This window comes from Streptomyces sp. NPDC023723, assembly GCF_040639815.1.
Taxonomy (GTDB): domain Bacteria; phylum Actinomycetota; class Actinomycetes; order Streptomycetales; family Streptomycetaceae; genus Streptomyces.
In genome coordinates this window covers 114,175-168,539 of sequence record NZ_JBFAAP010000013.1, presented here as the reverse complement: position 1 = coordinate 168,539, position 54,365 = coordinate 114,175, and the positions used below count along the sequence as shown (strand labels likewise).

At 69.3% G+C, this 54,365-nt stretch carries 49 protein-coding genes (1 of these 49 running past the window's edge); 22 read left to right on the top strand and 27 right to left on the bottom strand.

What is annotated here, in order from left to right; genetic code table 11:
* Positions 1-483: 483 nt before the first annotated feature.
* From AB0G32_RS17360 to thyX, 3 genes are all read right to left on the bottom strand, one after another.
* Positions 484-2,169 carry a ribonuclease J gene (locus tag AB0G32_RS17360; RefSeq protein WP_361163430.1) on the bottom strand — a complete coding sequence of 562 codons (1,686 nt, stop codon included), beginning with the start codon at positions 2,167-2,169 and terminating at the stop codon, positions 484-486.
* A gap of 173 nt (positions 2,170-2,342) precedes the next feature.
* Positions 2,343-3,242 carry a 4-hydroxy-tetrahydrodipicolinate synthase gene (dapA, locus tag AB0G32_RS17355; protein WP_361163428.1) on the bottom strand — a complete coding sequence of 300 codons (900 nt, stop codon included), beginning with the start codon at positions 3,240-3,242 and terminating at the stop codon, positions 2,343-2,345.
* A gap of 212 nt (positions 3,243-3,454) precedes the next feature.
* A complete protein-coding gene (gene thyX, locus AB0G32_RS17350) occupies positions 3,455-4,195 on the bottom strand; it encodes an FAD-dependent thymidylate synthase (protein ID WP_361163426.1) in 741 nt (246 codons plus the stop codon).
* 175 nt (positions 4,196-4,370) lie between these two features.
* Between thyX and AB0G32_RS17345 the strand changes: the two genes are divergently transcribed.
* A complete protein-coding gene (locus tag AB0G32_RS17345) occupies positions 4,371-4,610 on the top strand; it encodes a hypothetical protein (protein WP_361163424.1) in 240 nt (79 codons plus the stop codon).
* Positions 4,611-4,721: 111 nt separating this feature from the next.
* Positions 4,722-5,279, top strand: coding sequence for a hypothetical protein (locus AB0G32_RS17340; RefSeq protein WP_361163422.1), 558 nt, complete (start codon positions 4,722-4,724; stop codon positions 5,277-5,279).
* Positions 5,280-5,367: 88 nt separating this feature from the next.
* Here the strand turns inward: AB0G32_RS17340 and AB0G32_RS17335 are convergent, their stop codons facing one another.
* The 6 genes from AB0G32_RS17335 to eccD form a co-directional block, all read right to left on the bottom strand.
* Entirely contained in the window at positions 5,368-5,832 is a 465-nt protein-coding gene (locus tag AB0G32_RS17335; RefSeq protein ID WP_361163420.1) for a hypothetical protein, read from the bottom strand.
* A 71-nt stretch (positions 5,833-5,903) separates the two neighbouring features.
* On the bottom strand, positions 5,904-6,656 hold the full coding sequence (gene dapB / locus AB0G32_RS17330) for a 4-hydroxy-tetrahydrodipicolinate reductase (protein ID WP_361163418.1): 753 nt from the start codon (positions 6,654-6,656) through the stop codon (positions 5,904-5,906).
* A 29-nt stretch (positions 6,657-6,685) separates the two neighbouring features.
* The gene (locus AB0G32_RS17325; RefSeq protein WP_361163416.1) at positions 6,686-8,065 is read right to left on the bottom strand and encodes a pitrilysin family protein; all 1,380 of its coding nucleotides are present in this window, start codon (positions 8,063-8,065) and stop codon (positions 6,686-6,688) included.
* Positions 8,062-10,281 carry a polyribonucleotide nucleotidyltransferase gene (locus tag AB0G32_RS17320; RefSeq protein ID WP_361163445.1) on the bottom strand — a complete coding sequence of 740 codons (2,220 nt, stop codon included), beginning with the start codon at positions 10,279-10,281 and terminating at the stop codon, positions 8,062-8,064. The genes AB0G32_RS17325 and AB0G32_RS17320 overlap by 4 nt, the downstream gene beginning before the upstream one ends.
* Before the next feature lie 280 nt (positions 10,282-10,561).
* Entirely contained in the window at positions 10,562-10,849 is a 288-nt protein-coding gene (gene rpsO, locus AB0G32_RS17315) for a 30S ribosomal protein S15 (protein WP_361163414.1), read from the bottom strand.
* Positions 10,850-11,025: 176 nt separating this feature from the next.
* Entirely contained in the window at positions 11,026-12,483 is a 1,458-nt protein-coding gene (gene eccD / locus AB0G32_RS17310) for a type VII secretion integral membrane protein EccD (RefSeq protein ID WP_361163412.1), read from the bottom strand.
* A 266-nt stretch (positions 12,484-12,749) separates the two neighbouring features.
* Here eccD and eccCa point away from each other — a divergent pair, with 266 nt between their 5' ends.
* The 6 genes from eccCa (at position 12,750) to AB0G32_RS17280 (ending at position 21,719) form a co-directional block, all read left to right on the top strand.
* Positions 12,750-16,694 (top strand): type VII secretion protein EccCa, encoded by a 3,945-nt coding sequence (gene eccCa / locus AB0G32_RS17305; RefSeq protein ID WP_361163410.1) that lies wholly within the window; start codon positions 12,750-12,752, stop codon positions 16,692-16,694.
* 112 nt (positions 16,695-16,806) lie between these two features.
* Positions 16,807-17,214, top strand: coding sequence for a hypothetical protein (locus AB0G32_RS17300; protein WP_361163408.1), 408 nt, complete (start codon positions 16,807-16,809; stop codon positions 17,212-17,214).
* Positions 17,215-17,311: 97 nt separating this feature from the next.
* Positions 17,312-17,629, top strand: a complete 318-nt coding sequence (locus AB0G32_RS17295) for a DUF397 domain-containing protein (protein WP_361163406.1) — start codon at positions 17,312-17,314, stop codon at positions 17,627-17,629.
* Between the two features lie 305 nt (positions 17,630-17,934).
* Positions 17,935-18,264, top strand: coding sequence for a hypothetical protein (locus tag AB0G32_RS17290; protein ID WP_361163404.1), 330 nt, complete (start codon positions 17,935-17,937; stop codon positions 18,262-18,264).
* Positions 18,265-18,307: 43 nt separating this feature from the next.
* Entirely contained in the window at positions 18,308-20,242 is a 1,935-nt protein-coding gene (locus tag AB0G32_RS17285; protein ID WP_361163402.1) for an ATP-binding protein, read from the top strand.
* 67 nt (positions 20,243-20,309) lie between these two features.
* Positions 20,310-21,719 (top strand): SUKH-4 family immunity protein, encoded by a 1,410-nt coding sequence (locus tag AB0G32_RS17280; protein WP_361163400.1) that lies wholly within the window; start codon positions 20,310-20,312, stop codon positions 21,717-21,719.
* Between the two features lie 68 nt (positions 21,720-21,787).
* Here the strand turns inward: AB0G32_RS17280 and AB0G32_RS17275 are convergent, their stop codons facing one another.
* A complete protein-coding gene (locus tag AB0G32_RS17275; RefSeq protein ID WP_361163398.1) occupies positions 21,788-22,219 on the bottom strand; it encodes a hypothetical protein in 432 nt (143 codons plus the stop codon).
* A 109-nt stretch (positions 22,220-22,328) separates the two neighbouring features.
* On the opposite strand from AB0G32_RS17275, the gene AB0G32_RS17270 reads away from it, so the two are divergent.
* The 7 genes from AB0G32_RS17270 to AB0G32_RS17240 all read left to right on the top strand — a co-directional run bounded on the left by AB0G32_RS17270 (position 22,329) and on the right by AB0G32_RS17240 (position 34,134).
* Positions 22,329-22,982, top strand: coding sequence for a hypothetical protein (locus AB0G32_RS17270; RefSeq protein WP_361163396.1), 654 nt, complete (start codon positions 22,329-22,331; stop codon positions 22,980-22,982).
* Between the two features lie 202 nt (positions 22,983-23,184).
* Positions 23,185-28,341, top strand: coding sequence for a toxin glutamine deamidase domain-containing protein (locus tag AB0G32_RS17265; protein WP_361163394.1), 5,157 nt, complete (start codon positions 23,185-23,187; stop codon positions 28,339-28,341).
* A gap of 75 nt (positions 28,342-28,416) precedes the next feature.
* The gene (locus AB0G32_RS17260) at positions 28,417-30,708 is read left to right on the top strand and encodes an SUKH-4 family immunity protein (protein ID WP_361163392.1); all 2,292 of its coding nucleotides are present in this window, start codon (positions 28,417-28,419) and stop codon (positions 30,706-30,708) included.
* Positions 30,709-30,820: 112 nt separating this feature from the next.
* Entirely contained in the window at positions 30,821-31,771 is a 951-nt protein-coding gene (locus AB0G32_RS17255; RefSeq protein ID WP_361163391.1) for a hypothetical protein, read from the top strand.
* 422 nt (positions 31,772-32,193) lie between these two features.
* Positions 32,194-32,502 carry a hypothetical protein gene (locus AB0G32_RS17250; protein WP_361163389.1) on the top strand — a complete coding sequence of 103 codons (309 nt, stop codon included), beginning with the start codon at positions 32,194-32,196 and terminating at the stop codon, positions 32,500-32,502.
* A gap of 2 nt (positions 32,503-32,504) precedes the next feature.
* Positions 32,505-33,473, top strand: coding sequence for a WXG100 family type VII secretion target (locus tag AB0G32_RS17245; RefSeq protein WP_361163387.1), 969 nt, complete (start codon positions 32,505-32,507; stop codon positions 33,471-33,473).
* Positions 33,474-33,516: 43 nt separating this feature from the next.
* The gene (locus AB0G32_RS17240) at positions 33,517-34,134 is read left to right on the top strand and encodes a hypothetical protein (RefSeq protein WP_361163385.1); all 618 of its coding nucleotides are present in this window, start codon (positions 33,517-33,519) and stop codon (positions 34,132-34,134) included.
* 17 nt (positions 34,135-34,151) lie between these two features.
* Here AB0G32_RS17240 and AB0G32_RS17235 read toward each other — a convergent pair whose 3' ends face one another.
* Positions 34,152-34,373 carry a hypothetical protein gene (locus AB0G32_RS17235; protein WP_361163383.1) on the bottom strand — a complete coding sequence of 74 codons (222 nt, stop codon included), beginning with the start codon at positions 34,371-34,373 and terminating at the stop codon, positions 34,152-34,154.
* A 161-nt stretch (positions 34,374-34,534) separates the two neighbouring features.
* Between AB0G32_RS17235 and AB0G32_RS17230 the strand changes: the two genes are divergently transcribed.
* The 4 genes from AB0G32_RS17230 to AB0G32_RS17215 all read left to right on the top strand — a co-directional run bounded on the left by AB0G32_RS17230 (position 34,535) and on the right by AB0G32_RS17215 (position 36,949).
* Positions 34,535-34,849 (top strand): type VII secretion target, encoded by a 315-nt coding sequence (locus tag AB0G32_RS17230; protein ID WP_361163381.1) that lies wholly within the window; start codon positions 34,535-34,537, stop codon positions 34,847-34,849.
* Positions 34,850-34,879: 30 nt separating this feature from the next.
* Entirely contained in the window at positions 34,880-35,626 is a 747-nt protein-coding gene (locus AB0G32_RS17225; RefSeq protein WP_361163379.1) for a hypothetical protein, read from the top strand.
* A gap of 26 nt (positions 35,627-35,652) precedes the next feature.
* On the top strand, positions 35,653-36,084 hold the full coding sequence (locus tag AB0G32_RS17220; protein WP_361163377.1) for a hypothetical protein: 432 nt from the start codon (positions 35,653-35,655) through the stop codon (positions 36,082-36,084).
* Positions 36,085-36,391: 307 nt separating this feature from the next.
* Positions 36,392-36,949 (top strand): hypothetical protein, encoded by a 558-nt coding sequence (locus AB0G32_RS17215; RefSeq protein WP_361163375.1) that lies wholly within the window; start codon positions 36,392-36,394, stop codon positions 36,947-36,949.
* Positions 36,950-36,997: 48 nt separating this feature from the next.
* Here AB0G32_RS17215 and AB0G32_RS17210 read toward each other — a convergent pair whose 3' ends face one another.
* The 16 genes from AB0G32_RS17210 to eccB all read right to left on the bottom strand — a co-directional run bounded on the left by AB0G32_RS17210 (position 36,998) and on the right by eccB (position 51,978).
* Positions 36,998-37,501, bottom strand: coding sequence for a type VII secretion target (locus AB0G32_RS17210; RefSeq protein WP_361163373.1), 504 nt, complete (start codon positions 37,499-37,501; stop codon positions 36,998-37,000).
* Between the two features lie 28 nt (positions 37,502-37,529).
* Positions 37,530-38,003, bottom strand: coding sequence for a hypothetical protein (locus AB0G32_RS17205; protein ID WP_361163371.1), 474 nt, complete (start codon positions 38,001-38,003; stop codon positions 37,530-37,532).
* Positions 38,004-38,061: 58 nt separating this feature from the next.
* Positions 38,062-39,723 carry an alpha/beta hydrolase gene (locus AB0G32_RS17200; RefSeq protein ID WP_361163369.1) on the bottom strand — a complete coding sequence of 554 codons (1,662 nt, stop codon included), beginning with the start codon at positions 39,721-39,723 and terminating at the stop codon, positions 38,062-38,064.
* Positions 39,724-39,887: 164 nt separating this feature from the next.
* Positions 39,888-40,271, bottom strand: coding sequence for a hypothetical protein (locus AB0G32_RS17195; RefSeq protein ID WP_361163367.1), 384 nt, complete (start codon positions 40,269-40,271; stop codon positions 39,888-39,890).
* Positions 40,272-40,656: 385 nt separating this feature from the next.
* Positions 40,657-41,463, bottom strand: coding sequence for a hypothetical protein (locus tag AB0G32_RS17190; RefSeq protein ID WP_361163365.1), 807 nt, complete (start codon positions 41,461-41,463; stop codon positions 40,657-40,659).
* A gap of 103 nt (positions 41,464-41,566) precedes the next feature.
* A complete protein-coding gene (locus tag AB0G32_RS17185; RefSeq protein ID WP_361163363.1) occupies positions 41,567-42,196 on the bottom strand; it encodes a hypothetical protein in 630 nt (209 codons plus the stop codon).
* Positions 42,197-42,210: 14 nt separating this feature from the next.
* Positions 42,211-42,912, bottom strand: coding sequence for a hypothetical protein (locus AB0G32_RS17180; protein ID WP_361163361.1), 702 nt, complete (start codon positions 42,910-42,912; stop codon positions 42,211-42,213).
* A 37-nt stretch (positions 42,913-42,949) separates the two neighbouring features.
* Entirely contained in the window at positions 42,950-44,194 is a 1,245-nt protein-coding gene (locus AB0G32_RS17175) for a putative T7SS-secreted protein (protein ID WP_361163359.1), read from the bottom strand.
* A gap of 47 nt (positions 44,195-44,241) precedes the next feature.
* Entirely contained in the window at positions 44,242-44,568 is a 327-nt protein-coding gene (locus AB0G32_RS17170; protein ID WP_361163358.1) for a hypothetical protein, read from the bottom strand.
* A 104-nt stretch (positions 44,569-44,672) separates the two neighbouring features.
* Positions 44,673-45,971, bottom strand: coding sequence for a type VII secretion-associated serine protease mycosin (gene mycP, locus AB0G32_RS17165; protein WP_361163356.1), 1,299 nt, complete (start codon positions 45,969-45,971; stop codon positions 44,673-44,675).
* An 87-nt stretch (positions 45,972-46,058) separates the two neighbouring features.
* Positions 46,059-47,498, bottom strand: a complete 1,440-nt coding sequence (locus AB0G32_RS17160) for a hypothetical protein (RefSeq protein ID WP_361163354.1) — start codon at positions 47,496-47,498, stop codon at positions 46,059-46,061.
* Positions 47,499-47,533: 35 nt separating this feature from the next.
* The gene (locus tag AB0G32_RS17155) at positions 47,534-47,869 is read right to left on the bottom strand and encodes a hypothetical protein (RefSeq protein ID WP_361163352.1); all 336 of its coding nucleotides are present in this window, start codon (positions 47,867-47,869) and stop codon (positions 47,534-47,536) included.
* Between the two features lie 55 nt (positions 47,870-47,924).
* On the bottom strand, positions 47,925-49,133 hold the full coding sequence (gene mycP / locus AB0G32_RS17150) for a type VII secretion-associated serine protease mycosin (RefSeq protein ID WP_361163350.1): 1,209 nt from the start codon (positions 49,131-49,133) through the stop codon (positions 47,925-47,927).
* Between the two features lie 215 nt (positions 49,134-49,348).
* The gene (locus AB0G32_RS17145) at positions 49,349-49,633 is read right to left on the bottom strand and encodes a WXG100 family type VII secretion target (RefSeq protein ID WP_361163348.1); all 285 of its coding nucleotides are present in this window, start codon (positions 49,631-49,633) and stop codon (positions 49,349-49,351) included.
* 219 nt (positions 49,634-49,852) lie between these two features.
* The gene (locus AB0G32_RS17140; RefSeq protein ID WP_361163346.1) at positions 49,853-50,164 is read right to left on the bottom strand and encodes a WXG100 family type VII secretion target; all 312 of its coding nucleotides are present in this window, start codon (positions 50,162-50,164) and stop codon (positions 49,853-49,855) included.
* A 227-nt stretch (positions 50,165-50,391) separates the two neighbouring features.
* Complete coding sequence (gene eccB, locus AB0G32_RS17135; protein ID WP_361163344.1) at positions 50,392-51,978, bottom strand: type VII secretion protein EccB; 1,587 nt, start codon at positions 51,976-51,978, stop codon at positions 50,392-50,394.
* Positions 51,979-52,002: 24 nt separating this feature from the next.
* On the opposite strand from eccB, the gene AB0G32_RS17130 reads away from it, so the two are divergent.
* The 3 genes from AB0G32_RS17130 to AB0G32_RS17120 all read left to right on the top strand — a co-directional run.
* Positions 52,003-52,302, top strand: a complete 300-nt coding sequence (locus tag AB0G32_RS17130) for a hypothetical protein (RefSeq protein WP_361163342.1) — start codon at positions 52,003-52,005, stop codon at positions 52,300-52,302.
* Between the two features lie 176 nt (positions 52,303-52,478).
* On the top strand, positions 52,479-53,813 hold the full coding sequence (gene eccE, locus AB0G32_RS17125) for a type VII secretion protein EccE (protein ID WP_361163340.1): 1,335 nt from the start codon (positions 52,479-52,481) through the stop codon (positions 53,811-53,813).
* On the top strand, positions 53,813-54,365 hold the 5' portion of the coding sequence (locus AB0G32_RS17120) for a hypothetical protein (RefSeq protein WP_361163339.1). It continues 293 nt past the right edge of the window; 553 of the gene's 846 nt are visible here — the first part of the coding sequence; it begins with the start codon at positions 53,813-53,815; its stop codon lies off the right edge, out of view. The genes eccE and AB0G32_RS17120 overlap by 1 nt, the downstream gene beginning before the upstream one ends.

The following is a 54,365-nucleotide window of genomic DNA, read 5'->3' as shown; positions in this document are numbered from 1 at the left end:
AACAGCTCACGGGAGCGGAACAGTCGGAGGAATAATCCGACCGTTCACAGCGTCCTCGCTGTATTTTTCTTCAAAGGAACCTCATCCCCAGCAGAAGCTGGAGACGGGGTATCAACATATCTGGCGTTGACTTTTGGCACGCTGTTGAGTTCTCAAGGAACGGACGCTTCCTTTGTACTCACCCGAGAGACTCTCTCAGGCTTTCCTCCGGGCGCTTCCCTTCGGTCTTGCGTTTCCGACTCTATCAGATCTTTCCGATCCGATTTCCTCGGTGCTTTCCAGGTTTCCGCTTCCGCGTTTCCCTTTCCGGCGGTTCCGACTTTATCAGAAGTTCTGAGTCGGAATTCCCGCTCCCGGGGCTCCGGACCGTGAGTTGGTCGGGTGCCCGCCTGAGCGGAGTTGTAAACGTACTGGAGCGGGGCGCCTCGATGCAAATCGAGGCGCCCCGCTCCAGGTTGACGCTGCCGGAGGTCCGACGGACCGTCAGACCTCCACCACCACGGGCAGGATCATCGGGCGGCGCCGGTAGGTGTCCGAGACCCACTTGCCCAGGGTGCGGCGGATCAGCTGCTGGAGCTGGTGCGCCTCGACGACGCCGTCCTGGGCCGAGCGCTCCAGGGCCTCGACGACCTTGGGCAGGACCACGGCGAAGGCCGAGTCCTCGATGCCCGAGCCGCGGGCCTGGACGTGCGGCCCACCGGTGATCTTGCCGGTGGACGAGTCCATCACCACGAAGACCGAGATGATGCCCTCGTCACCGAGGATCCGGCGGTCCTTGAGGGCCGGCTCGCCCACGTCACCGACGGAGAGTCCGTCGACGTAGACGTAGCCCGCCTGGACCTTGCCGGAGATCTTCGCCTTGCCCTCGATCAGGTCGACGGCGACGCCGTCCTCGGCGATGACGATGTGGTCGTGCGGGACGCCGGTCAGGGCGCCCAGTTCGGCGTTGGCGCGCAGGTGGCGCCATTCGCCGTGGACCGGCATCAGGTTCTTCGGGCGGCAGATGTTGTAGAAGTACAGCAGTTCGCCGGCCGAGGCGTGGCCCGAGACGTGGACCTTGGCGTTGCCCTTGTGGACGACGTTGGCGCCCCAGCGGGTCAGGCCGTTGATCACGCGGTAGACCGCGTTCTCGTTCCCGGGGATCAGGGACGAGGCCAGGATGACCGTGTCGCCCTGGACGATGCGGATCTGGTGGTCGCGGTTGGCCATCCGGGAGAGCGCGGCCATCGGCTCGCCCTGGGAGCCCGTGCAGACCAGGACCACCTCGTGGTCGGGGAGGTCGTCGAGGGTCTTGACGTCCACCACCAGGCCCGGCGGGACCTTCAGGTAGCCGAGGTCGCGGGCGATGCCCATGTTGCGGACCATCGAGCGGCCGACGAAGGCGACCCGGCGGCCGTACTCGTGGGCCGCGTCCAGGATCTGCTGGATGCGGTGGACGTGGCTGGCGAAGCTGGCCACGATGATCCGCTTGCGGGCGTTCGCGAAGACCGTCCGCAGCACGTTCGAGATGTCCCGCTCGGGCGGGACGAAGCCCGGGACCTCGGCGTTCGTGGAGTCGGAGAGGAGGAGGTCGATGCCCTCCTCGCTCAGCCGCGCGAACGCGTGCAGGTCGGTGAGCCGGCCGTCCAGCGGGAGCTGGTCCATCTTGAAGTCGCCGGTGTGCACCGCCATGCCCGCGGGGGTGCGGATGGCGACGGCCAGCGCGTCCGGGATGGAGTGGTTGACGGCGACGAACTCGCAGTCGAAGGGGCCGATGCGCTCCCGGTGTCCCTCCGCCACCTGCAAGGTGTAGGGGCGGATGCGGTGCTCCTGGAGCTTGGCCTCGATGAGGGCCAGGGTCAGCTTGGAGCCGATCAGCGGGATGTCCGGCTTCTCGCGGAGGAGATAGGGAACGCCGCCGATGTGGTCCTCGTGGCCGTGGGTGAGGACGATGCCCTCGATGTCGTCGAGACGGTTCCGGATCGACGAGAAGTCCGGCAGGATCAGGTCGATTCCGGGCTGCTCCTGCTCGGGGAAGAGCACTCCGCAGTCGACGATCAGCAGACGGCCGCCGTACTCGAAGACCGTCATGTTGCGGCCGATCTCGCCGAGACCGCCCAGTGGTGTGACGCGCAGGCCGCCCTTGGCGAGCGGCGGCGGTGTGCCCAGTTCGGGATGCGGATGACTCAAAAGACTCTCCTCACCACGCGCGCCACGTGCCGGTGGGGCACGTGGCGCGCGTGTCGTTCGTGCAGATGTGATGTGTGTGGGGCGCAGGCACCGGTGGCCTGCTTATTCAGTTGTCGGGTCCAGTGGAGCGGTGCATCGGTGCCGCGGTGCTGCTGGTCTTGCGAAGTCTGTTGTCAGAGCTGTACCCCGCCGGCGGCAAGATCGATCTTGAGCTGCTCGGTCTCTTCGGGCGTCAGCTCGACCATGGGCGCGCGCAGCGGTCCGGCGGGCAGGCCCTGGAGGGCGAGCGCGGCCTTGGAGGTCATGACGCCCTGGGTGCGGAACATGCCGGTGAAGACGGGGAGCAGCTTCTGGTGGATCTCCAGCGCCTTCTGCACGTCGCCCGCGACGTAGGCGTCGACCAGGGAGCGCAGCTCGGGGGTGACGACGTGGCCGACGACCGAGACGAAGCCGACCGCGCCCACCGAGAGCAGCGGCAGGTTCAGCATGTCGTCGCCGGAGTACCAGGCCAGACCGGACTGCGCGATGGTCCAGCCGGCGCGGCCGAGGTCGCCCTTGGCGTCCTTGTTGGCGACGATCCTCGGGTGCTCGGCGAGCCGGACGATGGTCTCCGTGTTGATCGGGACGCCGCTGCGGCCGGGGATGTCGTAGAGCATGACCGGCAGCTCGGCGGCGTCGGCGACCGCCTTGAAGTGCTGGTAGAGCCCCTCCTGCGGGGGCTTGTTGTAGTACGGCGTGACGACGAGCAGCCCGGTGGCGCCGGCCTTCTCGGCGGCGCGGGTCAGCTCGACGCTGTGCCGGGTGTCGTTGGTGCCGACCCCGGCGACGACGTGGGCGCGGTCGCCGACCGCCGCCACGACGGCCCGTACCAGGTCCGCCTTCTCCGCATCGCTGGTGGTGGGGGACTCGCCCGTGGTGCCGTTGATGACCAGGCCGTCGTTGCCTGCGTCCACCAGGTGGGCGGCGAGCCGCTGCGCGCCGTCGAGGTCGAGTGCGCCGTCCGCCGTGAAGGGCGTGACCATGGCGGTGAGGACCCGCCCGAAGGGGATCTGCGGAGTGGAGGTCGGAGCCATGGGTTACACGCTACTCGTTGCTCGGAGCGGGGTCTTCCCTCGGGGGAGGCGGCACCCTGGGGACGGAGGCGGAGCCCGGCACTGCCTGCTCGGGGGTTCAAGCAGTGCCGGGTCCGTTTGTTCAGGCTAAGTGAACTTCATGAAATGCCGCAATACGGACACCTCGTGCGGCTGATCGCACATGCGTGCCCGCCTGCGCGGCGCGCGGTGCGTTACGGGGCCACCCGGCCGTTGGTGTTGAAGGCCGCGTGGGTCAGCGGCATCAGCCGGGTCCACTCGGCCTCCATCTTCTCGCCGACCATCTCGATCTCCCGCTGCGGGAAGGACGGGACCTTGGCCAGTTCGTGCTGGGTGCGCAGGCCGAGGAAGTGCATCAGCGAGCGGGCGTTGCAGGTGGCGTACATGGAGGAGTACAGGCCGACGGGGAGCACCGCGCGGGCGACCTCGCGGGCGACGCCGGCGGCGAGCATCTCGCGGTACGTCTCGTAGGACTGGCGGTAGGAGTCCGTCATCGCGCGGCCGACCAGTTCCTGCTGGGCCGCGGTGCCCTCGACGAAGCGGTACTTGCCCGGGCGGCCCTCCTGGACCAGCTTGCGGGAGGCGTCGGGGACGTAGAAGACGGGCTGGAGCTCGCGGTAGCGGCCGCTCTCCTCGTTGTAGGACCAGCCGACGCGGTGCCGCATGAACTCGCGGAAGACGAAGATCGGGGCGCTGATGAAGAAGGTCATCGAGTTGTGCTCGAAGGGGCTGCCGTGCCGGTCCCGCATCAGGTAGTTGATCAGGCCCTTGGAGCGCTCCGGGTCCTTGTTCAGCTCGTCCAGGGACTGCTCCCCGACCGTCGAGACCCGGGCGGCGAACAGGACGTCGGCGTCGGCGGCGGTGTGTTTCACCAGCTCGACGGTGATGTCGCTGCGCAGCTCGATCTTGAAGTCGTCTTCGGGCGTGTCGGTCACGGTGTGCAGGGCCTTCCCGTCTCGTCGGATTGCGCACGCCACTCTACGGCGCCGCTAAGAGGGCGTTAAACAGGGCGTTCACTGCCGTGCCGCTATGAAGTCGGTGAAACAGGGCACCTTCGGCAGTGTCCGTTCGTCTGTACATGTGAAAGAGCTCTTGAAGGGAGACGTCCACATGATTGGCCGGCGTGAACCCGTCCCGTTCGCCTTCGTCGCCGAGGCCGACAGGTTCCGCAGCAATGTCGAACCCCCGCCCCGTGAGCGCGCGTCGTTCGGCCAGCTGGCCGGGCGCTGGCTGCTGGGGCTGACCATAGTGGCGGGACTGGTGGGTGCCCTGGTGATCGGGATGCCCGCGCTGTCCCTCGACCACTCCACGCAGGGGACCCAGCAGTCACAGGCGTCCGACCGGCGCTGAGCCGTCCCGGGCCGGCGATGGCTCCATCCCGGCCCCGATGGTGGTGACCGGGGACACAGGTCGATAACCTCACCGGGCACAGCCCACGCATGGAGCGAGTGAGGACCAGCCGTGCCCCTGACCTTCCTGACGGCCGACCGCGCCTTCGACACGGCCGACGACGTCGCGCTGCCGTACGACGACCGGGACCGGTGGCGGCGGCCCTACCGCCCCGGCCCCTGGCGGGTCGGCGCGTCCGCGCTGATGCTGCTGCTGGCGTCGTTCGTGCTGTTCGCGGCCGTGGCCATCGCCGCGACCGGGACCGCCGCCTCGGCGGGTGCCGTCTTCGCGGTCGCCCTGATCGTCATCGGGTGCGCGCTGCGGCTGCTGCGCATGGGCGTGTGGGTCAGCGCGCGGGGCGTGCGCCAGGTCGGTTTCCTGGTCAGCCGGACGGTGCCGTGGGAGCAGGTCGTCGAGGTGCGGACCGTGCAGCAGCCGGTGCGCTGGCTCGGGCTGCCGCGGACGGTGCAGGGGCAGGCGCTGGTTCTCCAGCGCCGCGGGCGGGGTGCCGGTGAGGCCCTGCCGCCGCTGCTGACCTCGCACAACGCGGACTTCCTCGCCCGGTCGGACGGGTTCGACCGGGCCGCCGACGCCGTGGAGGCGTGGGGGGCCGAGTACCGGATCGGCTGAACACCGCCTCGGCTGAGCGGCGTATGACGTGCCGGTGGCCCGGTTCCCGTGGGTACGGGGGCCGGGCCACCGGTATGTCGGGGGCGGGTCAGGCCGTCTCGGTGTGCGGCCGGGACGCGCCCTCGTGCAGGCTGATCGCGTGCTGCATCGCCTTGCGGGCGCGCGGGGTGTCCCGGGCGTCCTGGTAGGCGACGGCGAGGCGGAACCAGCTGCGCCAGTCGTCGGGGGCGTCCTCGGTCTCGGCCTTGCGGCGGGCGAAGACCTCGTCGGCCGAGTCGCGGTCGATCCGGCCGCTCGGGGTGCGCCGCAGCTCGTCCACGGGCAGGGCGCCCTCGGCGTCGAGTTCGGCGGCGAGCCGGTTGGCCTTGCGGACGAACTGGGTGTTCTTCCACAGGAACCACACCCCGATCACCGGCAGGATCAGCACGGCGACGCCCAGGGCGACGGTGACGGGGGTGCCGGCCTCGATGAGCAGCACGCCGCGGCTGCCGGCCAGGACGAAGTAGAAGACCAGGACGAGGGCCGTGACGGCGTAGGTGATCTTGGCGCGCATGAGTCAGGGGCTCGGTTCTGGTCTCGGTTCTGGTGTGGGGTCCGGACTCGGTTCTGGTGTCGGGTCCGGTCTCAGTTCAGGTCCAGGAAGTGTTCCAGGCCGAAGGTGAGGCCCGGGGTGGTCACCACGCGGCGGGCGCCGAGCAGGATGCCCGGCATGAAACTGCTGTGGTGCAGGGAGTCGTGCCGGACGGTGAGGGTCTCGCCCTCGCCGCCCAGCAGGACCTCCTGGTGGGCGAGGAGCCCGCGCAGCCGGACCGCGTGCACCGGGACGCCGTCCACGTCCGCGCCGCGGGCGCCGTCGAGGGCGGTGGCGGTGGCGTCGGGCGCCGCGGGGGTGCCTGCCTTCCGCCGGGCCTCGGCAATGAGCTGTGCGGTGCGGGTGGCGGTGCCGCTGGGGGCGTCCACCTTGTTCGGGTGGTGCAGCTCGACGACCTCGACGGACTCGAAGTACGGGGCGGCGAGCTGCGCGAACTTCATGGTCAGGACGGCGCCGATGGAGAAGTTGGGCGCGATGAGCACGCCCGTCCCCGGGGACCGCTCCAGCCAGGCGTTGAGCTGCGCGAGGCGGTCGTCGGTCCAGCCCGTGGTGCCGACGACGGCGTGGATGCCGTGGCCGACGCAGTAGTCGAGGTTGTCCATGACCGAGGCGGGGGTGGTCAGCTCGACGGCGACCTGGGCGCCGTTTTCGGCCAGCGTCTCCAGGGAGTCGCCGCGGCCGAGGGCGGCCACCAGCTCCATGTCCTCGGCGGCCTCGACGGCCCGGACCGCCTCGGCGCCGATCCGGCCCTTGGCACCGAGGACGGCCACGCGCAGCTTGCTCATGTTCGTTGCTTCCTTACCGACGGATGGGGTCAGGCGACGGCGTCGTGCAGCCGGGACGCCTGCTTGTCCTTCAGCGGGCCGATGACCGACAGCGAGGGCCGCCGTCCCAGGATGTCGCGGGCGACCTCGCGGACGTCGTCCGGGGTGACCGAGGCTATCCGGGCCAGCATGTCGTCGACCGACAGCTGCTCGCCCCAGCACAGTTCGCTCTTGCCGATCCGGTTCATCAGCGCGCCGGTGTCCTCCAGGCCGAGCACCGTGGAGCCGCGGAGCTGGCCGATGGCGCGGTCGATCTCCTCGTCGGGCAGGCCGTGCTCGGCGACCTGGTCGAGTTCGTCCCGGCAGATCTTCAGCACGTCGTGCACCTGGGAGGGCCGGCAGCCCGCGTAGACGCCGAACAGGCCGCAGTCGGCGAAGCCCGAGGTGTACGAGTACACGCTGTAGGCCAGGCCGCGCTTCTCCCGGACCTCCTGGAAGAGGCGGGAGGACATGCCGCCGCCGAGCGCGGTGTTCAGCACGCCGAGCGCCCAGCGGCGCTCGTCGGTGCGGGCCAGGCCCGGCATGCCGAGGACGACGTGCGCCTGCTCGGTCTTGCGGCCGATCAGCTCGACGCGCCCGGCGGTGCGCAGGACGCGGCGGCCCTCGCGCGGGGCGATCGGCGCGGCGGCCGGGTCCTTGAGGGCGCCGGCCTTCTCGAAGGCGGCGCGGACCTGGCGCACCACCTTGTTGTGGTCGACGTTGCCGGCGCAGGCGACTACCAGGTGGGTGGGGTCGTAGTGCTTCTTGTAGAAGCGCCGGATGCGGTCGGCGGTGAGGGCGTTGACCGTGTCGACGGTGCCGAGGACCGGGCGGCCGAGCGCGTTGTCGCCGAACATGGTGTGCGCGAACAGGTCGTGCACGCAGTCGCCCGGGTCGTCCTCGGTCATCGCGATCTCTTCGAGGATGGCGCCGCGCTCGACGTCCACGTCCTCTTCGCGGATGAGTGAGCCGGTGAGCATGTCGCAGACCACGTCGATGGCCAGCGGCAGGTCGCTGTCGAGCACGCGCGCGTAGTAGCACGTGTACTCCTTGGCCGTGAACGCGTTCATCTCGCCGCCGACCGCGTCGAGCGCGGCGGAGATGTCCAGGGCGGATCTGCGGTCGGTGCCCTTGAAGAGCAGGTGCTCCAGGTAGTGGGTGGCGCCGTTCAGGGACGGGGTCTCGTCGCGGGAGCCGACGTGCGCCCAGATGCCGAAGGTCGCGGAGCGGACGGAGGGCAGCGTTTCGGTGACGATGCGCAGGCCGCCGGGGAGGGTGGTCCGGCGCACGGTGCCGATGCCGTTCTCGCCCTTGATCAGGGTTTGGGTACGGGCGACGGCCCGCGCCTCCGAGGAGGTGCGGGCCGTCGCCTTCGAGCTACGGGACGTCACTGGTCGGCGTCGTCCTTCTTGTCCTCGGGGGCTTCCTCGCCCTCGATCACCGGGATCAGGGAGAGCTTGCCGCGGGAGTCGATCTCCGCGATCTCGACCTGGACCTTGGCGCCCACGCCGAGGACGTCCTCGACGTTCTCCACGCGCTTGCCGCCGGCCAGCTTGCGGATCTGCGAGATGTGCAGCAGACCGTCCTTGCCGGGCAGCAGGGAGACGAAGGCGCCGAACGTCGTCGTCTTCACGACCGTGCCCAGGTAGCGCTCGCCGACCTCGGGCATCGTCGGGTTGGCGATGCTGTTGATCGTCGTACGGGCGGCCTCGGCGGAGGGGCCGTCGGCGGCACCGATGTAGATGGTGCCGTCGTCCTCGATGGTGATCTCGGCGCCGGTGTCCTCCTGGATCTGGTTGATCATCTTGCCCTTGGGGCCGATGACCTCACCGATCTTGTCCACCGGGATCTTGACGGTGATGATCCGCGGGGCGTTCGGGGACATCTCGTCCGGCGTGTCGATGGCTTCCATCATCACGTCGAGGATGTGCAGACGGGCGTCCCGGGCCTGCTTGAGGGCGGCGCCCAGGACGGAGGCCGGGATGCCGTCCAGCTTGGTGTCGAGCTGGAGGGCGGTGACGAACTGCTTGGTGCCGGCGACCTTGAAGTCCATGTCGCCGAAGGCGTCCTCCGCACCGAGGATGTCGGTGAGGGTGACGTAGTGCGTCTCGCCCTCGATCTCCTGGGAGATCAGGCCCATGGCGATGCCGGCGACGGGGGCCTTCAGCGGCACACCGGCGTTCAGCAGCGACATGGTGGAGGCGCAGACCGAGCCCATGGACGTCGAGCCGTTCGAGCTGAGCGCCTCGGAGACCTGGCGGATCGCGTAGGGGAACTCCTCGCGGGCCGGCAGCACCGGCACCAGGGCGCGCTCGGCGAGGGCGCCGTGGCCGATCTCGCGGCGCTTGGGGGAGCCGACCCGGCCGGTCTCGCCGGTGGAGTACGGCGGGAAGTTGTAGTTGTGCATGTAGCGCTTGCGGGTCACCGGGGAGAGGGTGTCCAGCTGCTGCTCCATGCGGAGCATGTTCAGCGTGGTGACGCCCAGGATCTGGGTCTCGCCGCGCTCGAACACCGCGGAGCCGTGCACCCGCGGGATGGCCTCGACCTCGGCGGCGAGCGTACGGATGTCCGTGACGCCGCGGCCGTCGATGCGCTTCTTCTCCTTGATGACGCGCTCGCGGACCAGGGTCTTGGTCAGCGCGCGGTACGCCGCGGAGATCTCCTTCTCGCGGCCCTCGAACTGCGGCAGCAGCTTCTCGGCGGCGAGCGCCTTGACGCGGTCCAGCTCGGCCTCGCGCTCCTGCTTGCCGGCGATGGTGAGCGCCTGGGCCAGCTCGGCGCGGACGGCGGCGGTGAGCGCCTCGAGCACGTCGTCCTGGTGGTCCAGGAAGATCGGGAACTCGCCGGTCGGCTTGGCGGCCTTGGCGGCCAGGTCGGCCTGGGCGCGGCAGAGCACCTTGATGAAGGGCTTCGCGGCCTCCAGACCGGCGGCCACGACCTCCTCGGTGGGCGCCTCGGCGCCGCCCTCGACCAGCTTGATGGTCTGCTCGGTGGCCTCGGCCTCGACCATCATGATCGCGACGTCGCCGTCCTCCAGGGTGCGGCCCGCGACGACCATGTCGAAGACGGCGTCCTCGAGCTCGGTGTGGGTCGGGAACGCCACCCACTGGCCGCGGATCAGCGCGACGCGGACGCCGCCGATCGGGCCGGAGAAGGGCAGGCCGGCCAGCTGGGTGGACGCGGACGCGGCGTTGATCGCGACGACGTCGTACAGGTGGTCGGGGTTGAGGGCCATGACCGTGCAGACGACCTGGATCTCGTTGCGCAGGCCCTTCTTGAAGGACGGGCGCAGCGGGCGGTCGATCAGCCGGCAGGTGAGGATGGCGTCCTCGGAGGGACGGCCCTCACGGCGGAAGAAGCTGCCGGGGATCTTGCCGGCGGCGTACATCCGCTCCTCGACGTCCACCGTGAGGGGGAAGAAGTCGAGCTGGTCCTTGGGGTTCTTCGAGGCGGTGGTGGCCGACAGCACCATGGTGTCGTCGTCCAGGTACGCGACGGCGGAGCCGGCGGCCTGCTTGGCCAGGCGGCCCGTCTCGAAGCGGATGGTGCGGGTGCCGAAGGGGCCGTTGTCGATGACGGCCTCGGCGTAGTGGGTCTCGTTCTCCACTATGGTCTTCTCCATTGCGTTCAGTTGCGTGTCGTCTTTCGTCCCGCCCAGCCCGTGTGGCGGGGGGACGTGGTGGAGAAGCGTCGGTGCGGGCCGGTCTTCGATCGAAGCCCCCGGCGTTCCTTTTTCCGAGGGCCACTACCGAGGACCGGCGGCGGCGCGGTGACGCCCCTCCTCGTTCGTCGTGCTGCTACCACACTACAAAGCGTCGGTGACAGCGCGCACGTACAGCAAAGGGAGCGGCCCCCTCAAGGATGGGAACCGCTCCCTTCACGGCGTCTTACTTGGCGCCCGCCGCACCGCGGCGGATGCCGAGGCGGTCGACCAGCGCGCGGAAGCGCTGGATGTCCTTCTTGGCGAGGTACTGCAGCAGGCGGCGACGCTGACCGACCAGGATCAGCAGACCACGACGGGAGTGGTGGTCGTGCTTGTGGGTCTTCAGGTGCTCGGTCAGGTCGGAGATCCGACGGGACAGCAGGGCCACCTGGACCTCGGGGGAGCCGGTGTCGCCCTCCTTGGTACCGAACTCGCCGATGATCTGCTTCTTCACTGCGGCGTCGAGAGACACGCGTGCTCCTTCAAGGTCTTCGTGAGCCTTCGAGCGCCCCCGGTCTGCTTCTCGGGGGAACTTCCGTGAACTCGGAAGGCGGGGATCCGCTGGGCGCGGCCTCCGGGAGCCTGGGACGGGTCCGGGGGTGCGTACACAAACGGCCGTCAGCCAGAGTACCAGTCCGCTCGCGGGCCTCAGACGCCGCCGCGGACCTTGCCGTAGACATCGAGGACGGCCAGGCAGATCGGGACCAGGGACAGCAGCACCAGCGAGTCCGCGAGGTCCAGCATGCGGCCCCAGAACGGGGACAGGCCCTTCTTCGGCACGATCAGGGCGATGGCGATCAGGAGCAGCACGCCGGCCGCGACCGAGGCGCCGAGCCACAGGGTGCGTACGTCGACCGGGCCGGAGTTGCCCTGGAGCAGTTCGAGGACGATGTCGGTCGGCGGCGAGACGGCGAGGCCGAGGACCAGCAGCGCGAGCGTGACGACGCCGGCCACGAAGAGGCAGGTGACCTGCGCGGTGTAGTGGAACAGCCGGGCCCGCAGCATGGCGGCGAGGCCGGTGCACAGGGCGAGCAGCTGGGCCCAGCCGTTGTCGCTGAAGCCGAGGACCGCGCCGCCGGCGCCGACGACGACCGCGGCGCAGCCGCCGACCAGGCCGAGCAGCAGCTCGTGGCCCCGGCTGGTCTGGGCGACGATGCGCTGGACGTCGACGGCCTCGAGGTCGCCCTCGCGGCCCTCGCGGCGGGCCCGGGCCAGGTCCTCGGGGTTGCGGAAGCCGATCGGCAGCCGGGCGAACCGGGCCGACCAGCCGGGCAGGAAGCCGACCACCGCCAGCGCGACGACCGAGGTGCCGGCCGCGATCTCCCGCGGCTCGGCCTCGGTGAGGATGCCGCAGAACACGGCGAGCGTGCCGATCGCGGCGGCCAGGGCCGCGGCCACGAACGGGGCGTCGCCCTGCGGCAGCAGCATGATCAGTACGACCGAGCACAGCAGTACGGCGACGCAGCCGACCAGGAACTGGATCCGGCCGGGGCCGTCGCCGGCGTCCTGGGCGATGATGCCGGAGCCCGCGATGAGCGCGTGCGGCAGTGCCGAGACGCCGAGCGCGACAGCGGAGGCGCGGTCGTCGTAGACCCGGGCCCGGACGCCGGCCAGGGCGGTCAGGGCGAGCGCGGCCACGCCGGCGAGGATGCCCTGGAGGCCGTGCATGTCGTGCCGGACCGGGTCGGCGAACCAGAAGACGAAGCCCAGCATGATCAGCAGCAGCGCGCCGGAGACCAGGCCGGCCACCCGCATCAGGTTGTCGTTCCAGCTGCGGACGTCCTGCTTGACGGCGGCGGCGATGGCGTCCACCACGTCGTCGTGGACGGCCGGCGGCAGCGAGTCGGCGAAGGTGCGCAGCAGCAGCACCTCGCCGTCCCTGACCCGGTGCTCGAGCAGCGAGCGGCTGGCGTCGAGGACCTGGCCCTCGCGGGTCACCAGGTGGTAGCCGGCCGGGCTGGCGTCCGACTGGACCAGTCCGGAGAGCCTGATGATCTCCGGGAACAGGTCCTGGATCGGCAGGTCCTCCGGCAGCGCGACGTCGATCCGACTGTCCGGCGCTGCGATGGTGATTCGGCAGAAACCTGTCGAAGTCCCCGTGCTCACCTGGTGTTCCCCCTGCTAGACACGACTGCTTGCCGCCGCTCGTACGACGCGGAGCGCCACCCTATCCGTTGCGCCGCAAGGGGAAGGGGCGGCCTCCCTCAATTCTCCCCTTCCCCCCTCGGCATCTCCATCCTCCTGGCTCTTTTGCGCACCGAACGCATCAGTAGGATCGACGTCTACGCGGACGACGCCTAAGCGAACGGGAAACGTCGCGCACACGGGGGCGTCGGTGCAGGACGTATCAACCACGAAGGATGAGTGCATCGGTGAGCGTCGTCATCATCAAGCGGCCGCCGCGGATACCGCCCCCGGTCGTACCGGACGGCGAGGTCAATCTGGAGACGCCCCCCGAGATCCCTCGTGAGGGCGACGAGAGCATGCTGATGAACCTGCTGCCCATGATGGGCATGCTGGGTTCCGTCGGTTTCTTCTTCATGCCCAACCTGCCCTCGTACATGCGGGTGGTCGGCGGGCTGATGCTGGCCTCGACGCTGGCCATGGCCATCGCGCAGTTCGCCAAGTCCCGGCAGGGCGGCGGAGCGGGGATGGCGCAGGACCGGCGGGACTACTTCCGTTATCTCGAGCAGGTCCGCAAGGACGTCAACAAGACGGCGGAGCTCCAGCGCCGCAGTCAGCTCTTCCAGCATCCCGAGCCGGACCACCTGTGGGCGGTGGCGGCCGACGGCAAGCGGCTGTGGGAGCGGCGGCCGAGCGACGCGGACTTCGCCTCGGTACGGATGGGGCGCGGCATCCAGCAGCTGAACACGCCGCTGGTCGCTCCGGTGACGGCACCGAAGGACGAGCTGGAGCCGCTGACCGCGGCGGCCATGAAGGCGTTCCTCGACGCCCATGGCAGCCTGTCCGACCTGCCGCTGTCCGTCTCGCTGCGGGCCTTCTACCACGTGACGATCAGCGGCGAGCGGGACACGGTCTACGGCAACGCCCGGGCGACGCTCGCCCAGCTGGTCACGCTGCACTCCCCGGAGGACCTGATGGTCGCCGTGGTGGCGCATCCGTCCACCGCGGCGGAGTGGGACTGGTTCAAGTGGCTGCCGCACGGCCAGCACCCGAAGGCCAAGGACGGCGCGGGCTCGGCCCGGCTGCTCTTCGACGACCTCGGGGAGCTGGAGGAGGCGCTGGCCGACCAGTTGGACGACCGGCCGCGCTGGAACCGGGACACCAACCCGCTGTACGACCAGCCGCATCTGATCGTGGTACTGGACGGCGGCACGGTGCCGCCGGACTCGGAACTCGCCAGTGCCGAGGGGCTCCAGGGCGTCACCTTCCTCGAACTCGCCCCCGGTGAGCTGGAGGAGGAGCTGCGCGCGGGGCTGACCGCGTATGTGAAGCCGGACCGCATGCAGTTGTTCGTCGGCCACGAGTCCGCGTACACCGGCAAGCCCGATGTGCTGAACCAGGCGCAGGCCGAGTCGCTGGCCCGGCAGCTCGCCCCGTTCCGGGTGGGCTCCGCGGAGGAGGGCGAGCCGCTGCTGTCCAACCTGGACTTCACCGACCTCATGGGAATCGGTGACGCGGGCGCGGTCGACGTGACGCGCACCTGGCGGCCGCGCACCCTGCACGAGCGGCTGCGGGTGCCGATCGGCGTCGGGGAGAACGGCGAGCCCGTCATGCTCGACCTGAAGGAGGCCTCGCAGGAGGGCATGGGCCCGCACGGCCTGTGCGTCGGCGCGACCGGTTCCGGCAAGTCGGAGCTGCTGCGCACCCTGGTGCTCGGTCTGGCGGTCACCCACTCATCGGAGACGCTGAACTTCATCCTGGCGGACTTCAAGGGCGGCGCGACCTTCGCCGGCATGGCGGACATGCCGCACACCGCGGCCGTGATCACCAACCTCGCCGACGACCTCACCCTCGTCGACCGGATGCGGGACGCGATCACGGGTGAGATGCAGCGCCGCCAGGAGCTGCTGCGCACCGCCGGCAACTACGCCAACCTGCACGACTACGAGAAGGCCCGGGCCGCGGGCGCCGCCCTGGAGCCGATGGCCTCGCTGGTGATCGTGCTCGACGAGTTCTCCGAACTGCTCACCGCCAAGCCGGACTTCATCGACATGTTCATCCAGATCGGCCGCATCGGCCGCTCCCTGGGTGTGCACCTGCTGCTGGCCTCGCAGCGCCTGGAGGAGGGCAAGCTGCGCGGCCTGGACACCTATCTGTCGTACCGGATCGGTCTGCGCACCTTCTCGGCCGCCGAGTCGCGTACGGCGATCGGTGTGCCCGACGCCTACCACCTGCCGTCGATCCCGGGTTCGGGCTATCTGCGCTACGACACCGACACCATGGTCCGCTTCAAGGCGGCGTACGTGTCGGGCGCGTACCACGGCGAGGGCCCCTCCCGGGTGCACCGCTCCACGCAGCTGCGGCCCGCGCTGTTCACGGCGGAGCAGGTGGCGCTGCCGCCGCAGCCGGTGGTCGAGGAACCGGAGGCGGACAACCGGGTGGACGACGCGCTCGCCGACACCGTCCTGGACGTCGTCGTGGGCAAGATGGTCAACCAGGGGCCGCCGGCCCACCAGGTGTGGCTGCCGCCGCTGGAGGAGGCGCCCTCGCTGGAGCAGCTGCTCCCCCAGCTCGCGGTCACCCCGGAGCGCGGGCTGACCGCACCGGAGTACACGGCGCTCGGCCGGCTCAACGTGCCGGTCGGCATGGTGGACAAGCCGTTCGAGCAGCGGCGCGACGTGCTGTACCGGGACTTCTCGGCGGGCGCCGGCCACGGCCTGTTCGTCGGTGGTCCGCAGTCCGGCAAGTCGACGCTGCTGCGCACGCTCATCTCGTCGTTCGCGCTGACCCACACGCCGTCCGAAGCGCAGTTCTACTGCCTGGACTTCGGTGGCGGCTCGCTGATCTCGATGGAGGAGCTGGCGCACGTCGGCGGGGTCGCCAACCGGCTCGACGCCGAGAAGGTACGCCGTACGGTCAGCGAGGTCTCCGGCATCCTGGACACCCGCGAGGAGTACTTCCGGGCGCACAACATCGACTCCGTCCAGACCTACCGGCAGCGCCGGGCCGCCGGGCAGCTGCCCGACCAGCCGTGGGGCGACGTCTTCCTGGTCATCGACGGCTGGGCCACCTTCAAGACGGACTACGAGCTGCTGGAGTCGACCGTCACCGACATCGCCACCCGCGGTCTCGGCTTCGGCGTGCACGTGATCCTGACCGCGAGCCGGTACACCGAGGTGCGGCCCGCGCTCAAGGACATGCTGCAGAACCGCATCGAGCTGCGGCTCGGTGATCCCACGGAGTCGGAGATCGACCGCAAGGTCGCGCAGAACGTGCCGGCCACCGTGCCGGGCCGCGGTCTGACCCCGGACAAGCTGCACTTCATGACCGCGCTGCCCAGGGTCGACGGCTCCTCGGCCACCGAGGACCTGGCGGAGGCCACGGCGATCCTCGTCCGGGGCGTCAACGACAACTGGCCGGGCGCGCACGCCCCGGTGGTCCGGCTGCTGCCGACGATGCTGTCGGCGGACCGGCTGCCCAAGGGCTTCGAGCACCCGGACCGCGGGGTGGCCGTCGGCATCGACGAGTCGACCCTGTCCCCGGTCTTCATCGACTTCGAGACGGACCCGCACTTCATCGTGTTCGGCGAGAGCGAGTCCGGTAAGTCGGCGCTGCTGCGGCTGCTGATCAAGCAGATCACCGAGCGGTACACACCGGACCAGGCGAAGATCGTCCTGGGCGACTACCGGCGCGCCCACATGCAGGGCGTGCCCGAGTCCCACCTGTCGCGCTACTGCCCGTCGGCGCCCTCCCTGACGGAGACGCTGGAGGGCCTGGCCGGATCGATGGGCCGCCGGATGCCGGGCCCGGACATCACGCCCGAGCAACTGCGCAACCGCAGTTGGTACAACAGCCCGGACGCGTTCGTCATCATCGACGACTACGACCTGGTGGCGACCGGCATGAACCCGCTGGCACCGCTGCTGGAGTACCTGCCGTTCGCCCGGGACATCGGCCTGCGCGTCATCATCGCGCGGGCCTCGGGCGGCGCCAGCCGGTCGCTGTACGAGCCGGTGATGCAGCGCCTGCGCGAGCTCGGCGCGCAGGGTCTGGTGCTCTCCGGCGACCGGTCGGAGGGGGCGCTGCTCGGCAACATCACGGCGACCCAGCTGCCGCCGGGGCGTGGCTCCTTCCACACGCGGCGGCGCAGCGGCCAGCTGGTGCAGACGGGCTGGCTGCCGGCGCACTACTGACCGGCCCGCCCGCGGTCGCGGCGGGGCGGCGTCCTGGCGGGCGCCGCCCCGTTGTCGTACCCGCCCGTTACAGTGAAGACGACGGCGAAGGTGTCGAGCTACGGGGGCAGTTGTGGCGAGCGACGGCATGCGGGCGGATCCCGCGGTCCTCAAGACCGAGGGCTTCAACATGTTCACGGTGGGCCAGGACTTCGGCAAGGCGGTGCAGAGCCTGCAACAGGGCCTGTCCGCGCTGGAGGGCGGCAACGGCGCCACGCCGCCGTGGGGCGACGACGACATCGGCGAGAAGTTCGGTGTCGTCTACGAGGGTCTGCGCGACGGCATGTACGAGTCGATGGGCAGCCTGGCCGAGCGGATCGCGGGGATGGGGCTGGCCTTCACCGAGATGGGCGTCCGGCACGAGCAGAACGAGGGCAACGAGGACGCGGCCTGGAAGGAGCTCACCTCCGAGTACGACGGTCAGGTGGAGCCGCCGGCGACGGTGCACGCGACGTTGCGGCCGCGGCAGGATCTGTGGTGATCGTGCGGGTGACGCACCGGTTCCGGAGCGTGTCCGCCGGGTGCGCAAGTAATCTGGTCGCCCACCTGATTCGCACGGCGGGGAGAGGCCCAGAAACATGACCGAAGCACACCAGGACCAGGCCGCGACTCAGCCCGAGGACGTCAAGGCGCGCAAGGAGCGGGAGCGGGACGAGCTGTACGCGCTCGACATCTCCGGCGTCGAGTGGCACAGCGCGCCGGGTACCGAGGAGCACGAGGAGCGGGTGGAGATCGCGTACCTGCCGGAGGGTGCCGTGGCGATGCGGTCGTCCCTCGACCCGGACACGGTGCTGCGCTACACCGAGGCGGAGTGGACGGCGTTCGTACTCGGGGCGCGGGACGGGGAGTTCGATCTGGAGCCGGCGCCGCACAATGGCGGGGCGGCGAGCGAGTAGGGGTCCTTGGCCGGGGCGGGCGGCGGGGGCGGTCGGTACGGAGGCTGCAGGGAGCCGGCTCAGGGCGACTGCTCGCCCGCTCGTCCGCCGGGAGCCGGCTTTGGCTTTGGCTGGCTCGGACGTCCGGTGCTCGGTGCCGGCCCGGCTGGTGGTCCGGAGGGAGCCGGGCGGGGCGGCTGCACCACCGGGCAGTCGGCCGAGGCCGGCCGGATTGAAGATCACCGTCGATTCCCCGTATGCCCAGGCACCTCCCCGGAGGCGCATGGCTCAATGAATTCCCCACCTGACATCCCCGGGAGCGCTTCATGACCTCCGACGTCCCCGCACCGCCCCCGGCGGGCCCGCCCGCCAGCCCGGAAGAGGCCGTACGGATCGTCCGCAGCCGTTTCGCCCAGCCGAAGGCGCCCGACGGCTCGCCCGCCGAGCTGAGCGTGCACGAGTTCGACCTCGGGTATCTCGTTTACCCCGCGCCCCGCCCCGTCGAGCCCGGCCCCGGCCGGCCCGCGGCGCCGGCCCCGCCCGGCGGGGCCAAGGTCGTCGTCTCCAAGGAGACCGGTGAGACCATGACCGTTCCCAACTACCCGACGGAACAGGCGATCGCGCTGTACCGGCAGCTCCGCGCCCGCGGCGACTGACGGCAGCGACATCAGCAACATCCCTACCCGAGGACCGGAGCCCATGTCCCGCGCGAGCGACGGCTACGCACCCCACCCCTACACCGGCGGGCGCGCCGCGGTGCTGCGTGCCCTGACCGCCTGGCGGATGGAGTGGCCGGGCACCCCGAACGTCCTGGTGCTGACCGGGCGGCCGGGCAGCGGCCGGTCGCGCCTGATCACCGGGTTCCTGATGCTCTGCGACCCGGAGTACCGCAAGCGGCTGCCCCTCGACGACCTCGACCCGACGACTGTGCCGCCCGAGCTGCCCGCCCCGGCCGTGCCCACGGTCGCCGGACTGACCGCGGCCCAGGCGCTGTGGCTGCTCGCCGACCACTACGGCCTGGACGCCGGCAGCGCCGAGGAGGTGTACGCCCAGCTGGCCGCCCTCGACGAACCGGTGACCGTCGTCGTACCGGACACCGACCGGGCCGGCCCGGTGCGCGGCGCCGGTGCGCCCGCCCGGCTGGTACGGGACGTCCTCGTCCCGCTGGCCGCCACCGGCAACGTCCGGCTGCTCGCCGAGGCGGACCGCGCCGAAGCCGCGGAGCTGGCCGCGAGCCTGCCGCCCGGGACCGTACGGATCATCGACCTCGACGAGCCGGAGTGGGCCGACCCCGACGGCCTGGTGCTGCACGCCCAGGCGGCGCTGAATCCGGACACGGGGGCACCCGAGCTGCCCTTCACCACGGATGCCTCGGTCCGCCTCGCGCTCGGCGCGGCCGTCGCCGGCCGGGCCGGCGGCAGTCCGCTCGTGGTCGAGCTGGCCGTGAACTGCCTGTTGCTGGCTTCGGAGGGCTTCGACCCCGGTACGGACGCCTGGCTTCCGTCCTCGGTGGGCGAGGCCCTGGATCTGCACGCCCGGCGGCTGGACGCGGACCCCGGGACTCTGCGGTCGATACTCGCGCCGCTCGCCCTGGCCGGGGGCGACGGTCTGCCGGTGCGGCTCTGGCCGCGCCTGGTGAGCGCCGTCGCGGAGCAGGACATGAGCCGGGCCGTCGCGGACGGGATGCGGCTGGCCGGACCGTTTCTGCGGCCCCTGGACGAGGGGCCGGGCGACGACGGCGGGCGTACGCTGCTGCGACTGCTGCACCCGGCCGTCGGCGCCGAGATCCGCGCCGGTCTGCCGGACGTCCGCGCCGCCCAGACCAGGATCGCGCTGGCACTGCTGGAGGCGGTACCGGACCAGGACTGGAGCAAGGCCGACCGCTATGTCCGCGACCATCTCGCCGGCCACACCCTCGAAGCCGGTCTGCTGCCCCAACTCCTCACCGACCCGGGGCTGTTCGTGCACGCCGATCCGGTGTCGCTGCGGGCCGCCGTCGAGGCCGTACCCGCCGAATCGCTCGGCGCGCCCGCCCGTACCTATCTGCGGACGGCTCCGCTGCTGACCCGCACCGAGGCGCCCGCACCGCTGCGCGCCGCCCTGCTGGAGACCGCGTTCGTGGAGGACGGTCTGCCCGAGTACGCCGAGGCGGTGCACCGGCTCGGCCTCGACCTGCCCTGGCGGACGTTGTGGAGCCGGCCCGTGCCCGGTGCCAGTGCCGTGACCGTCGGCAGCCTGCCGGGCGCCGAGGACGGTCCGGCCGTTCCCGTGGCCGTGGTCGTCGTCCCGGCGGGTACGCCCGGGGCGTATCCGGTCGACGGGTCCGGCGCCCTGGTGTGGGGACTCGTACTACCGGACGACCTGGGTGGGGCGGGGGCCGAGTACGAACTGGGGCTGGTGCGGCGGCCGTCCGAGCAGGAGCGGGCGAAGGCTCCGCTGGGGCTGAGCCGTGGCGCCGACTACCTGCGCGTCTGGGACCGGGCGAGCGGGGAGGTGGTGGCCGCGCTGATCTCCGACACGCCCTTCACCGCCGCCGACCTGTCGCCCGACGGTGTCCTCCTCGTCGCCACCGAGCGCGGGGTGAAGGCCCTGCGCGTCCTCGGGAACCGACCGGCGCTAGCCTCGGGCCCTTGAACCTAACGTCCCGTTTCTCCCCTCCCCTCGACTCCCCTCGACCGGACACCCCCGAAGGAGCCTTCTCGTGACCAGCCAGGAGCAGGCGCTCGCCATCGCCGAGCGGTGGCTCAACCCGGAAGGCTCGGCCGAGCCCCGGCGCGAGGTGCGGATGCGGGAGTTCGAGCTGGGCTGGGTCGTGTGGGCCGCGCCCGCGGCGCCCGAGACCGACCCGGAGACCGGTCAGCGACGGCCGCCCGCCGAGATCGGCGCCGCGTGCGGGGTCGTGGACCGGCATACCGGCGAACTGACGGTGTGGCCCTCGGTACCGGTCGACGAGGTGATCCGGATGTACCGGCGCAAGCACGGCGGTGACGGTGAGGGCGGCGCCCGGACGGACGGTGTTGGGGGCGGCGCCCAGGCGGACGGCGTTCGGGGCGGCGCCCAGGCGGACGGTGTTCGGGGCGGCGTTCGGGCGGGAGCGGCGACCCCGGTCACCGGCCCCGGCAACACCGCGGTCTTCACGTACGCCGATCCGGCCTCCGGCGAGCAGACCACCGTCTTCCGCACGTCCGGCCCCGGGCTGCCCCCCGCCGAGTACCAGGCATGGGGCGAGCTGCGGCGCCTGGGCGTGCCCGCCGACGCCGTCCTCGCGATCCACACCGACCTGCGTCCCGGCCTGCTCCCCGGCGGCTACCCGGCCGAACTCCTCAACACCTTCCGCAACGCCCAGCTCTCCTGCTCGCAGGAGTACGGGGCGCGGCCCGAGACCCGCGCCGAGGGCATCGCGGCCCTGGTCGAGCAGGTGGAGACGATGCACCGGATCGCGGGCCGGCAGCCACCGCCGCGCCCGCACCGGCTTTCGGTCCCGGACCGGGTTCCGCCCGCGGAACCGATGGACGACGCGGCCCTGGGCCGGCACCTCGCCGAGGTCTTCGGCGAGGACGGGGTACGCCGGTACACCGCCGAGACGCTCGCGGACACCCCGCTGCCGGCGGCCGCCAGGGCCACGCTGAGCACGGCCGGGCTGCCCGCCGACCTGCCGCTCTTCTTCACGGCCGACCGGCCCGCGGCGCCGCCGGCCGGCGGCCTGTTCACCGATGTCGCCACGAACCTGCGCGCCCGGCGCAGCCCGGCCGGCGAGGAGCGGATCGGCGCGCTGGCGCACCTGGTCCGCATCGGCTTCGACGGGGTCGCGGTCATCACGGTGCAGTGCCCGCCGGGTGTCGGCCGACCGGACGGGTACGGCACCGTCTGGGCGGTGGACCCGGTCACCGCCGAGGCGCGGTACGTGAATGTCTCGGCCGCCGCCTTCACCCGCTGCCTGGCCCTGCTCGCCGTCGCGCGGCAGCGGATGCGGGGCCTGGACCCGGTCGCGGCCGGGGCGGAAGTCGCCGCGCTTCAGGAGCGGTTGACGGCCGTGGACCCGTCCGCGCTGGGCGACACGGACGCCTGGTGGTCGTTGATCGTCGAGCAGATGTGGCACGGGCTGTTCTAGAAATCAGCGGTTCTGCCGGTTCAGCGGGTCAGCCGGGTCAGCAGTTCGGCAGCTCGGCAATGCAGCGGTCAGTACAGCGAGAATCCGCCGCTGTGCCGTCCCTGGGTGCCCTTCCTCGGCTGGGACAAGCCGCGCTGCGGCTGACCCGGTCCGGGCGTCGCCGTGCCGGGGCCGCCGTCCGCCGGTGTCTCGCCGTGCCGGATCCGCTCGCGTTCCTCGTCGGAGAGCGACTCCCATCGCCCGCGCAGAGACGCCATGCCTCCGCCGCCCAGGGCGCGGGCCATCGCGGGATCGTCCAGGGCGTCGCGCAGGGCCAGCCGTCCGGAGAGCAGCCGCTTCGCCGCGTCCTGGAGGTCCTTGTTCGCGCCGTCGGCTTGGGAGAGCCTGCGCAAGGCGGAGTTGAGCGAGCGGATCTGGGCCGGATCCAGTGCCTCGTCCAGTACGCCCCGCTCCGGGGCGGGGTCGGGCCGGTCCGGTGTCCTGTCGGGTTGCCCTGTCATGTCGCCGCCTCCTCGCTGGTCCGCACTTCTCGGCACCTGAAGTATCTCCCGTCACTCACGAGTGCCATGCTGACCTCTTCGGCGGTCGAGGAGAAGGGTGGGCGGCGTCATGGCTCGAACGCGCGGCACGGCGAAGGACCGTTCCTCCCACGGCCCCTCCGGTCTGGTGGCTCGGGCCTTCGGCCGCCTCGGGCGCGCGGGCGGTCTGGTGTTCCTGCTGGCGGGGCTGCTGCTGAGCGGCTGGGGCGGGTACCAGGGTGCGTACCTGGCGGGCTGGGCGGGCACGCACGGCACGCTGACGGTCGAGCGGTGCGAGGTGAGCTACCCGAACAACGCCTCCCGCAGCAGCCGCAAGAACCGCCGGCCGGTGCGGTGCGAGGGCACCTTCGTGTCCGACGACGGCAAGAGCCGGGACGCCGCGGCCGCGGTGCGGGTCCGGCAACGGTTCGCCGCCGGAACCGAGTTGTCGGTGCAGCAGACGGATCCGCCATCGGCGTCCGGGGCGTCGGACGCCGACTACACGCAGAGCAGCATGGGCACCGCCTGGCGCTGGTTCGGCGCCTTCTTCGGGGGCTGGGTGCTGACCGGGCTCGGCGTCTTCTGTCTCGCCACCGGGTACGCCCCGTTCGGCCGCAGCCGCGTGTCGTACGACGCGGCGTGGGAGGCGTCCGGGCGGGGGGCGACCCGGCCGGTCCTGCTCGGGATGCTCGGGGTGGGCGTCGTGGGGGCCGGAGTATGCGTCCTGGTCAGCTACTTCGTCTGACTGTGTGGTGGCGGCGGATCACCCCTGGGCGGCCGGGATGGCGCGCGGGCCGCTGCAGCGAATCTGTGACAGCGGGGGCCTGAAGTCCCCGGCCCGCACTCCGTACACTCTTGCGGACGGCTGTACTCCTGTGTGACTCCCTTGGCCGGTCGGGGGAGTTGGACAGCCGTGTGGTGCGACGGGGGTTGCTGCTGTGTCGATGATGCTGCCGGACGAGCTCGAGTGGGTCCTCGAAATGCTCGGCTACCGCTGGCCGACCGCCGACGAGGACAAACTCCGCGAATCCGCTCAGCTGTGGCGGCAGTTCGGCGACGACGTCACCCAACTGCACACCGCCGCCAACACCAGCGCCCGCACTGTCACCGCCCACAACGCCGGCCAGTCCATCGACGCCTTCACCAAGGTCTATGCCAAGTTCGACGGCGGCGGAGGCGGTGACGGCTACCTCGCCGACGCCGCCCAGGCCGCCCACATCATCGCGGGCGTGATGGACGCCTGCGCCTACCTCGTCGAGTTCGCCAAATGGGCCGTCATCGCCCAGCTCATCGCGCTCGCCATCGAGATCGCCGCCGCCCAGTTGGCCGCGCCCTTCACCTTCGGTCTCTCCGAGGTCGGCGCTCTCGGCGCCACCCAGGCCACTCGCCTGATCGTCCGCCGGCTCCTGGACGAGCTCAAAGAAGCCCTGATGGAAGCCATCGTCGAAGCGATGAAGGAGCCCGCGGTCTCCGCGATCGAGGCCATCATCACCGACCTGGTCCGCCAGTCCGTCAACGTCGGCTTCGGCGCCCAGCAGGGTTACGACCTCTCCCAGACCGCCAAGGCCGGCGCCCAGGGCGGCTGGGAAGCCATCAAGCAGACCCCGCAGACTCTTGTCGAAGGCGTCCGCGACAGCCTCGGCTCCAAAGCCGGCAACAGCGCCCACCACGCCGTCGACAGCCGGATCGACGGGTACGGGAACTCCTCGTCGGAGACGCCGAGCAGCGGCGGTACCGGCAGTAACGGCTCGGGGTCGTCAGATGCTTCGGAGTCGTCCAACGACTCGGGGTCGTCCGACGGTTCGGGGTCGTCCGGCTCGGATTCCTCCTCGTCATCGACTCGTTCGGGCATCGGCAGCGGCATATCCGCCGACACCGGCGGCGCCGCCGTGGGAGCGCCGGACATCGGCTCCGGGCCCGACTCCGGCGCCGGCTCCGGCACGGATTCCGGGCAAGGCACGGCTTCGTCGGACACGTCCTACCCGAGACCCACTCCCTCGACGACCGGTCCGACGCTGTCCGACTTCGACGACCCCAGCCCCGGCGCCGCCCCGACCAGCACCCCTGACAGCGGCAGTACGGCCGGCTCCCCCGGCACCTCGCACACCGGGGGAGGCTCCTCCGTCTCCGGCCTCTCCTCGCCCACCCCGCACGCCGCGGCCGCCCCCACCACGTCCGGCGGCGGTGTCTCGGCCTCGTCGGGCAACGGCAGCGGCATCAGCACCAACATCGACAGCCTCGCCGCCAGCGTCCCCACCCAGAGCGCCGCGGCCCCGACGCCGACAGCGGACCCGTCCCCCGCCGGCACCGGAAGCCGTACGGACGGCGGCTCGGCCATGCCGGCCTCGCCCACCGCGCCGACCACAGCGGGCGGCGCGACAGCAGGCACCCGCCCCGCCACGCACACCCCCGGCGCCGCGTCCTCGACGGCCGGCCCGACCACGCAGACCGGTGCCGCACGTATGCCCACCGCCGGCTCACCCACGACCGGTTCGGCTCCCGGGACGGCCACCGCCACCGGGCCCAACCCGGCCACCTCAGGCCCAGCACGTAATCCTGCCGCCCACACCGGCACCACCACGGGACCTGCCTCCACCCCGCAGTCCACCCCGGCGAGTACGCCGCGCACCTCACCGAGTACGCCGAACACGCCGTCCACCTCCCCGTCGTCGACGAGCGCCCGGACGCCAGGAGCTGACGGCCGAATGCCGGGCTCCACGGACAGCCGGCCTGGGACAACGGACAATCGAACGCCGGACAGCCGTACCCCAGGAAGCACAAACCCCCGCACCCCAGGTACGGCGGACAACCGCACCCCGCACCAGACCACCCCCCACACCACCCCGACCGGCCGTACCCCGGCACCCAGCACCCCGGAGGGAACCGGCACCTCCACCCCCTCCCCCACTCCACGTCAGAACGCGAGCACCCCCTCGGCCGCCACCCAGGCCCCGGGTCAGGCCACCCCGGCGCAGTCCTCTCCCGCCAGGACCGCGCCACCGTCCACTGGCACTCCCGCGACGACACCCACCACCAACCCCGACCGAACCTCAACACCGTCCAGCCGGACAGCAACCCCCACCTCCCAGCCCGGCACCACCGCACCCCCCGCGTCCACCACCCCCGCACGCCCACCCCACCAGCCCACCGGCAACAACACCCCCGCCCCCGGCACCCCCGGAACCCCCACCACCCCCCGCACGCCCAACACCCCCCAACAGCCCGCCGCCCAGTCCGCACCCCCGCAGAGCACGCCGCACCCCCAACAGCAGCCAAGGGACAACCAGGTCACGGCCGTACCGATCCCGACCCCCATGCGCACCCCGGCCCCCGCCTCCACCGCCTCCCCCACCCAGGCGGCCCCCACCTCACCCCAGACACCCGGCTCCCCCGACACCGGCACCCCCGCCACCCCACACCACCCCGCGCAGGACAGCCTCCAGGACATCCGCACCGACCTGGACCACTCCCCCGGCGGCCTCACCTCACCCGACCCCGCCGACCAACAGGCCCTGGTTGACGCCGTCCCGCACGACGAGAACGGCACCCCGCAACGCTTCACCGACCCCTTCGGCCCCTGGAGCCAGCTCCAGAACGACGGCGGCCCCACCGTCACCGGCCGCAGCAACAACTGCGCCGACTGCTCCCGCTCCTTCCTCGAGACCTGGTACGGCAACCCCCAGGTCAGTGCCGCCCGCACCCCCGACACCGACGCGGCCGGCAATCCCGACACCTGGTCCCCCGAGGACAACGCCAACGACAACCAGATCCGCTGGACCGGCGCCACCCACACCTACGCCGGGCCGGGCGGCGACCCCGCCACCGCCGACGCCATCGCCGACACCCTCCGACAGGCGGGCCCCGGATCAGCCGCCATCGTCCAGGTCGACTGGCCCGGCGGAGGCGGTCACGCGTACAACGCCGTCAACCACAACGGCACCATCGTCTGGGTCGACACCCAGAGCGGCCAGGTCAGCCACCAGCCCCTGCACATCGACCAGGCCGCCCACGTCTGGCACATCCCGCTCGACGCCAACCGCGATCCGATCGACACCAGCCAGCCCTCCACCCAGGAGTCCGGCCAGCAGTCGGACACGTCGGCCAAGGACACCGACTCTCACCAACAGGCCGGCGACGTTCCTTCGGTGGAGCAACCGGATCACCAGGCCACCACCGCGGAGCCCACGGGCGAAACCACGGACCACCCCACGGACGAGGGCGCCGACTGCGGCGACCCGTCCCGCCCCGACCAACTCCCGGCCACCGCCACTCGTGACACCACCCCGCCGGGCGGTGTCACCCACCCCACCCTCGCCGAGCAGAACGCCCTCGACAACGCCGTTCCCCGGGACGAGAACGGCGACCCCACTCGTCCGCCGGACCCCGCGGACGGCCCCTGGGTCCAGCACATCAACGGCACCGGGACAGACACCCCCGGCCGTAACAACAACTGCGCCGACGTAGCCCTGTCCACCGTCGACACCTACGCCGGCCACCCCACGGCGGCCGCCGCGCGCACCCCCGACCCGAACCCCGACGGCACCCCGTCCGACCGCGGCGAGCGGGCCGGCCGCGACCGGATCGAGAACACCCTCGACGCCCGCTTCACTGACCTCGGCAACGGCCGCGAAGCCTTCGACCGCCTGGAGCACACCCTCCGCGACAGCGGCCACGGCTCCCAGGCCGTGATCCTCACCCAGGACGCCGACGGCCGCGCCCACGCCTGGAACGCCGTCAACCACAACGGCCGCATCGCGTACATCGACGCCCAGACGGGCCGGACGAGTCCCCACCCCTTGCACAGCGGCAGCAACGGGGTTTTCGCCATTCCACTCGACAGCGGACGCCGGCCACTTTCGTCGCCGCCAGACGTCGCCCACCGTCAAGCCCCGAGCGCGCCCGCCGGCGTGCAACCGGACAGCGGTAACGAACCGGTACCCGAACGACCGCGTGGCAGCGCGCCTTACGACGTGGCCCAGAGCGAGCGTGACACTCACTACGGCATGCTCCCCGAGCCGTCCCAGGCAGAACTCCGATCGACCAACGATGTCTTCCAGACCGACCTGACTCCCGTCCACGACCGCCTACGTGAGTGGAGTTCCAACGGCGAGTTGGCCACGCTGCTGAGGGATGGCCTTGCCGATGAGCAAGGCGGCGTTCGCAAAAACACCCTCGCCAACGCGTTGACCGGCTTCGCGCAGTTGACAGAAGGGCAGCAGGGAGCCGTGGTCGCCGCCTTGGCACGTATGGATCTGCGCTTCCACGCCACGAGCGCGGTAGGCGCCGCGCTCGATCCTGACGCGGACAACCCGAACGCTCCCGCCAACTTCACCCCGCACACCACCGACCCGGAGAAGCTGGAGCGATCGAACATCGCGCGCAAGGTGATCGGGCAATTGATGGACAAGGCGGGCATCAAGTCCGCAGGGGTTCATTACCACAACGGCAAGGCCATACCGGGAAGGGCCGGCCTGGTCGCAGCAATCCATCAACGCATCGCAGAGGGAGACGACCTCACTGACGCCGAGATAGCAGAGGCAGCACAGAGTGAGATTCAGTCACTGAACGACCACAAGGGAGACTGGTCACGAAAGAATTTCGCAGTCGTCGAAGTCCGCGATCCGGAAAACAATGACGAGGTCCGCTACATAGTGGACAGTTCCCTTCCTATGAGCAGCGCCTGGGGAGCGGGGGTGCACTCCGAGCCACACGCCATGGAATGGATCGAAGCTGTGAATGCGAAGCGTGAGGCGGCGGGCGAGAGACCATACGAACCCGTCAGCCTTTACACGGAACGCGAGCCCTGCGGCCACGCCTCTGGCAACGACTGCTCGGGCTACCTCGCCCACGAAGTCGAAGAGCCGACCCCCGATGACTCGAATACGGGCAAGAAGAACAAACTGCGCATCCATTATGGAGTCGGGTTCCGTAGAGGTCAGATCGACCCCGAAGCGGACCTGACGAGAGATGACGGCACCACCGCCACTCCGGAAGAAGCCAAAGAGGAAGCACGCAAGAGGTTCACCGGCGACTTCAACAACTACGTGAACCACCTCAAATCAGTCTGGGAGACGAATGTCAAGGCCGGTATGATGAATGAGTAATGCTCTGCGCTCGCGGACGAACCAGAACGCGGCCGATGCGACGTGCGCTTCGCCATGTACGGAGAGGATCCTTTCTTGCCGGATGCGGTCGACCAGCAGTGGGAACACATCGAAGCCTGGCTGACCCTGCCCGCGCGCAGCAGGCAAGTGTTCCTCGTCACCGGTACCGCCGGTTCCGGCAAGACGCGGTTCCTCGCCGACGTACGCCGCCGGATCACCCATTCCGCCTGGATCGACTGCCGGAGCCTGAGCGCGGACGCCGTGGCAACGGAGATGCGTGCGGCCTGCCGGTCCGAGGACGTCACCGCCGGCGAACTGGTGATCTTCCTCGCCAACGTGCAGTACGCCGGGGAACTGCTGACTTCCGCCGAGCCACAACGCATCGCAGGCACCCTGGCTCCCGGATTCAGACGGTTCGGCACCCGCCAGGTGTGGGTGATGGCGGAGCACGATCCCGAACTGATCAGGACCTCCCCGAGCTCCGGGTACGAGGTTGTCCTGCCGACGCCGTCGTCCGCCGGTCCCCCGGTCAACGGGAGCGACGGGAGCGACGGGAGCGACGGGAGCGACGGGAGCGACGAACTGCTGCTGGACGCTCTGGCGATCGCCGAAACACGCGAAGTACCCCTGCCGGTCTGGCGACTGCTCTGTACGGCCGCGGGAACGCCCGCCACCGCCGAGGAACTGTCGGCTCTGCCCGGGCGGCGACCGGACACCGTGGTGGTGGCCGCCGAGGACCGCACGGGTACCCCCGTCGTGCGCTTCATCTCCGACGCATCGGTGCACGCCCGCCGGCGCGCCCGCCCCCACCCACGCGGCACTCAGGCGAACGTGGCAGAGGCACTGCTGGACACGATGGGCCCGGCTCCCGAGGGCGCCTGGCAGCCGGACGGACCGGTGGCTCGCTACGCCGCCCGGGCATTGCCGATGCACGCGGCTCTGGCGGGGACGCTTTCCCGTGTGACGGAGAACGGGTCGGTACTCGCGCGCTGCGAACGGGCCAGTCTCTACGAGGCACTTCGCGTGGCCTACCCCGATGGTGTTCCGTACGCGAGCACCGCCGCGCTGGTGCACTACCTGGAGGTGCAGGGCATCACCCCTTCCTCGCACGGCGAGTGGGTGGCGTGGCTGCACCATGCGGCCCTGTCCACGGGCCGCACCAGGCTGGCCGGCGAACTCCTGCACGCGGGAGTCGACCTCCCCTGGCACACGGTGTGGTCGCGCTGGCGCCCGGCCGGCATCTTCGGCGCGTGGCCGGGCGAGGCGGGCCGGATCGACGAGCTGGGGGTGTCGGCGACCGGACCCACCCCGCGTCTGGTCACCGCACGCGACACCACCACGGGGAAGAACGCCACGCCGAGGTACACGTATCTCCGACAGGAGTGGGACGCCACTACCGGCGCTCCGGTCTCCGCCCCCGTCACGGTGCGCGGTGCCCTCATCGAGGGCGACGGGGACTGGAACGGTCCCGGATCGCCCCTCGCCGACGACCCCCTCGTCTTCGCACGGCACACCGCCGACGGCTGGGAGAGCACCTCCCAGCTGCCTTCCCCTCCACCGCGCTGCCCGGTTTCGGTCACCCGCGGTGTCCACATGGACGGCATCTGGGTGCTGTCCGGCACGTCAGGTCTTTTCGCCGTCGCCATCACGCCTGTGCGGCCCACTCCGCGCCGCCCGCCCGCGCCCTTCCCTGCCAGGCCCCTGGTGGCCTCGCACTGCCGGACCGCGTCGTGGCCCCTTCCCGAGCGCGCCGCGGCAGCACTGCGCGGGGAGAGAGTACGGGACTGGCTGGAGGAGACGTTCGGCGCGGGGACCTGCCATCACCTCGATGGCGGCCACCTCCCGCCGGGACTGCGTGACATGGCGGCCCGCCACTTCCTCACCACCACCGGCCTTCCCGAGGTCCACGGTTTCCTGCACCTCTCCATCACCCCGCGAGGCGACCGGCCCCTGCGCGAAGTGCCCTGGCCCGGCCGGGGACGAGACGTACCCCGCCCGCTCCGCGCCCGCAGCGCCGCACCGAGCGACGGCCCGTTCTACGAACTGGGCACATGGATGTACTCGAACCTGCTGCTGGACGGCGGTACCGGACGGGTACTGCGGGACACCACCGGCGGTATGGCCGAACCACTCGCCGGCAGCAGCCTCCCGCAGTTCTTCGCCATGGTCCGGCTGTTCGACGAGTTCCGCAGGTCACACAGCCCTGACGCACCCGACCACAAGGACGCCCGAGCCGGTCTGCGCGCCTGGTGCGAGCGGATCGACCCGGACGCCGCGCACGGCGAGGTGTGGACCAGCGTCCTCGAAGGTTTCGAATTCGAGGACGGCACGTGGGATCTCGCCACGTACGGCGACGACATCCTGTGACACCGACGCTGGGTGGGCGCGGGTGGGCGCCTCTCATCCCACAACTAGGCTGCGTACCATGCGAGGTGGCATCAACGCTCTTGTACGGTACCTCTCCGACGGTGATCGGAGCGTGCGGCAGACCGCGCAGGAGCGACTGGTCGCCCATGGCGCGCAGGCGGTCGACAGTCTGCTGCCCCATGTCGGGAAGGCCGGGTCTCCGCTCAAGTGGGGTGCCGAGTCCGTCCTGCGGAAGCTGGGTGACGAGGCGTTCCCCCGGCTGCGGGAGATCCGGCGGCAAGGGCCGGGACCTCTGCGCGCCGCCGCCCTCAGGGTCCTGGTCGATCTGGGTGGCGCCGAGAACCTGGCGGAGTACGACCGTCGCGCGGTGGAGCGACTCGTGCGGATCAAGCTGAGGGACGAGCTTCCGGTACGCCTCCCGTCGGACGCGGGCCGCTGGCTGGCCTTCCCGGCCGACCGGATCGACGACGCCGTAGCCGCTCTCGGCCTGTGCGACCTGCGGCCGGCCACCACGGTCATGGGTATGGACGCCACCACCCGAGCGACCGACTCCCTGGAGTTCCAGGACGCACAGGGAAAGACACGGACCGCCTACCGGGTGTTCATCACGCCTTCGTTCGAGACGTGGCTCTCCGAGGTGCCCATCCAGCACTGGTGTCTGTTGTGGGGAAACGCGTTCATCGACCAGCTCGACGGCTTCGCACTGGCGGACAGACTCAGCGAACGGTGCGGTGAGGCCCACCTCTACATCGTCGATCCGTACAACTCCGCCGAGAACTGGTACGTCTCCCGCGCCGGCCACCGGGTGCGCGGCTTCGGCAGTTACGACGAGCCCCGGTTCCAGGGTGAACCACTGCCCTTCGAGGCGGAGTACCTGGAGGACGCCGACGAGGACGAGAGCGCGGAGTACGCCGAGGGTGTCCCGTACGCCCGCACGGCCGCCGACCTGCTCTCCGTCGAACCCGGCCAGATGCCCACGTCCGCGACACAGGGGCACGGCTGGCTGGCCACCACCCATCCGGAGGCACCCAACTTCCGCTTTCCGGGGGCCCTGGCCGTGTAATCGATCCTGGGCATACGGAGATCCTCCCAGTTCACCGAGGCGGCGGGAACTGGAACCCTGAATCTGAGTACGACGGACGGGGCCAAGGGCGCTCTCCCACTCTCCCGTCGGACGAGGGCCGGCTTTCCTGCTCGGACAGTGGCAGGGAGCGGGCGGCTACTGCTCGACGGGACCAGTTCGCATCGACGCCGACGCATACGCAAGGAATGACCCACCCGGCGCCACTCGCCCGCCGAACTGGGCGGGCTTCCGGTCTCGCGGGCACGCCGGGCAGCGCATCCGAGGCGACCGGCGTCCGCGACCCCGCCGCCGCGGCCACCAGGAAAATGTGGGCCCCCGTCCCCGCGTACACCGCTCCGATTATCCTGCTTCACAACAGCAACGCCGAGCGCACAGCACGCACAGCACTCACGGGGGACCTCATGGGTCAGGGTTTTGACGTACAGAGCGACGCCTTGCGGGCATACGCCCGCCGCACCGAACCCGACGTCGAGCGCATCCAGCGCATACGCAACCGTATCCAGCAGCTGGAGCTCTCCGCCGGCACCTTCGGCAAGCTGCCCGAGTCGGACGAGCTGAAAGCCGACTACGACACCAAGCAGGAGGACGGGATCAAGGACCTGCGCGACGCGGCGGACGCGCTCCAGCAGATCGTCGACGCGGCCCGGTCGACCGCGGACAGCTACGACGGCAATGAGCAGAGCACGGCCGCCGGCTTCGGGGGCGCGTGAGCGTGGACGTCTTCAGCCGCCTCGGCATCAGCTTCAGCGGGCCGTTCTCCGGCACCATGGACGAGATCGTCCGCGGGATCATCAAGCAGTTCGGTCTCGAGGACGACTTGGAGAAGGTCAGCGGCGACAACGAGAAACTCGCAAAGACGGCCGCCGACTACCGCCAGGCCGCCCGTGACCTGCGCGGTGTCGTCCAGGACCTGCAAGCCGAGCGGAACACGCTGCTCACCCAGTGGAGCGGTGAGGCCGCCGACGCGTTCAGCAAGAAGTCGCTGGCGTTCGAGAAGGCGCTGGACGGCGAGGCCGACGACATGGACACCGTCGCCATGCTGCTGGAAACGGCCGCGGAGGCCTGCGCCACCGCCGAGCAACTGATGATCGACCTCATCGTCGAGATCATCGAGACGGTGGTGGCCGCGGCGGCCACGACGGCGATCCTCTCCCTGCTTACGGCCGGTGCCGCGGCCGCGATCGGACCGCTGATCACAGCGGCCGGCGTCGCCCAGAAGGCACTGAAGGCCGTCAAGATCACCGCGAATCTGGCCGACAAACTGAGCGACCTGGCCAAGAGCCTCAAGGCCATCAAGCGGGCCGAGAAGCTCGCCACCGAGCTGAAGAAACTGGGCGCCGGCAAGAAGAAGGCCGAGGACGCCTACCGCATGGGCCTGGCCCGCTACCGCGGCAAGGTGGACGGCATCGAGGCCGGCAACCAGGCCGACCTGGCCCAGTACGTGGCGTACCAGGCGGCCAAACGCGGTGTGAAGAAGGGCATCGTCACCCCGGTCGTCGGCCAGGACATCGGCGACGCCGCCGGGCAGGTGTACGCGGAGTTCGCGCCCAGCGACGCCCCCGGTGCGGCGCCGAAGGAGCCGACGGCCTACGACACCCGCCCGCAGTCGCAGAGCTTCGACCAGCGGATGGCCACGGCGGAGACGAGCACCCAGCGCAAGGTGCGGGAGGATTTCGGGTGACCGGCGCCGGCGGTGACGGAACACGAGACATGGGAGAGCACGCATGACTTCGGCCGGGGCCGACGCGGCAGTCCACAACCTGGTGACGACCGCGCTCCGCGGTGAACCCCTGACCCACCTCCAGTCCGTGGCGCGCCACTCCCAGGTACCCAGGCCGCCGAGACGGCGACGCCCGCGCCCCCACGTACTGACCGGCGCCGGCGCACAGCTGTCCGGCGGTCAACGGGCGCTGGCGGGAGCCACCGGCTTCGTCGCCTGGCTCACCGACCCGCTGCACTTCCTCGGCGAACTGCTGCTGGCACCCTTCCGAGGACTCAGGTGGCTGTGCCGGGGCAAGGAGAAGCGCCGCCGGAACAAGAGGTTCGCGGGGGGATGGGACAGTACGGCAGGCGCCCTCGGAGCAGCCATGTACGTGCACGGCGACCGCGTGGTCGCGCTCGGGGCACGCCAGGTCCTCCTCCTGTACGTCGGCGACCACGAGGCGGAGATCGCCTGGTCGGTCCCCCGCGAGGAGGTGACCGGGGTGGAGTTCGCCGACTGGGACCCGCACACCGAGCAGCGGGCCACCCTGCGGTGGCACTTCCGGGACGGCTCCTGGTACGACGTGACGGCGCGGGGCATCGGCTGGCAGCAGCTGGCCGGCGCCCTGTCCCCGCGCTGACGTCCCTTCGGCGCGACTCAGTTCAGCAGCACGGCCATCACCGCGAACCAGACCACGTCGACGGCGAGGGCCGCGAGCGACCAGGACCACACCCGGTTCCGGTACCCCCGTACCGCGGCCACCGCGGCCCCCGCCATCAGCAGCGGTCCGGCGATCCCCACGAAGACGGCTCCGCCGACGAACAGCAGGGCCAGGGAGCCGAGACCGCACATCGCGGCGAGCAGCAGGGAGAGTCCCAAGAGGTTGATCCTGATCCGCTGCCATACCTCGGCACGGGGTTGCTGACCGTACGCCGCGGACAATGGAGAGCGGTCCAGTTGCCCTTGCAGGTCATCATTATTGCGGTTCGGCATGTGGGGTAACGTACCGCAAGGCCAGAATCGAGCACGGGGGCGAACACATGGGTTTCGACGTTCAGCCGGACGATCTCGACAGCTTCGCCGCGCAAGTGGGAAGAGCTGCCGAGGACGCCCAGCACGCCGGGCGGTACGCGCAGCAGAACGGCAATGTCACGGTGTCCAACGAGGGCCTTTTCGGTCTGATCGCGGGAGCGCACGGCGGTGTACTGGAACGGGTGACCACGGCTCTCACCCAGGCGGAGTCCGTATTGCGCGGAGCCGGACAGGAACTGTCCAAGAGCGCTACGTACTACCGCGACACCGACCACGACAGCGCGGCCGGTATCGACGCCACCTACCCCACCAGCAAGCGCTAGTCCGCTGTGCACGTACATGGAGGATGCTGAGTGTCCGGGTTCAGTGACGTCGCCGAACCGGCGAGCCGTCTGACGTCGCCCAAAGCGCCGGAGGAGTTCTCCCAGGGCGCGCTGCTCGATCTCTTCAACGACATGAGCGACTTGGTGAGTCCCACGTACTGGATCACCGAGGCGTACAACGCGGTGTTCGGATTCAATCCGCTCGACGAGGTGATCCAGTGGTTCGCGGGCGACTGGGAATCCTTCGCCAAATGTGCGGAAGTCTGGGAGAACATCGGCAAGTCCTGTGATGACATCGCGAAGAATCTGTCGTCCGGCAACACGGCGCTGGATTCGACGTGGAACGGACACGCCGCCGACTCGGCCTACGTCTACTTCGACGAACTGGCGAAGAAACTCAACCAGAGCGGCGAGACCTTCGATTCCCTCGCCGACACCTACAAGTACCTGGCGCACGCCGCCTATTCGGCGGCCGAGGGAATCAAGGGCTATCTCGGCGGCATCCTCGACGGTCTGATCATCGTGGGTATCGAACTGGCCGCCGGAACGCTGCTGTCGTGGACCGGCGCGGGGGCCCTGGTGGGGTACGGCCTGGCCGCCCTGGAGATCACCCGCATCCTCAAACTCTGGGGCGACGCCACGCAGACGATCGGTACCGCACAGGCAGTCGTCAACGGCGGAGTGGGCACCCTGGAGGGCCTCGGTGCGGCCATCTACGGCCACCTCCAGAACTTCCCCCAGGTCGGCGGTACGTACGACCACCCGGCCGTCGCCTAGCGGGCCGGCGAAAGGTGAGACGAAGCATGTCCGACAAGGACAAGGACCAGGACAACGAACCGCAGATCGGCGACGCCGATCTGCTGGACATCACCCACGACGAGGTTCGGGCCAGGGCCCTGCGCAAGTCGCTCCAGCGGCTGGCGGACAGCCAGTCGGGCAATGGCGCCCTGCAGGAGATGGCCCGCGAGGTCCTCGCCGGCCGCGTCGGCCTGCGCGAGGCCCTGCGCGTCGGCGCCTACTCGGAGGCGCTCGGCGAGCGCATCGCCCACGCCCGCGAGGAGTACGAGCGGCAGTCCCCGGAGGAACGGGATCAGCAGCGGGCCGAAGCCACGCGCTACCTCGAGGCCCAGCGCGCGGAGATCGAGCGGGAGCGGGAGGAGAGGCAGGGCGGCCAGGAACGGCGGTCCGACCGCCCCGGCACCGCCCGGCACAGCGGCCGGGACTGGCGGCTCTAGACCAGGACGGCCAGCCGCGGTGCGGCGCCGATGCTCGGTACCGCCCGCCCGCCGACCTGCACGGGCCTGGCATCATCCCTGGGCTGACACGGCACTCGGGCACCACTGATAATTCTCTGACACCGCTGTTCGCTACACGGGGGACAACATGACTCAGCCGCCGCCCTTCCCGCCGCCACCGGCCCAGCCGCCACACGCCCCGGGGACCTGGCCCGCCCCGCCACCGCAACAGCAGCAGCAACAACAGCAGCAACAACCCGGCTTCGGCCCGCCGCCCGCACCGCACCCGGGGCACGGTCCCGGTCCGATGTACGCGGCGCAGCCGATGTACGCGGCGCAACCGCACCCGCCGTACCAGCCGTACCCGGTACCGCCGCCCTACGCCCAGCAGCCGCGCCCGAGCGGGCACCCCGTAGGCGCCGTCCTCCTCGCACTCTGCGCGTCGGTCGTAGTCTCGCTGCTCTACAGCATCCTGATCCTGGCCACCTACAAGGATCAGTCGGCCACGGCGGCCCACACCCTCTACCTCGCCCACGCGGCCGTCAACGCGCTGGTCGTCGGGGCTCTGGCCGGCATGATGGGACACCGCAGCACGGGCGCGCACGTCGGCGGTGCCGTGGTCGCCGCGCTCGGCGCCTTCTTCGGTTTCACCAACTCCCTGCCGCTCATCCTCGCCGAGAGCCAGGCACCCGCGGCGATCGGCGACATGATGGAGGCGGACCCGTTCCTCCCCGCCAAGATCTGGTGGAACGACGAGATCGGCGGCGGGGTCGACTGGTTCTCCCCGCTCGGCCTCGTCCTCGCCGCGGCCGTCGCCTGGGGCATCGCCCATCTCATCGGCCGCAGCCGCGGGCGCGGCGCATGAGACCGGCCGAGCCGCGCTGACACCGACATGGGCGAGGGCGCCCCCGGGTCATCCGAAGTCGTTCGTACCCGGCGTGGGCCGGGTCCCGATGGTCTCGTCGTACGTCGGCATGTTGGTGCCGTACGAGGCGCGCGGGTCCGGAGCTGTTCCGGTGCCCTGCCCGACGGAATGCCCGACCGGGTGCTCAGCGCCCCCGCTCGGCCGCAGTACCGCGGGCATCGTCCCGGGGGCGGCCCGGACCGCGGTGTCCGTGCCGGTTCCCTCGAAGTCCCGCGAGGTCCGCTCGTCGTTCCACTCGTGGCCGTCCGCGGACGAGCGGAGGTTGTCACCGCCCGCCTGGATACGGGCATGCAGACCGTCGAGCGCCGGCTTCCAACTGCTGCCGATCTCCGTCAGGGCGGTCCCGAACGACCAGCCGGTGAGCGAGGTCCCCGCGGTCCCGGCCTCCTTCACGGCCTTGTCGGCGGGGCTCTTCATGGCACTGGCGATGCTGTCGCACGCCCCCGCGGAGGCACGCAGCTCGGCCGGGTCGACGTCGGTGGTCTGAGACACGTCCGGTTCCTCTCAAGCGTCTCGTCGGTCAGAACTGCTGCTGGGTCGCGCCGGGCGGAAGCAGACAGGGGGTGCGGACCGAGAACGACAGCCGTTGCGGCTTCGTCTTCCCGGAACCGACCGTGTCGGCCATGACCCGGTAGGAACTCTCCTTGTCCCGGGCACTGAAAACCGCCGCCCGGCCGGCGCTCCGGAACTCCCGGTACGACGTGACCTCGTACCCCTGCCCGGTCAGTTCCCGGCGGAGTGTCCGCACCACACGCGAGTGCTCCGTGACGGGGGCGTCGGAGTACACGTAGTAGAAGAGGCTGTAGCGGCCGTCCCCGGCGACTTCGTCGTCCTTGCCGACGCACTCCTCGAAGTTCGTCCTGGCCGTCGACGGCGTCAGCTCCACCTCCGTGAGCCGCGCCATGTACGCGGTGTAGTCCTCGGCCCACTTCACTGCCGCGTCCTTCGCCAGACGGGGCAGCGGGGCGTTCACGTTGTCGTCGCTCTGAGACACACAGGCTCCAGTCGAAAGCAGGACCGCGCAGACCGCGATCACCGCGCCGAGTGAGTGGCTAGAGGCCGGGGACGATGTAGCCCTCCGGCGGGAGGTCGGCGCCCTCCTTGGGAACCTCCTCGGGTGCCTGCCCGGCGATGATCCTTCCCTGGTTGTCGAGGGAGTCGCTGCCCTGATCCCAGTAGCCGCTGTGCCCGTGGGTGTCGACTGCGAAGTTGTTCCCACCGAAGCCTCCGAGCATCGGGTCACGGCCGAGGGTGTAGTCCGACAGGTGGTTGATGACGGGGTCGTCCTCGGCACCGCCGATCCACACGTGCTCCGGGTCCATCTGGAGGTCCTGCGCCTCGTCCACCGTCATCCCCGGACTGCCCACCACCACGACGTCGTCGGCGCCCAGGCCGGCTCCTCCGGCCGCCGCCGCACCGACGACGGTCGAGCCGTAACTGTGCCCGAGCACGGTCGTGTGGCTGGGCGACCCGTCGTGGGCGGCCCGGGTACCGGCCACGAACTGACGGAGGTCCGGGGCCGCGTCCTCGGCCCGTCCGGTCCCGCCGACACTATTGAAGTCGGTCGCCGACGCCTCGGGGGCGTCATAGCCGAGCCAGGTCACCATCGCCACGCTCTCCCCGTCGGACCTGGCCTCCGCCGCCGACTGGAGGGTGCCGATGCGTGCGACCTGCCCGGGCACACTGTCCATGGTGGTGTTGGTGCCCGGCACCAGAATGCCCGTGTGCGCGGCGGTGTCCGGGTTGCCCATGGCGATGATGGCCCGGCCGTCGTCCTTGGAGTCGTAACCGAGGAGGTACAGCTCCCTGCCCTTGGGCGCGCTGTCGGACTCTTCGAGCCGGTCATTGAGCAACGTGAGGTTGTTGAGACGCTTGTTGACCGTCTCGTCGCTCTCTCCCGGGAAGTGCTCGTCGTAGTTGCCCTCCCGCAGCGCGTTGAGCTCCTGGGTGACGGCCGTGCGGTTGGCGTCGTCGCGCACGTCCGTCGGCAGCCCGTCGGTCGCGCCGATCTCCTCCGGGTAGAGCGTGGTGTAGGTCTGCCGTTCCTCCGGGCTGAGCGCGTCCCACCACTTCGCCGCCGCCTTCGGATCGTCGTCCGGTATCTGCGGGGGCTGTACGCCGATGGCCTTCATCGCGTTCTTGGCGTCCTGCGCGGACTCCGCCGCCGCGTCGTGGCTGAGCGAGTCGGTGAGGATGTCGCCGTTCAGCTCACCGAGGGCCTTCGCACCGTCGTCGCTGGCCTTCCGCGCGGCGGCCAGCGCCTCGTCGATGGCCGCCCGGTGCTCCCCGAGCAGTCCGCTGCGATCCGCGATGATCGCCTGTGCGTCCGGGTCCTGGCGCGGCAGCTCGTTGGTCGTGGGATCGCTGACCCACCCGTCGTCATCCACCTCGAAGTGGTCCTGCTCCGCCCGCCGCACGGCGTTACGGAGGTCCGTCTGGGCCTGCTCCATCCAGAACCCGGTGGTTTCGAGGACGGAGGCGATGGCCATGGCCTCCGTCTCGACCACGCCGATCCGCGACTCGACATCCTCCAGGTAGAAGAGGGCCGCGTCGGCGTCATCGCCCTTCCAGGACTGGTGCAGGGGCCCGGTGACCTGCCGGCGGTGGCGGTCGGTCAGCCCGTCCATGGTGGTCGACAGCCCCCGCCACGACTTGGCCGCGGCCTCCAGATCGGAGAAGTCCTGCTTCATGAGCCGGCTGAACTCAGAGGCCATCCCGACCCCCGCCCAACCGTCCCGAACGCCTCTCCGGGCACGACAAGTCCAGACACATCACCATGCGGCAACCCCCGTTGCTATGACTCACTTGTGAGTTCGAGGGTTCACCCTAGCCGAAGTCCCACCTTCCGGATCAAGGCTGTGGACGGACGCCCCCCGCCCTACTGCCCCTGGTGCGGGGGCTGGTGCGGGGGCTGTTGCAGGTACGGGTTCACGTTCTGCTGCGGCTGCCCCGGCGCCTGCTGATAACCCTGGGGAGGCGCGGCGGGGTACGGGGGCTGCTGCGGGGACGGATACCCCGGCTGCGGGGACGGGTACCCCTGCTGCTGGACGGGGTACCCCGACTGCTGAACGGGATATCCCGGCTGTTGAACGGGGTACCCCGCGCCCTGTTGGTACGGCCCGGCCCCGGGAGGGACCGAGCCCGCGGCGGTGTCGCGCCGGCGCGACACCGCGAAGACGACGACGGCGGCGGCCACGGCGCAGAGGCCGACGACACCCACTACAAGGACGATCATTCCCATGGAGGTGAATCCCTTCGTCATTACGGCACTTGAGCTGTCGCGGACTGACCCGCACGACTCCGACGCTCATGAACGTTCAGATGCCACCCTTCCACACCGCTTCCCACACGGGGCGTCCGCTCTGCCGACGCCAACAGTGAGGGCCTCGACCGGCCAGGACCACTCATGCCACCGGTGTCCGCTCCTCATCAGTGAGCAGGGAAGGCCCTGCGTCCGCCAGTTGGATCTGCACCGGCATCAGCGCCACCGACGTCTGCGGGAGCACACGCCGGTGGTGCGCACGCCACGACCCACTCACCGGTGTCCTCAGCGGCGTCGGCCCGCAATCGGTGCATCCGGCTGAGGTGGGAGCGGAAACCACGTCCACCACGTGGATCAAGCCGGACTTCGCGTAGCTGCGGGACTGCTAGTCGGTCGTCGGCAGGGCAATCAGGCCGTACGCCTCCTCGCCCGCGAAGGTCAGCGGCGCGCCCACCGCGGACACGTAGAGCCGGTCCTCGTGCCAGTAGGGCCGGGCCGAGATGGCCATGGCCTTGTCGACGTCCTCCGGGTACTCGACGAGGGTCGTGACCGCTCCGTCCGCGGCGCCCAGCTCCACCAGCGCGGGACCCGTGTCCGAGTCGTTGTTCGTCATGTAGGCCAGGATCCGATCGTCGCCGGCCGCCGCCAGCGGGTGGAACTCCCGGTACGCGACCGCGTCGGTCTTCCACAGCTGCTTGCCGCTGTCGAGGTCGTAGGCGACCAGGAGGCTCTTCTCCTGCGCATCGCTCACGCTGATGACGAAGGTGTCGCCGAAGACACCGGCCTCGGACCAGGAGGCGCCCTCCGAGTCGTCGGTCATGACGTACCTGGCCGGTTTGCCGGGCGAGAACTCGCTGCGCACCTTCCCCGTCTCGTCGTCCAGGGAGAACAGTGCCTCCCCGTCGGACGTGTTCTTGAGGAGGACCACGGGGGAGGTGGAGACGACGTTGCGGGCGTCGATCTCACCGCCGATGCTGTCGTCGGGGACCGCGTGGTGGTACGTCCAGCGGGCCTTGCCGGTGGCGGGATCGATCGAGGCGACCTCGTCCCATTCCTTGCCGAAGTCCGGATCGTCGAAGTCCATGATCATGCAGGTGCGGACCCTGATGAGTGCCTCACCGCCGACGAAGGTGCCGCTGCCGCAGTCCTCCGTCGCGTACTTTCCGGGATCCCAGGCCGTCGAACCGTCCACCGCCTTGAATGCCTGGGGCCCCGGGACCGCACGCCGCCTGCACCCGGCGCGGCCTCAACATTCTCAGATCATGCGACCATCTGCGAAAGTGTGAATACTTACACTAGTAAGCATATGTAATGTTCGGCTCCTTTTCTACCAGCTTTGTTAGGCCAGCCCGTTCGGCCCGAACGACACGCGAAGGGTCAGCGCTTTCACGCGCATCAGCGAACTTCTGCCAATCAGCAGGCTGCATGAACAGCATGTCGTGGGTGCTGGGGACAATCATGACTCCTCCGAACACCAAATCACCCGCTACCCAGGCACCACCGTTCTCGGCACCCGTAGGCCAGCGACGGACGGTTGACGCATTAATCGCACGCATCAACGGCGCACCGTGCTGACCGCGAGTCGAGACCTTGAGGGTGAAGACGGTACCAAGCAGCAGCCACTGACCACTCTTCTTTTCGACCCGCGTACGGTACTCAAGGGGGTAGATGCGCAGCACTCTCTCGCACGCGGCAAGACGCCGTCCATGCCTAGTGCGAAAAATCAGGAACAGTAGGACGAAACAGCCGAGAGGGACGGGGAGTGCAGTAAGGAAAGAGTCCGATACACCCACAATGTGGAGCGCAAACGACGACGCGATCAGGCACAGGCCAAAGACCAGGCGGGCTGCAAAATGTCTCACCCACGCTCGCTTGTTGTGTTTGAGTACCCGCTCAACACTGGGTGCTTCAATCGGGTTCGCCACCTGTCTCTCCGTCCTCATCCGAAGTCACTGCGCATCGAAGCCGCCACAGATCCCGGCGCAGGTTCCTCGCCGCTTCCCTCACGAGACGATGAGGGATCGGTGAAAGTAACCGTGTGCGCGACACCGAGCAGAACACTCCTGTAGTCGTCAGCAAGCTCAAGCGCGGACGTCACCAGTTGAAGCATCACGAAGTCATCCGTGCCACGCCTCGTCACTACAACGGTCCCCTGCCACACCCGTCCACGTGGAGAGTCATCGCTGCCCGCAGGTGGCCTGCCTGGCGCCGTGGTAATAAGTTTCTTCTCAGCAATAAATCCCATACCGCACGGCAACTCCAGCGGGCGCATGCCTTCATCGGGATTGCTGTCGGCCGTTCCCGCCAGGTTGGCAAGCACAAGCCTTGCATTGGCCCCCGACGCGGGAATCGTCGATACCGTGAGCACTGAGAACGCAATGTCACCAGTGTCATTTGGATGCGAGCCGATAAGACACGTCTGCACCCGGTTTGCGTTCAGTGAGGTGACGACGCCGGCATAAAATCGCAGAACTTCCTCAGCACGGCCACGCATCTCGTCCGGCAGGCTGAGCACCTGCTGAATCAGCCCTTCAATCCGCTCCATTGGAGGGTCGAGGTCCAATTGCAGGTAACCATGCGGGATCGCATACCAAAAAAGCGGCTCCTGCTCACTCTTTGATTCCTTCGTGAGCGCGGTCACTGGTTCGTCCGCCTTCCGGAGCACATGGCGATGCGCGTCATACAAGGCTCAGCATTCCGGCGAGCCCATACAGTCCAGCACCGGCCTTGGTGACCTCCGCAGCATTATGCGCGGTACCTTCCTTGGAAACCACACCCTCTGTCTCGAGAGAGGACACCGAATTCGCAGCAACATTTAGTCCATTGGCGCTAATATTGCTCAGTAGCTTAGCAGAACCAGTGGCGTTTTCTGCTGCAGCCCCCCAAGCTCCGTCAACCTCACCCTTAGCGGTGGTTTTGAAAACGTGACCGAACTCCCGGATGAACTCGTGCGCCTTTTCCGTGTTTTTTACGGTCACACCCATTTCGTCAGCCATACGCAGACCGTCAGTGATCTCTTGCCCAGCCAACCCGAGTGCCTTACCGCCCGGCACCATGCCAAGCAGATCGCCACCAAAGGCGGCATACGCAGAGAACGTATCCATATTCCAACCGAACTTGTCTCCCCAAGGCAACAGTGCGTCTCTGAATTCCGCATCGGTGAAATTCTTGGTCATGGACGTTGCACTAGCCACGAGAGCAACAGCTGCAAACAAGGGCGCAAGAGGCGTAGGAAAGAGCGCCAGTAGGCCTGCGATAGCACCAATCGTTCCAGCGTGCTCCAACAGAAAATCCCCGACTGCTTTGACACCCTCCCAAATAGCATCGACAGCCTTGCTCAACCAGCCAGGCTCCTTCGGTGCCAATTTATCCGTAGCCTCGTCGAAAGATTTGGCTATCACCTCCGCATCGTCAGCGTGAATGGTCTCCAACTCTCGCGCCTTAGCAATGACGCTTTCGTACTCACCATTCGCCTTGTTCAGTGCAGCGGTCGCTTCATTGAGACTGCGTTCCGCCGCCCGCAGTCGCTCCGTTGCTGCGTCGGCCTCTTCCTGCGTAGAGAACTGCTGTCCGGCGAGCCCCAGATCCGGATGCTTCCCGGCCTGCGCATGACGGGCTTCAGCTGACACGATCGCGGACTTCTTGTCGGCGGCAGCTTCGTCATATTTCCGCGCCAGGTCCCGGTTGGCCGTCAGATGGCCGTCCCAGCTACCGAGTTGCACTGCGGCCTTCTCCAGGGAGCGAGCTGCATTCTTGATATAGGTCGTCAGTTCGCCATCAAGGGCTTTCCGAAACGCCTCAGCCGCGTCCCCTTCCCAGTAGCTACTTTCACCGACCAGCTTGTTCATCTGGTTATAGCATCTACGCAGTGCTGTGGCAGCCGATGTCACTTTCCGCTTAAGAGCATCGACTTCACCAGGCACACCGGGTACTGGATTCCAACCAAGGTTCACATAAGGGTTCACTGCCACTACTTCACACCGCCCTGACCCGAGGTCGCCCGATCTGCGATGTCCTTGAATGCCTTTTCCAAGGCATTTTCTACCTCTTCATAGGCCTTCTTATTCGACTCGACACCTTCATTAACAGCCTCAACCATGCTCTGGGTCTGCTCGGCTCCATACTTCCATCTTTCTTGGAAGCCATCACATGCCTCGTCGAGACGCTTGGTTCCAATCTCATCGGCCCGAACATGCGCAAGGGCAGTCCGTGCCTCATTCAGATCGCTGACACAAGCCTCTAGCGTTTTGAGGAAGTATCCGAGTTGATCTGTATCGGTCTTGAACTGCCCACTCATTGATCGACTCCTTGCCCTAATCTTCAAGCACGAAAGGTTACGTTGCCAGACATGACTCTTCCATATTCCCGGGTGAGAGACTGTGACACCGGCACCTGACGGAATTACTGCCCTTGATGCGGAGGCTGCTGCGGGGGAGAAGTTCGGTAGCCCTGATGGGGCGGTTGATTCGGGTACTGGGGCGGGTAGCCTGCGCCGTAAGGGGGCAATCCGCCGCCAGCCCCGGGACCTCCTCCACCATGATTGCGACGGCTACGGATCACGGCGAAGACGATGACGGCTACGATCACAACTGCCGCGATTCCGCCACCGATGACGGCAACCTTGCTGGTGAAAGAGTCATCTCCCTGGGCTTGAGAGGAGTCCGTCTTCTCGGCCGCCCCACTGGTGGAGGAGCCTTCATCGAGTTGGCCGAGGGGGTTCTCTTTGGAACCTGCGGGGATGTCCATCGTGAGTGCCGAGTAGGGGCGGACGATGCCGTAGCCGTATTCTTCGTCGGGGGCCTCAAGTCCCTTGTGTTGCTTCAAGGTGGCCGACTTGATCAGACGGTTGATTACTTGGCCGGCCGAGAGGTCGGGGTACTTGGAGCGGACCAAGGCGGCTGCGGCAGACACGTAGGCCGTTGCCTCCGACGTTCCGCTCGACACGCCGTACCCATTGGACATCGTGTTGTTTGCGCCAACGATTTCGACACCGGGCGCTGTGAGCGCAAGGCCCTTTCCAGTATTCGAATCGGTCCAGAGATTAGCGTCTTCGTCCACGGCACCGACAGATACAACCCCGGGCAACGCAGCCGGTTCAATCACGGCAGTTGCCGCTTCATTACCTGCCGCTGCAACAACTACTACATCATGCGCTTGCGCATAAGCGATCGCCTCACGACCATCACTCGTGGTCTTACTGCCACCGTCGGCACCAAACGACAGATTGATTACTTTTGCACCTTGATCTACCGCATACCGAACTGCAGGCCCCCACGTCTCGTCTAGATTCTTATCCTTCCTGGTTTGCAGGGTACGCACAGGCAAAATTTTGGCTTCTGGCGCCATCCCCATGACACCGGAAGTACCCCCGGAACCGTGCCCGTGGGCTGCAATGATGCTCGCCATCTTAGTTCCATGGCCGATGAGATCCTCGTGGGCGTTACCGCCATTGGTGAAGTCCTTTCCCTCAAGGACCTGGCCAGTTAGATCAGGATGTGTGGCATCGACACCAGAGTCGACGACTGCTACGGTGACGCCCGCTCCTTGTGATTCAGTCCAGACGTCCTCGGCCGCAAAGGCGCTTAGGGCCCACTGTCGATCTCTGATGTAGTCTGCGGACGCGGTTGGAGCCAAAGTGAGGAGCAAAGCTCCTGTCAGAGCCACGACTCCCGTCGTAGACCAGACTTTTCTGAAACCCATTGCCCTGCTCCTCACTCAATAACTGCCGGAGTATCCAGCATCGACGCAGGCGAGCCGCGCGACTGTGCGTGCGGCTCGCCTGTACGTCTATTCGACGGTGCGCGGTACGTTCCGGTTGCGGTCTTCCTCGGAGATCCAGGTCTCCTCGTCCTCTACCAGGTAGTCCGGACGGTCACCGTTGTTGTTCTCGTCCTCGGGTCGACGGCCCTTACGGCCCAGACCGCCTGCCCCTCCGCCAGCTGCGGCCCCACGTTGCGTTCCGCCGCGGCTGCCGTGCAGGCCGGCGCCTCCGCCAGTCCCCTTGCCACTGATGCCCTTGGCCGCGCCCACTACGCCACCACGGGACTTTGCGAGAGCTCCGCGACTACCCGCACCAGCACCGGCACGGCCAGCTGCGCCTGCTCCAGAGCCCGTGCCGCCCATACCGGCGCGACCGCCGGCACCACGTCCTGCTGCTGCACCGCCGGTGACACTTCCGCGGCCACCGGTGATTCCGACGCCACGTCCAGTGCCGCCGCTTCGGCCGACACCGACTCCTGTGCCGGGCGTCACGATGCCGAGCCCTTGAGTACCACCAGTACTACCGCCGCTGCTGCCGCCTACGGAGCCCCCAGTCATGTTCGAGCTAGAGCCCGTCAGCCCAGGAGCGATGCCGTCCACCTTCGTCTTGGACGTAGGCAGTTGAGTGCCCCCTGTGATGGTGCGGTCAGGAGACACGGAAGGGGCAGGCTTGATGGTACTGGTGGCACCTGCGCTCCACGGCTTGCTAGTTGAACTCGAGCCACTGGGCCGTGTCGCGCTTCCGCTAGGCACTGTGACAGCTGGGGGATACTCCACATCACGATTTGGTTCCCCAACATGCCCGTCGCCGGGGTCTCTGATCGAGTTGTTCTTCAAGTTCCGTGTGACTCGCATGTACTGAGCCCCAAGGTTCTCCATGACCGCAACGCCGTTAAGTTGCGCCTCCCGACTCGCACCGATCTTACCTTCATTGATCTCTGCGACCTCCGCAGCCGTCAACTTACGGTCTTTGAGATCGCCAGCGACCGCTTCACCGTTGTCCCACTGCCAGTCACTGAGGGCATCACCGATCTTTGCCCAGCCGCTGGGCTCTTCGATGTCGTCCAACTGTGTCTTGTACGTGCGCAAATGCGAGCCCGCATCAGCCATCTGGCTACTGTTGAGGTCGGCATGCCAAGCCGTGTTTCGAAGACTCTGCGCGATCTTTCGCGCCTCCTTCTCGAAGGCTTGGGCCGCTTCCCCCTCCCAGTGCTCCAAGACAGTGTCGACCGCCTTGTCGAGCAGACCTGCGATGCCGCCTCCCTCGCCCCCGGCGAGGAGCTCGTTCACCGTGCCCCAGTGACGGCCTACCTCTTCGATCAGGCCTGGATTGGTTCCCGCAAGCATCTGCTTGAGTTCTTTGAGGGAGTAGTTGATGAACGAAGTCTTGGTTTCAGGACGATCTGGGTCCGCAACACAGACGTCACTTTCGATCACGGGAGCGGGCAGATCTTTGTCACCGGCCACTTGAAATCCTCCTTAGTGTGTACTTGCTGGACCGATTACTTGAAGCTGCCCTCGCCGCCACCCATTTGATTCTTGTTCGCGTACTCCTGCTCGGTGTACTTGTCTTTCACCTTGGAGGTACTGCTGCCGAACTTGTCGATCAGGTCGTGCAGTCCGCTGATCGCGCCCTCAAGGTCGCTCTTCGCCGTCGCGTGAGCGTCGAACAACTCTTTTGCTTCCTGGAACGTGCCGCCGTTCCCGAACGCGCTAGCGGGAATCTCAGTGTTATACCGAGACGTCTGCCCCGCCTTATCCATATCGTCCAGCAACGACCAAAGCTTCCGGATCACCTCATCCAGAGCACTAAGATCAACCCGCATTCCGCTGCTCATACCCCGTTGTCCTCTCCCCTGTTACTCAAGTCTTCAGCGTCGTTCGATGGCCGGGTCATCGCCCAGCCCGCCCGGATCGGCCACCACGCCCACTACGCCAGTCCCGCACAGCCACCCCACCCCCCGCAACCACCAGGGCCAAGGTCAGCCCGATGCCCAGCACATAGATCGCCGTTCGGCGTTCCCGTTCCGTCTCGCTTTCGCCCATGGTCACTGCCATGGGGACGACTCCGTTGGAGCCGGCCTCGACCGGGGGGTCCGGGGTTGGGGTGGTCGCGGGGGTGGACTGGTCGGACAGGGCCGCGACCGGGTCGATCACGCCCCAGCCGAGGTAGCGGTTGGGGCCGCGGCCCGGGCGTTGGGCCGTTTCCTCGATGCGGGTGGCGATCTGGGCCGCGCTCCACTTCGGGTTCTTTTCCTTCAGCAGGGCCGCGACGCCTGCCACGTACGGTGCCGCGAAGCTCGTGCCGTCGGCGGTGCACTGGCCGCCCTTGGGGACCGTCGAGACCATGCCGACGCCCGGTGCCGCGATGTCCACGAAGTCGCCCGCCTGCGAGAAGTAGGCGCGCTCGTCGTTGCGGTCGGAGGCCGCCACCGCCAGGACGCCCGGGTAGGAGGCCGGGTAGGTGTCGGCGGACTTGCCGTCGGCCCCGTCGTTGCCGGCCGCCGCCACGACCAGGACGCCCGCGTCCACGGCCGCCGCCACGGCGTTGCGCAGTTGGAGGTTGTCCTCCTTCTCGGCGGTGTCCGAGGAGATGTTGATGATCTCCGCGCCCTTGGCGACCGCGTCACCGATCGCCTGCGACATCGTCTTCGAGTTGCCCTGCTCGTCCTCTCCGCCCGTGTAGCGGTAGGAGAGGATCTTGGCGTCGGGAGCCAGGCCCACGAAACCGGTGCCCGCGATCTGCCGGGCGGCGATGATGCCCGCGACCCGGGTGCCGTGGCCCTCGAGATCCTCGGTGCCGTCGGTGGAACCGACGTAGTCCTTGCCGCCGGCGGCCAGGGCACCGCGCAGTTGCGCGTTGGAGTCGTCGACGCCCGTGTCGATCACCGCGACGGTGACGTCCTTGCCCGTCGCCTGTCCCCACAGCTGGTCCAGCAGGACCCGCTGGAGTGACCACGGCGTGGACTTGATGACGTCGCCGCCGAAGACGCACTCCGTGCTGGCCGACAGGCCGAAGTCGGCGCTGCCGGGCTCCGGCGAACCGGCGTCCGCCGACACCGGTGGCGCCGCGGCCAGGCAGACGCCGGTCACCGCGAGCACACCGAAAGCCCGCTGCAGTGCGCGGGTTCCACTGGTGCGGCTACGCGTGCGGATTGCTGGGACCTTCACGTTCAGGCCCTCCATCTTCAGGCTCCCAAGGCGTACTTGCGCTCCTCGGGGTACATCCCTGAAGCAGAGTTCGGCCCAGCCGACGACATCGCGTCCGCTGGGCCGATCTGCTTCATGTCACATCCCCCGGGTCGTGACGGGCCGACTCAGCCCCAGGTCGAGGCGTTGCTCTTCTCGGTGGCCTGGTAGTTGTCGGCGGCGCTCTGGAGTGCCGTGGAGATCTTCAGCAGCGTCGCGTGCAGGTCCTGGGCGGTCTGGTCCCATTCGCGCTGCTTGCGCTGGTAGCCCTCCTGCGCCTCGCCTTCCCAGGTGTTGGCGACGCGCTTGACCGCGGCCTCGAGGTCGTCGAGCTGCTGCTTGATGCGACCGGCGGTGGTCTTCACGTCCGTGGACGCGTTGGTGATGGTGGCGTAATTGACGAGAATCGACATCGTCGCTTCCTTCCAGGAAGAGTTGTGGAAGATCAGTGGGGTCCGACCTGGACCGACCGGGACCGACCGGGGCCGACGTGGATCAACATGGATCAACATTGATAGATGTGGATTGATGTTGATCGACCGGAGTCGGTCGAGGTCGGCAGAGGCTGACCAAGAGCGGTCGTGGACGGTCGGGGTCAGGTCGGGAAGAGCGGTCAGAAGCCGTCGGTTCGATCAGCCGAAGTCGGACATGATCTTGCTGATCTCGGAGTTCTGCTGCTCCTCGGACGCGGAGTAGTTGCTCCGCGTGGAGTCCACTGCTTCCTGGATGTCGGCGAGGATGTCGCTCATCTTCTTCGCGTCCGTGTTCCAGCGGTCCTGGAGCTGGCGGTAGGACTGCGCCGCCTGGCCCTGCCAGCCGCTGGCGATCTGGTCGATCACTCCGTTGAGACGGCGGATCTCGCCCTGCAACTGCCCGTTGACGGTGGTGATGTCACCGGAAAGCTTGGTGAGTTCGTCCTCTGTTACCCGGAACTGGCCGGCCATGGTGAAACCTTCCCCGTTGTCGTCGTTGCTCCGGGAACCTTCGCGGGCTTCCGGAAAGTTTCGCAGCGTTGAGCGCTGCAAACACTCTATCGTCAGCCTGTCACTCAGCCACAGACATGACCAATCAGTTACATGGCCCACACACTTGAGCGATCAGACCGTGATCCCTGGCTGTGCGGCGATCGGGACCGGCTGCCGGCAGGAGTGCCGCGGGCCGCGGCCCCTCGTCACTGGCTCTGCGGCTGCGCGGCGCTGCCGGTGTCCAGCGTGGGACCCTTCGGGATGAACGTGGCCCAGGTCTGCGGCACGATCGCGGGGCTGGAGACGTCCTCGTAGCCGAGCCGGGTGCGCGCCTTGTCCGTCTCGCTCGCCTCGTCCTCCGAAGAGTCCGAAGCGGCGGAACTGCCGCTGTCCGACGCCTCGCTGTCGTTGTTGGCCGGCAGCGAGTACCGCAGGCCCGTGTCGGTCAGCAGATACGTCGCGCCGCCGCCGGCGGCCGTGCCGGCGACCTCCTTGAAGAGGAGTCCCGAGCCGGACGAGACGGAGGCGCTCAGCGAGTCGGCGACGACCTTCTTCGGGTACGTCGTCCCGGCCCAGGCGGCCAGCTCCGGCTTCTGGTCCGCGCCGATGGTCCCCTTGTACACGCTGCACGAGGTGGTGTACGCCTCGTCGGTCGCCGTGGCCGCGGGGTTGGCCTGCCCGGGAACGGACTGGGGCCAGCCCTTGTCGGCGTAGAACTTGTCGGCGGCGCCGCCGTTGGCCGCGATGATGGTCTGGGTGTCGACCTGGATGTCGTCGATGCGGTCCGTCCCGTACGCCTGCTGGGCGGCGGGCGACGCCTTGAGCAGGTCGGCGACGAACGGCGTGACCGCGGCGACCTTGTCGTCGAGGACGACGTAGTACTGCTCGCCCTGCGCGTCCTCGGCCTTGAGCACCCGGCCCACCGTGGCCGCCTCCGCGGGCAGTCCCCGCACCGAGGTCGGTTCGCCGACGGACGGGACCTGCGGGAAGGCGATCTCCCCGCCGTCGTTGAGGGTGCTCAGCCACTCCTGGCTCACCGGCTGCGGCTCGGCCGAGACGCCGATGACCGCGGCGCGCAACTGCTCCATGGTCGTGGTGTTCAGGCCCGACTCGCCGCCCAGCAGGAAGCGGTTGCCGTCGCCGTCGACCAGGTACTGCGCGCCGGTCTTGGAGTCGGTGACGTACAGGGCCTCGCGGGCGTCGACCTTCCCGGTGTCGTCGAGCGACTTGGCGTCGGCGGCGTCGAGGACGAAGACGGCGCGGTCGATGGCGTTCGTCGAACCCGGGGCCGGGCGCTCGCACACCGCCCAGGTCTTCGGCTTCTCCGCGTCCTCCTTGGAGGGCAGCCGGTCGGGTGCGTAGGGAATGCCGAGGGTCGCGCCGTGCGGGATGTCGCTCTTGTCTATTTCCTTGCCGGCCACCTCGATGACGCTGCCCTTGCCCTTGTCCAGGAGGAGCTTGGCGGAGGCGTAGTTGAGGACGGGGTGCAGGGTCGGCGTCTTCTTGCCGTTCGACGCCTCGTCGTTGAGGACGACGTAGCGGGTCGTGGAGTCGCTGTCGACGATGATGTACTCGCCCGGGGTGTCCCAGCCCTGGGGCGCCGCCGGCTTGATCACGCCCCAGGCGAGGAAGCCCACCACCAGTACGACGCCGACCGCCAGGCTGGGCATCACCGTACGGACGGGGCGCGGAGCGCCCTCCTCCGAGCCGCCCGGCGACGGCGCCAGGAACGCCGCGACAGTGCGCTTGCGAGCGAACGTGTAGGCGGCGAGCTCGTCCTGACGCTTTGCCATGGTCCCCGTATCTCCCGTTTTGTCATGCTCGATCGTGTGGTGTTGGTTCGATCGCGCGTGGGACGCGGCGCCGTTCACGCACGCTCGAAGCCCTACGTGTCCGACGCGCTCGACGTGCCCTGCGTGCCATACGTGCCCGACGCGCTCGACGTGCCCTGCGTGCCTTCCCTGCCCGACGCGCTCGACGTGCCCGACGGCCGCTCCGCCCACCCAGGCACCTACTATGCCCTGCGCCACCGAACGCCGGTCCACCAGGTGTGCGGCCGTCCCCGCATCTTCACAGAGCTTCCCCGCGACGTCGCGCCGTGCGGGTCCGGTCCGTGACAGGCTGGCTGCCCGGGGTTCGCCGTCCCCTGTGTCGCCTCGCGTTCCGCAGCGGGTACCGTGAGCCACTCGCATGGATGATGGGGCCGTCGGTGCCCCTGGCCCGTCGCCGGGACCTCCGCGGAGGCTCTCACCGACGAGCGGCCAGCACACTTCGCGAAAGGGATGTCCGGGGGATGAGCAGCGGTACGAGCACTCGGCGCGGAAACCGCGCGCAGCAGCGACAAGGGGGCCCGGCGAGCGGCAGACGCGACTCCGCGCCCCCGGCCCCGCCGGCTCCCCCCGCCACCGCCTCGCCGCGCACCCTGCCCCGCCCCGGCGGTCTGGGCCCGGTGCGGCTCCAGCAGCTCATCCTGGTGGAGCTCGCGGCGGCGATCGTGCTGGCCGCCTGGGTCGCCGACGTGTCCTGGCTGCTGATCCCGGCCGCGGTGGTGGCGGCCCTGCTGCTGCTCCTGGCGGTGCTGCGCCGCGGCAGCCGTCCGCTGCCCGAGTGGTACGAGACGGCGCGGGCGCTCAAGCGCCGCCGGCGCGAGGCGAAGCTGCCCGTCGCACCCGGCACGGACCCGATGCTGGCCGCCGTCGTGGAGTGCGACCCCGCGCTGCGCACCTACGAGTTCGTGTCCCGTGACAACCGCTCGATCGGCATGATCGGCGACGGCTCCTTCCTGACCACCGTGCTCTTCGTGCAGCCGGCCGACCAGCCGTTGCGTCCCGAGTCCGCCGGCCGGCAGCTGCCGCTGCGGCTGATCCAGGAGGCCCTGGAGGTCGACGGCATCCGGCTGGCCTCGGCCCAGGTCGTCCAGCACACCCAGCCGGCGCCCGCGCCGCACCTGCCCGCGCAGTCGCTCGCCGCGCGGTCGTACGGCCCGCTTCAGGCGCAGACCGGCTCCCCCGCGCTCCGGTTGACCTGGGTCGCCCTCAAGCTCGACCCGGAGCTGTCCCCGGAGGCGGTACAGGCCCGCGGGGACGGTGTGCCGGGGGCTCAGCGCGCCCTGCTGCGGGTGGCAGACCAGCTGGCGAGCCGGCTGGCCGGGGCCGGCTTCAAGGCCACCATCCTGGACGAGACCGAGCTGCTCCAGGCGCTGGCGACCTCCAGCTGCCTGAACCCGCGGGTCAACGCCCAGCACACGCAGGACGGACGGTCCGCCCAGCGGCGGACGGTCGAGTCGGTACGGACCTGGCGGGTCGACGACCGCTGGCACACGACGTACTGGGTGTCCCGGTGGCCCCAGTTGGGCACCGGCGGAGTGGCGCTGCCCGAACTGGTCACGCGGTTCACCTCGCTGCCGGTGCTCGCCACGACGTTCAGCATGACCCTGAGCAAGGCCGGCAACCGGGGTGTCTCACTCACCGGGCACGTCCGGGTCACCGCGCGCGGCGACGACGAACTCGGTGAGGTGGGGCGGGAGCTGGAGCGGGCCGCGAGCGCCGCGAAGGCCGGTCTCGTCCGTCTCGACCGGGAGCAGGTTCCCGGCGCCCTCGCCACTTTGCCGCTCGGAGGTACCTGCTGATGTCCCACCCCGCGTCGACCATGCCGCCCGGCGGGCCGGGCCAGGGTGCCCCGGCCCGTACCCCCGCGCACGTGGCCTCGCCGACCGACACCGGCATGATCCCCATCATCCGGCCGCCGCAGCCGCCCCAGCAGCAGCGCCGCATCGTCAGCCCGGGTTTCGGGCTGCGCGGCCCGCGCCGCAACCGCCATGTCGTCACCGCCGAGGAACTGGCGGCGATCAGCATGCCGATCGGTGACGACGGCGTACTGATCGGCGCGGACCAGGACGGGCAGCCGGCCGTGCTGGGCCTGTCCCGGCCGACCGCCTTCGACATCGCGCTGGTGGGCGGTCTGTGGCTGGCCCAGGTACTGGCGCTGCGGGCCGCCGCCACGGGCGCGCGGGTGGGCGTCGAGACCGGCCGTCCCCAGGCGTGGCAGCAACTGGCGCAGGCGGCCGGCGGCGGCCAGCAGTGCGTGACCGTCTACCCGGTGGGCCGGGTGCCCGCGCAGGGGCCGTCCGTCTCGAGCCCGGTGGTGCTGTTCCGGGACTGCGGCATCCGCCCGCCGCGCG

Coding starts and splice junctions, on each gene's coding strand:
- dapA (WP_361163428.1), bottom strand. CDS start 3,242: ATGGCTCCGACCTCCACTCCGCAGATCCCCTTCGGGCGGGTCCTCACC.
- AB0G32_RS17345 (WP_361163424.1), top strand. CDS start 4,371: ATGATTGGCCGGCGTGAACCCGTCCCGTTCGCCTTCGTCGCCGAGGCC.
- AB0G32_RS17335 (WP_361163420.1), bottom strand. CDS start 5,832: ATGCGCGCCAAGATCACCTACGCCGTCACGGCCCTCGTCCTGGTCTTC.
- dapB (WP_361163418.1), bottom strand. CDS start 6,656: ATGAGCAAGCTGCGCGTGGCCGTCCTCGGTGCCAAGGGCCGGATCGGC.
- AB0G32_RS17295 (WP_361163406.1), top strand. CDS start 17,312: ATGACCGAAGCACACCAGGACCAGGCCGCGACTCAGCCCGAGGACGTC.
- AB0G32_RS17290 (WP_361163404.1), top strand. CDS start 17,935: ATGACCTCCGACGTCCCCGCACCGCCCCCGGCGGGCCCGCCCGCCAGC.
- AB0G32_RS17285 (WP_361163402.1), top strand. CDS start 18,308: ATGTCCCGCGCGAGCGACGGCTACGCACCCCACCCCTACACCGGCGGG.
- AB0G32_RS17275 (WP_361163398.1), bottom strand. CDS start 22,219: ATGACAGGGCAACCCGACAGGACACCGGACCGGCCCGACCCCGCCCCG.
- AB0G32_RS17270 (WP_361163396.1), top strand. CDS start 22,329: ATGGCTCGAACGCGCGGCACGGCGAAGGACCGTTCCTCCCACGGCCCC.
- AB0G32_RS17265 (WP_361163394.1), top strand. CDS start 23,185: ATGCTGCCGGACGAGCTCGAGTGGGTCCTCGAAATGCTCGGCTACCGC.
- AB0G32_RS17250 (WP_361163389.1), top strand. CDS start 32,194: ATGGGTCAGGGTTTTGACGTACAGAGCGACGCCTTGCGGGCATACGCC.
- AB0G32_RS17240 (WP_361163385.1), top strand. CDS start 33,517: ATGACTTCGGCCGGGGCCGACGCGGCAGTCCACAACCTGGTGACGACC.
- AB0G32_RS17230 (WP_361163381.1), top strand. CDS start 34,535: ATGGGTTTCGACGTTCAGCCGGACGATCTCGACAGCTTCGCCGCGCAA.
- AB0G32_RS17220 (WP_361163377.1), top strand. CDS start 35,653: ATGTCCGACAAGGACAAGGACCAGGACAACGAACCGCAGATCGGCGAC.
- AB0G32_RS17215 (WP_361163375.1), top strand. CDS start 36,392: ATGTACGCGGCGCAGCCGATGTACGCGGCGCAACCGCACCCGCCGTAC.
- AB0G32_RS17200 (WP_361163369.1), bottom strand. CDS start 39,723: ATGGCCTCTGAGTTCAGCCGGCTCATGAAGCAGGACTTCTCCGATCTG.
- AB0G32_RS17195 (WP_361163367.1), bottom strand. CDS start 40,271: ATGACGAAGGGATTCACCTCCATGGGAATGATCGTCCTTGTAGTGGGT.
- AB0G32_RS17170 (WP_361163358.1), bottom strand. CDS start 44,568: ATGAGTGGGCAGTTCAAGACCGATACAGATCAACTCGGATACTTCCTC.
- mycP (WP_361163356.1), bottom strand. CDS start 45,971: ATGGGTTTCAGAAAAGTCTGGTCTACGACGGGAGTCGTGGCTCTGACA.
- AB0G32_RS17155 (WP_361163352.1), bottom strand. CDS start 47,869: ATGAGCAGCGGAATGCGGGTTGATCTTAGTGCTCTGGATGAGGTGATC.
- AB0G32_RS17145 (WP_361163348.1), bottom strand. CDS start 49,633: ATGTCGATTCTCGTCAATTACGCCACCATCACCAACGCGTCCACGGAC.
- AB0G32_RS17140 (WP_361163346.1), bottom strand. CDS start 50,164: ATGGCCGGCCAGTTCCGGGTAACAGAGGACGAACTCACCAAGCTTTCC.
- eccB (WP_361163344.1), bottom strand. CDS start 51,978: ATGGCAAAGCGTCAGGACGAGCTCGCCGCCTACACGTTCGCTCGCAAG.
- AB0G32_RS17130 (WP_361163342.1), top strand. CDS start 52,003: ATGCTCGATCGTGTGGTGTTGGTTCGATCGCGCGTGGGACGCGGCGCC.
- eccE (WP_361163340.1), top strand. CDS start 52,479: ATGAGCAGCGGTACGAGCACTCGGCGCGGAAACCGCGCGCAGCAGCGA.